We start from the raw sequence: 57318 nt of genomic DNA, 5'->3' as shown, positions 1-57318 counted from the left end.
TCTTTGCCTTGGCGGCGTCGTTCGGCGCGGTAGTCGGCGCAGGCGTTGCGGCAGTGCTGGCAGCGGCAGCCGTTCGCGTAGCAGGTGGTGGTGCCGTGCCAGTGCCGGTGGCCGTTGAGCGCGGGGTCGCTCAGGCCGAGGCTGGCCGGGTCGGGGCGCTGCGGGCGTGACTTGGCCAGCGTTGATTTGCGGATGGCGAAGATCAGGTCGTTGGGGCGTAGCCCCAGGGCCTTGATGTGGGCGAGCAGCTGCTTGGTGATCTCCTCGCTGAGTTTGAAGCGCCGGTAGTGCTTGCCTTTGGGGTAGGGCTTGACGAGGAAATGGCCGCCGGTTGGGTGGAAATCGCGCGCGAGCCAGACGACCGCGCGGCTGACGGTGAGCATCCGGGTCTTCGGGGTCAGGTCTGAGACGCGCAGCTCGGTGAGCTCCCCCCAGCGCAGGCCGGTCTCCACGGCGGTCTCCACGAGGAGCTGCATCTCCGGATTATGGATACCACGACAGATGCGGTCGAACTCTTCCGGAGTGACGATGCGCCGGGGCTGACTAGGCACGTGGGGCACCTTTACGCCTTTGCAGGGATGGACGTCGACGAGGCCGTCCTCGAGCGCTGTAGTGAACACAGCGCTGAGCAGCATCCTCAGGTCGTTGATCGTCGGCGGCTGTGCGCCGTTGGCGATGAGGTCGGCTACCCATTGGCGGATCATCGGCTTGGTGATGTCGGCCAGGCGGATGCCGCCGAATACAGGCATGATGTGCCGGTACATGGCGTACGTGTAGCCCTGGCGGGTGATGGCTTCCACGACGTGGCCCGGTAGCCAGGTGCGTTCCACATAGTCGCGGAACAGCATCTGGCCAGACAAATTCTCGTCTGATCCGGCGGAGCTCATGGTCAGGCTTGTCACAGCGTTCTCATTTCTTCGTATGCGGCCAGGTAGGGGGTGAGGTCGTCGATGGTCGGCTCGGGAATGGAGGGAAGCTTCGGGGAACCGTTTAGGGTTTCAATCCACTCGGAGTTGTCTTGGACCCACTCCGCAAAGGCCGTGGCGGCCGGCGGGAGTTGGCCCTGTGTGGCACTGTCGCGAGCGCTGTCGCACAGAGCACGCAGGTCGGAGGCGACCCGCCATTGCTCAGCCAACTCGCGCATCGCCTTGTTGCGCTGGTCCCGCTCGAACTCAGCGCGGGCACGTTCCAGGAACGGCTGTAGCGCAGCGCGTCGCTGGGCGTCTTCTCGTTCGCGTGCTTCCTGGCAAAGACGGGCCTCGTCGGCGCGATACTCCAGTTCGTCGAGGAGTTTGCCGAGCTTCTGCTCGATCCGATGCCGCTTGCCATCACCCCAGGCCCGACGGCCGAAGCGGTGACTAACCAGCCAGAACCTCAACTGGTCACCGCTTGCGACCAATGCCAGGACGAACTCGCGCCCATCAACGGCGATACAGATCTCGCCTGGCTTGCCGGCGACGTTCTTCGCCGGGATCACCTGGTGCCCACGCTGCTTCGCCTCCTTGGCCAACGCCTTCAGCACACGCAGTGCCCGGCGCGACGGTGATGTCGAATCCGGCGTCGCGCAGCTTCGCTCGCCAACGCGTACCGCGTGGTTGTTCAAGCGGATCTGAGGCGAAGGCCGGTGCTCACGTTTCGATGGTGCGAGCGCGATGAGCAGGTCACCGCTCTGCCACCCCGAGAAGACCACCGACTTGGCGAAGTCCGGGTCGTCCGCTATGAGCCTCCCGTAGGCACGCCGCCAGTCCGCACGGACTTTGACATCCGGATCGACGATTCGGATCACCCCACCGACTGCATTCAGTCGGGTACGGATATCGGCGCCGATGTCAGTTGAAGGGGATTCTCCCATGACTGCCACTTAGTCCTCACTCAAGCCGTCTAACGATTCACCTAAGATGTAAAAATATTGACGGATGAATGCCCTGGTCAGGTAGGGAGAAACGAGTCGGTCTCGGCGGTCCTTCTGGTGGGTGATATTTGAGTGCCGTTGGATTACGTACGGTTGCGAGCAGGCCACCAGGCTGTACGTTGCCCCTTCCTGTAGCCGTACGGATATTCGTTAGCGGATCGGTAGCCTGGCGATCGGCGGCCGACTTAGCACGCTAGACGACCCGTGACCCCCGTCGAAGGGGGACGGCAGCGAGGGTTCGATGCCAAAGATCGATGGCTGATGGGCTCTCGGCCAACATCCACCGCCATGGAATCCAACGCCTACCGCCCAGCCCACCAAGCCCGCTGAGCTGGTCGTCACAGCTCGAGACTTCTTCAGTGTGGATCCCGCGAGTCGGGTGTGAAATCCGAGTCAAATCGTGCTGTCGGCGGCCTTATCCAGAGCCGGGATCGACGGGTAATTTGACGATGGCGCTCCGAGCGCCCTTCGCGCTCGCTGGCTGTCTGGGTGAAGTTATCCCGGAACTGATTTCACGCGTGACAGCCGGAGATGCCACGGGCGTCCCAGGCGCTTGAGAGCGTGAAATCCGCAGGTGAACGAGCCTTCGCCGTCTCGGACGATCACCAGCTGCGAGAGTGGCTCCAGTAATCGTGGGCCGGAGGGCAGTGGCCTGGTTCCACGATTTCACAGGGTACTAACTCACTTTCATGTTATCGGCGCTTCACGGGGGTGGTCGTAGCTGGAAGGGCAGGGGCCGAACCACTCGGCCCGCCTCTTGCGAAAGGCATACGAACCGTGAACACCGCAATCTCGAACCGCCCTGTCACTCGCAACGCGCTGGACGGCGTAGCTGAGTCTTTCCACAGCCTGTGCGTCTCCTCCAACCCGCCCACGATCGACGGGACCGTGTTCGGCGCGCCTCTGCCTCAGCGCCAGATCGTCCTGGATGAGCTGAAGAGGGCGCTGCTTGACGCGGCTACTCCGGTGGCCGTGCGAGATGCGGTGTGGGCCGAGCTAATCCGTCGGGCGCGGACCTGTGGCAACGAGTGGACGATTGGTGCGGCTGGGGTCGCGATGCCGGCGCTGTTGGGGACGCTGAAGCAGTTCCGGCGCGACTTCCCGAACACCGACACCGAGGACCTGGCCGCTGAGGTGATGGCTGGGTTCTTGAACGCGGTCAAGACCGTGGACATCGATCGGCCGGGGATCATGACGCGGATCTGCTGGGCTGTGTACCGCTCGGCACGGCGCTGTGCGTACGTGGAGGCGAACTCTGTGCGCGCTGCGAAAGCGGCAGCGTCGGCGCCGCCGAAGCAGGACTTCGGGCACGTCGACCTGGTAGTCGCCAGGGCCGTCGCCGAGGGTGTGGTCTCGCAGTTCGAGGCTGATCTGATCGTCACCACTCGGCTGGACGGCCGGTCGCTGATCGAAGTTGGCGAGGCGCTCGGGACGACGGCGAATGCGTTGCGGATGCGGCGGCGCAAGGCCGAGGCCCGCCTGGTCGGCTGGCTGACCGATGCTGCCGATCTGGTCAGTGAGGATGACGGCCGGGGCCAGGTGGGTGAAGTCGGCGGAAGCGTAGACCGTTTTACGGCGCCGACGCGGATTTCAGGGCCCGAGGCAGCAGTGCGCGGCCTCGCTGCTTGATACGGCAGCCCCATCTCCTCGAAGGGACAACCAGCCATGGTCCCCAACCGTGTCAACCACAGACATCGTTTGCGGCGCCGCCCACCAGCTGCCTCTGTCTACCGGCGCCGCCGCGCCGGACTGGTCCTGGTGGCCAGTGGGATTCTGATGCTGTTCTCCGCAACCCACTCCCCGGCGGCTAATGCCGGGGACCATGCCCAGTTGGTCGCGGCGGCGACGCTGCCGCAGGTCATCTCGAACGTCCGGGACTGGATCGTGGGGATCCTCGCCGGGGTCGCCACGTTGTTCCTCACGATCGGCGGGCTGCGTTACGTGATGGCCGGCGGCGACCCGGGCGAGGTGGAAAAGGCCAAGGGCGCGCTGAAGTCCGCAGCCGTTGGATACATCCTCGCCGTGCTGGCCCCCGCGCTGGTTTCGGTCCTGCAGGGCATCGTCGGCGCCTGACCAGGCTCGAGCATCGGGCTGTACCGAACCCTCTTACTCAACCTCTTGAAGCAAGGAGTCTTCGATGAACCTTGTCTTGATTCGTTTCGCCACTGCTGTCGCCGCCTCGTGCGGCTTGATCGGCGGATACCTGGCGTTCCCGGCCGCCGCTGCAACCCCGGCACCGGTCCCACCCGCGCATATCATCACCGTTCCGAGCCCGGAGGAGGTGACGGATACCGTAGACGCGTCCCATTGCCCCTGGCTGCTGGCCTACGCCGCAACAGTCGCCAAGACCGCGACGCCGGCCAGCGATGCACACCGACAGGCAATGAGGCAGGAGACCACCGCGTCCTACGCGACGCTGTTGAAGGTGCCGCTTGTCGCCGCGCTGTGTGGCATGGCCGGGCACTGACGTGTTCAAGCGTACGGTTTGCGTCGGCCGGGGTATGGCCTTGGTCGGCGCAGCCGTCCTCCTGGTGCTCGGACTCCCTGGTCCGGCGGTCGCCGATCCGACGCCGGTACCAGCGCCGCCGGGCGTCACTACCCCGGCGAATCCGCCGCCGAGCCCGTCGCCGCAACTGCCGGGGATCTACGGGCCGGGATTCTCACCCGACTCTGGTGTTCCCGCACCAAGCGGACCGGTCCCAGGCGAGGAGGCGCCGGCGCCGTCGGATCCAGGGTGGCTGGACATCCCCGGCCAAATCGAGAAGGCGATCGACGAATGGTTCGGCAAGCTGGTCAAACTAGCGCTCGACCCGGTGCTGCACCTTCTCGGAGCGACACTGCTCTCATCGCCGAATCTCGCTGATGGGCGGATCGCGCAGGTCTGGGACGGCGTCCTCATCACTGCTAACACGCTGTACGTGCTGTTCGTCCTCGTCGCCGGGGTTACCGTGATGGGCCACGAGACGGTGCAGAGCCGCTACTCGCTCAAGCAGGTCCTCCCGAGACTGCTGATCGGCGTGGTCGCATCCAACGCCTCGCTGTGGGCGATCAACCAGATCGTCGCGGTCGGCAACGCCCTCAGTTCGGCATTGATGGACGGCAAGGTGGCCGCCGACGGCATCGGCAACATGCTCACCTCGCTGATCGTGGCCAAGCTGTTCCTACCTACCGGCCCGATGAACCTGTTCTTCCTGCTCATCGGCTTGGTACTCGCGGTGCTCGGAGCGGCGCTGTTGGTCGGCTACCTCATTCGCGCGGCGATCCTGGTGGTCCTCACAGCCGGCGCGCCGCTGGCGTTCGCGTGCCATGCGCTTCCGCAGACGGAGGGCGTGGCGAAGTTGTGGTGGCGGGCGGTATTCGGGTGCATTGCGGTGCAGACCTTGCAGGCGCTGGTGTTGATCACGGCCGTACAGGTGTTCTTCGATCCGCAGGCCAACACGATCATGGGCCTGCCGAACGGCGGCACCTTCCTGGACCTGCTGATTTGCCTGTGCCTGTTCGTGGTGCTGCTGAAGATTCCCGGCTGGATCAAGCGGATCGTGCTGGGCCGCTCGCCGCTTCAGGGCGGGCCGATGTCAGGACTGGCCCGGAACCTGATCCTGTACCGAGGGCTGGGGGGCGTCGCCCCATACATGGGGGCTGCGATGCGCCACCGCCTATTCCCGACGCCTCCGCGCCCGATCCCACCTGCTCCGCCGACGCCCGGGTCGGGGCTCGCACCGTGGCGACCCGGTTCCGGTGGCGGTGGCGGTGGCGGTAGTCAGGGCGGGTGGCGTCCCGCGCCAGAAACCGTCACCGCCACACAGCCGGGCGCCGATGGGACTTCCGGAAGCGGGTTGGGGACGCCGGGCAACCCCCGACCCCACGGCCCGGCCCCGCGCACGGGCCTGGTCGGCGGTCCGCAGCGAGCGCTGACATCGGGGTCTCCGGGCGCCAAGCGTCCGGCCCGTCCGCACGGTCCGCCGGTGCGCACCGCGCTTCCGCCCGTCCCGACGCCGCTGGAACTGCCATCTGGTCCGTTCGGTCGGATGCTCTCTCGCAGCGGTCCCGAACCGCGGGGCCGGCAGATGGGCCTGTTCCCCAGGCCCGCGCCGACGGTTCGGCCCGAACCGCTGCTCCCGCCGCCGGGACCGTCCGCGGTCGGCCGGTCGGGCGTGGTGCACCCGGCCCTGTTCTCCCCGACGACCCTCGCGCCGCTACCGCACGCCACACCGCCGCGACCGAGTCCCGCGAAGCCGAGGAAGAAGGAGTCGTAGGAGATGTCAGAGGGCATGTACAACGGCCGTGCTGCGGCGAAGATCCCCGCGAATGTGGATCAGGAGGACCGCGTCCTGTTGGGTTTGACCGTGAGGCAGGCTGGAATCCTCGCCGCGACCGCTGTTGCGCTCTATCTGCTGTTCCAGGCTTCGCGTCCGCTCGTACCACCTCTGGTGTTCCTGCCGCTTGGGGCCCTGGTCCTGGTGCTTGTCGCGGTCGCGGTGACGATGAGCCGTGACGGCCTGAGCCTTGACCGGTTCGCACTAACGGCGCTGCGTCACGCACGCTCACCAAAGCGTCAGGTCCTCGCGCCCGAAGGCGTAGGTCGCCCGCCGGCCTTCCTGGACGACGTGATGGGCCGAAGCAGAAACGACCCGGCACCGTTCGCGGGTCCGCTCCGTGAGATCGAGTCCGATGGTGTGGTGGACCTCGGCCGGGACGGTGCGAGCCTGCTTGCGACCTGTTCGACGGTGAACTTCGCGCTGCGTACGCCGGCTGAGCAGGACGTGCTGATCGGCGGGTTCGCCCAGTGGCTCAACGCTCTGACCGGGCCAGTGCAGGTTGCCTCTTCCTCTCGCCCGGTCCACCTCGCCGACCGGGTCGCCGCTCTACGCGATGCCGCGCCGGGCCTGTCGCATCCGGCGTTGGAGGCGGCGGCCCGGGAACACGCTGACTTCCTCGAAGACATTGCCGGGCGCGGATACCTGTTGGACCGCGGCGTACTGCTCGTGGTCCACGAGGAGGGATCGGACGCCGGCGTGCATCTGGCGCGGCGTGTCGCCGAAGCCACCGCCCATCTTGCGGGATGTGAGGTCGGCGTCCGCCATGTCGAAGCGCGGGACGTGACTACCGTGATCCACGCCGCGCTTAACCCCTGAACAGCCACAACTGAATAGGGAGTCGATCATGTATCGAAGAGCCGCCCGACAGCCCAGTTCGTGGTACGGCCCGGACAGCCTGGAGGTTTGCGCGAAACATCTGCGGATCGGGGATGGCTTCGCGGCGTCGTTCGCGGTGGCGGACTACCCGGCCGAGGTGATGGCCGGATGGTTGGAGCCGCTGTTCGCTTACCCCGGACGCCTGGACGTCGCGATCCACATCGAGCCGATCCCGTCAGCCCAGGCAGCTGACCGGCTGCGCAGACAGCGGGCCCGGCTGGAGTCTTCCCGTCGGCACGGCGCGTCCCGCGAGCGTCTGGATGATCCGGAGCTGGAAGCCGCTGCGGCCGATGCCCGTGAGCTGGCGTATCGGGTGTCGTGCGGGGCGGGCAAGTTGTTCCGCGTCGGGATCTACCTCACGGTCCACGCCGCGACCGAACACGACCTCGCTGCCGAGGTCGCCAGAGTGCGCTCACTGTGTGAGGGGATGCTGCTGCGGCTGATCCCCGCCACGTTCCGCGCAGTGCAGGGATGGACCGCGACGCTACCGCTGGGACTCGACCCAATGCGGATCCGCCGGACCTTCGACACCGAGGCCCTGGCGACGGTGTTCCCGTTCGCCTCCCCGGACCTTCCGGCCCCGAGCAGCGGCGGGGTGCTGCTCGGAACCAACGCGACTGGCTCAGGGCTGGTCATGGTCGACCGGTGGGCTATGGACAACCACAACTCCGTCGTGCTCGCACGAAGCGGCGCCGGCAAGTCGTACCTGACGAAACTGGAGGCGCTGCGTTCTCTGTATCAGGGCGTGCAGGTGCTGGTCGTGGATCCAGAAGACGAGTACGCGCGGCTCGCAGCGGCGGTCGGCGGGACCTATGTCGCCCTCGGCGAGCACGGAGTGCGGATCAACCCTTTCGACCTCCCACGCAACGGCACATCGTCGGCCGATGCGGTGCGGCGTCGAGCCCTCTTCGCTCACACCGTCGTCGCCGTACTGCTCGGGCAGGCGCTCACCGGCGCCGAGCGCGCAATCGTCGACACCGCGATCCTCGCCGCCTACAAAGGCGCTGGGGTCACCGACGATGTCCGCACCCACACTCGGCCTGCTCCGACCCTCGCCGACGTCGCGACCCTGCTGGCCGAACAAGAGTCGGAGACGGCGCGGTCGTTGGCCGAACGCCTCGCACCCCACGTGTCGGGCTCGTTCTCCGGGCTGTTCACCGGCCACACCTCCACGCCGGCTACCGGGCACCTGCAGGTGTTCAGCCTCAAGGCGCTGCCAGAGGAGCTGAAACCGATCGGGACGCTGCTGGTGCTGGATGCGATCTGGCGGCAGATCACCTCGTCGGAACGGCTCCGACGGCTGTGCATCGTCGACGAGGCCTGGCTGCTGATGAAAGAGCCCGAGGGCGCGAAGTTCTTGTTCCGCATGGCCAAGGCCGCCCGCAAGCACTGGGCCGGGCTGGCGGTCGTCACTCAGGACGCCGCCGACCTACTCGGCACCGAGCTCGGGCAGGCGGTGGTGGCGAACGCCGCCACCCAGATCCTGCTGCGCCAGGCCCCGCAGGCCATCGACGCCGTCGCATCCGCCTTCCGGCTGTCGGCGGGGGAGAGGGGATTCCTGCTGTCTGCGACCAGGGGCCAAGGTTTGATCATCTTCGGCGCGTCCGCCAGAGCTGCCTTTCAGAGTGCCGCTTCGAACGCAGAGAACGAGATCGCGACAACCGATCCCGCAGAGCTTGCTGGCTTGGCAGACCACGAAGATGAGGAGGACACGCTGTGAGCAACCCGACCTCGGTCCCGCACCGGCCTCTCATCGACTTCCTCCGGGACCCGAACGCCTGGTGGCAGGAGGCATGGAATACGGTCGCCGCGACGGCCGAACGCTGGTGGCTGCCATCTGTGCTGGCCGTTGTCGGCCTCGTGGCCTGCATCGTCGGTATTCGCGGCGAGCTGCTGCGCCGCCGGTCGCTGGTGATGAACAGGGGCGCGAGACTGATCACGGTCCTTGTGCCACCGACCGTCGACCCCTCAGCTGGTCAGGCATTCTGGGCTCACCTGCATGGCCTGCTGCGTCCGGCATGGCGGCGAGCGGCCTCCGGGCAGCCGCACCTGTCCTTCGAGTACGCCTTCACCTCCACCGGCCTAAGCATCTCGATCTGGGTACCGGGAACGGTGCCACCCGGGATCGTGGAACGGGCGATCGAGGCCGCGTGGCCCGGCGCGCAGGCCCGCGTCGCCGAGACGACGACAGCTCCGGTGCCGCTGATGCGGCTCGTCCGCTCCGACACCTGGGTATCTCTCAAACCGACCCGCATCATCGGTGGCAGGCTTCGCTTGGCGCGCGGTGACCTGCATCCCTTGATGTCGAAGTTCGACGCCGATCCTTTGCGCCCCTTGCTTGGCGCGACGATCGGTCTGGCTCGCACTGAGCACGCCTCGGTGCAGGTTCTCGCGCGTCCGGCGACGGGCCGACGCGTCCGCCGCTATCGGCGGGTGTTGCGCCGCTTCCGCAAGGCGCCGGGTCGCGCTTCGGCGAAGTCGACGGTCTTCGACATCATCACCCCCGGCGGCACCGCCAAGCCTGCGGCGGTGCGCTCGGACCTGGAGCACGCCGCCGAGGTCCGTGCGGCCCTGGCAAAGTCCGTCGGGCCGCTGTGGGAGACGAGGATTCTCTACGTCGCTGCATCCACCGGCCCAGACGCGACCAACCGTGCCGAGCGGAAGTCCGATCTCGGGCGGCTGCGCGGGATCGCACACGGCATCGCCTCGGCGTTCGCGATCCACGCCGAACGGAACTGGTGGGCCCGACGTCCTGTTCTTCATCTGGCTCGCGGTGTCGAGCAGCGGCGTCTGGTGCGCGGGAATCTGCTATCGCTGACGGAGCTGGCCGCGATCGCCCACCTGCCGTTCGACGACGCTGCCCCTGGCGTGGTGAAGGCCGGCGCAAAGGCCACCGCTCCGCCGCCGCACATCTACACCGGCGTCGGAACCGGGCTCAAGCCGCTGGGCGTCGCCGACGCCGGAGGCAGCCGCCCGGTCGGGCTGACCGTCCCGGACTCCCGACACCACCTGCACATCATCGGTGCGACCGGCTCCGGCAAGTCCACCTTGATGGCGAACATGGTCCTGGCCGACATCGAGGCCGGCCGAGGCGCGGTCGTCATCGACCCCAAGGGCGACCTGGTACCGGACATCCTCTCCCGGCTTCCCGAACGGGCAATCGGCCGCACAGTGCTGCTCGACCCGACCCGGGAGGACATCCGCCCAGCGTTCAACGTGCTGGCCGCCAAGGGTGACGCACAGATCCAGTTGGTGGTGGACAACCTGGTCGGGATCTTCCACAAGATCTATGCGGCGTATTGGGGTCCGCGCACCGACGACGTCATGCGCTCTGCCGCGCTGTCCCTGCTAAAGGCGCGTACAGCGTCTGGTGCTCCGGCACCTCAGCTTGCAGACATCCCGAAGTTGCTGGTGGCGAGCCCAAAGGAGCGCACAGCGATGCTTCCCGGGCTCAAGGATCCCGTGCTGACCGGGTTCTGGTCTTGGTATGACGCGTTGTCAGAGCCAGCCCGCGCGCAGGCGGTCGGCCCGCTGATGAACAAGCTGCGCGCGTTCTTGCTCCGGGATTTTGTGAAGGCCACGGTCTCCACGTCGGTCTCGCGGTTCGACATCAGCCAGGTGATGAACGGCGGAGTGCTGTTGGCGCGACTACCGAAAGGACTGCTCGGCGAGGAGGCCGTGCGCCTGCTCGGCTCCTTCATCGTCGCGTCCGTCTGGCAGGCCGCCTCGGCCCGTGTCGGACTGCCTGAGGAGAAGCGCATCGACTGCTCACTCGCACTCGATGAGGCGCAGAACTTCCTCAGCCTTCCGTATCCGCTGGAGGACATGCTGGCCGAGGCCCGTGCCTACCGGCTGTCGATGGTTCTGGCCCATCAGAACCTCGCGCAACTCCCTACCGATCTGCGCGAAGGCATCTCGGCCAACGCCCGCTCGAAGGTGTTCTTCTCCGTCTCCCCGGAAGACGGCCGGGACCTGGAGCGCCACACCAAGCCCTCGCTGCTCGCCCACGACCTATCCCATCTCGGCGGCTATCAAGCCGCCGCCCGGCTGGTGGCCGACGGCCAGGAGACCGCCGCGTTCACGCTGCGCACCAACCCCCTGCCGCCGCCGATCGATGGCCGGCTTGATGCCGTTCTGGCAAATGCGGCAGCGCGATTCCCTTCGGCAGTTTCCGTAGACGATCCTGCGGCGCAGACCTCTGGATTCACGCCCTTCATCGATGACCAGGAAGGACTCGCAGCATGACCGGCGCTACTGCCAGCAACAGCAATATGGACAAGTCGCAACCCCGGCGCAGCCAAGCGGCCATCGCCGCCTCCAGGATGACCGAACGCGACCGGCAGATCCTGGTGATGCTGGCCAAGCACCACGTGCTCACCACGCACCAGATCACGCGGCTCTTCTTCGATTGTCCGCGCGTGGCCCGCCGCCGCGTGCAGGTGCTCCAGCAGGTCGGCCTGGTCGACACTTTCCGTCCGATCCTGCCCCTCGGCAGCGCCCCGAGGCATTGCGTGATCACCCCGCTCGGCGGGCTAGCGACCGAAGGACTCATCGACGCCGCGCACGCCGCCACATTCCGCAAGGACGCCGTCGAGGCAATCGCGGTGCGCCCCGACCTCGGCCACCTGGTCGGTGTGAACGACGTGTTCACGCGCCTCGCCGAGCATGCACGCCGTCATGCGGAGGCCGACCTCGAGCTGTGGTGGTCGGAGCGGGCCTGCACGCGCACGTTGGGCACCTACATCCGGCCTGACGGCTTCGGCCGATGGCGCGAGGCCAACCGCAGCATCGACTTCTTCCTGGAGTTCGACACCGGTACTGAGTCGCTTTCGACCGTGGTGGCCAAGCTGCACGGCTACGCAGCCCTGGCTGAGGCGACCGGTCGTACTGCGCCGGTGCTGTTTTGGCTGCACTCGGCGCGCCGGGAGTCCGAGTTGCACCGCAGGCTTGATGCCGGCCGTGTACCGGTGGCGACCGCTTCAGGGAGCCCCGCGACCACCAATCCGGCGGAGATGGTGTGGCGCCGGGCCGGCGCCGGTCGCGGGGGCCGCTGTCGGTTAATCGAAGTACTGCCGCCGTATTCAAGGCCCTGATCAGGATGCTCTCAGGGCCCGGCGCCCATGAGTGCGGGTCACCGCCAGAGTCTGACGCCGGAGGTGTCGCGTGTCGCCTATCACCCGCATCGCTGCCGCAGCTGGCGGAGGGCTGCTCATGATGGTGGTTCTGCTCTCCGCCGCCGCGGCGGCCGTCGTCAGCGCGGTCACCGCGCCGCTGGACGACCTGTGGAACTCGGCTACCGCCGTTTCGAAGTTCCACCCAGATGCAGCCGGAGAGATCCCGGCCGGGATGTTCGCCCTCTACCACCAGGCTGCCGCCGGGTGCCCCGGTCTTTCGTGGGCAGTGCTGGCTGGCATCGGGAAGGTCGAATCGGATCACGGTCGCGCCGCTGACCAGGTCAGCAGTGCCGGGGCGCTGGGGCCGATACAGATGCTGCCGACGACGTTCAGCCACTACGCCCTGCCAGTCCCGCCCGGTGGTGCGGCTCCGCCGTCGCCGTGGGATCCGGCGGATGCCACCTTCGCCGCCGCTCGCATGTTGTGCCGGGACGGCGCCGCCGGGGCAGGGGACGTGTCTGGCGCCGTGTTCGCCTACAACCACGACCACGCCTATGTCGACCGCGTGCTGGAGCTCGCCGACGTCTACGCGTCCGCCGCACCGCCGGACAGGCTCCTAGCCACAGCGGTCCGACACGCGCCCTCGACCGCTGCCCGGATCGCCCTGGACTACGCCGCCGCTCAGATCGGCCGCCCCTACATCTGGGGTGGTGACGGACCCGACCGTACCGGCCAGGCTGGGTTCGACTGCTCAGGGCTCACGCAAAGCGCCTACCAGGCCGCCGGAATTGAGATTCCACGCACCGCAACCGCGCAATTCTCTACCGGCCACAAGATTGATAGAAACGCACTCCTGCCCGGCGATCTCGTTTTCTACGGAAACCCTGGAGGCTTCTTGCACCATGTGGCAATATATGTAGGCGAAGGTCGCATTCTTGACGCTCCGCGGACCGGCGAGCAGATCCGGCTGGACCCCTTGGACGCACCCGACTACGCCGGGGCGGTCCGTGAGGGCTGAGGCCGGTTGGACGGTAGTCCGCTAAACGGCGTCAGGCGCCGAGGCAGCTTGGTGTCGGTTCTCATTTGAGTTGAGTGCGGAAAGACTCGGCCAGCTGGAGTTATCGGCTTCAGTGAGACGGGCGTGGAGCTTGATTTCTCAATAGAGCTGAAGATTTCTTGGCCATCGAGGGCGGGAACTGCGCTATTGGATGTTGAGCTGGAAGGGGTGGGTGACGTCGGCCGAGCAGACGAAGATCCGCATCTCGCCCCACCGGCCGTGGGTGAGGCCGGTGGGGCACTGGGCATCGCGGTCGTCGGCGTCGTCTTCGACAGGCTTCCAGGAGACGATGCCGTCCCATTCGCTGGAATCAAATCCGACGAGGAGATCGAAGTCTGCGTCGCATGTCGAGCAGGTCTGGCCCCATGGGTCGGTCAGGTGCCAGGAGGCCCAACCGCCGGCTTTGCAGCCTGGCGCGATCGACAGGTCGTACTGATAGCGGAGATCGTATTCGTCCTCCCAGTCCTCGTCGGCCTCCCTGACCTGCTCGCGCAGTCCGTCTGGGAGTAGATCGCAGTACTGGTACTCAAGCACCTGTTCGGGGTGCAGCACGCATGCTGTCGGCAGGTAGAAGCGGTCGTCGAAGGCATGCGGGCCCGGTGGATCGGCGAGGACTGCGCCGATGTCGGCGGCCGTGCGCCAGAAGAGGTGAACCGGCGGGCCGGCGTAGTAGCGCTGGCCGGGGATGTTGGTGTGGTCGAGAGGGCACCACAGGATCTGAAGGAGGTCCCTTCCGGTCGGGAAGGTGATCGTGGGGGCGTCTGCGGCGTAGAGCTGGGCGATGGGGATCAGGGCGTTCGGCGTCGTGTGGCCGGTGGATTCATGCCAGCGCAGCTCCCACTCGCCATTGGTGCAGCGGACGGAGACGTTGCCGTCGTTGACGCGTGGATCGTCCAGGACAGCTTCCTGTTCGGGGGTCAGCGTTTCGCGGCGGAGCCGGGCTTTGCGGGCATCCAGGTAGGTCGTCGCGAAGGCTTCGTCGACGGGTAGGTGTCGCTGGTCCCGGTATGGGGCGGTGCAGATCGGCCACGGCTCGTCGGCCGGCCAGAGCAGTGGGCCGCCGATGGAGCTGTCTGTGGCCGATGGTGTGCCGCGCCGCGGGTGTAGGCGTGTAGTGGTGCGGGCGAAGTCGACCAGCCCGGGGATGGTCGCGAGGACGTCGAGCGGTCGCGGAGGTGTCGTTCGGACCATCGGTGTCTCCCCTTGGGCTGGGCCCGGCGGATCGGTCGGGCGCGATGTTGTTCGACGAGAACTCTGTGCCCGAGATCGTCGGACCAAAGTATGACCGGCGGGTCGACGAGTGGGGTGCTCAGGGTGGAGGTTCGGCCGGATCGGATTGGGGCTTCAGGGATCGCTTGTATTTCTTGCTCATGTGCTCGCGCCGTCGGCGTCGCGGTGGTGGGGGCGGGGGCGGCTGCTCCCAGTCGGCCAGACGCAGAGGCGTGCTCTTGAGCAGGGGTGAGGCGTCGCGCGGGTCGAGAATCACTTTGCCGCGGTGGCCGTTGAGGGCGCGGATCCAGGCCAGCAGCGGATCGTCGGCGTCGGCGGCGTGCAGCCCGTCGCAGTGCAGCCGCAGGTTCGCTTCGCGCAGGAACCGTTCCTGGTCGTGCCGGTCGCCGGTGGCCAGACGGCTCCAGTGCGCGGAGGCGATCATCGCGGTGAGGTGGACGAGCTCGGGGTAGCTGGTCGCGGCGTTCGGCAGGAGGATGTCTGGGTTCTGGGATTCGATCAGGTCGGCGCGAACCCGGAAGCGCACGGCCAGCGGGTGGAACGGCGATTGCCGCCATCCGGCGATGATGTTCCCGGCGGAGGTTTGGGCGGCGGCGAGGTGCTCGGCCGGATGCGCGGCGGCCAGGCGTCGGTGCCGATGCTGAGCGCGGATCAGTTCGGGGGTCGCGGCGACGTCGATGGCGGCGTCCCGCAGCCAGACCTGGTGGCGGCGGCACAGGTGCAGGAACGCCGGGGGCCGGATCTCGACGCTGTCGGTGATGATGCCGCGCTCCAGGCGGCAGGTCTCGCAGGCCGGGAAGATTCGTCGAACCGCGCCCGAGGTGACCATCGTGACCCGCGGTTCGGCCGGCGGCCGAGGGCGATGGACGGTGAACGGCGGGATCGCCGACCGCAGAGCGGTGGGATCGCGTCCGACCATGACGGCCAGCACAGACCAGGCGGTTTCCGTCAAGGCGAGGTCGGCGCCGGGCGGGTTGCGGTCGCGGAGCACCGGCAGCGGACTGATCTGCGCCAGCAGCGCGCTCAAGGTCAGGCAGTTGGCAGCGGCCAGGCGCTTGATGAACGACAGCGCCGTCTCGTATTGCATCGGCGCCAGTGTGATCGGCAGCTGCCGGACGGTGCGCAGTTCCGGCGGGACCAGGGGTGCGAGCCGGGGCGCCATGGGTCACGACACTTTGCGGCGCGGCCGGACGGCCTCGCGGTGTCGGGCGGCGGCGGTCTCAGCTGCGCGGTCCAGGGTGACCCGTTCCAGCCCGGCCTTGGTGATCTTCTCGGTGCCGTCCAGGATGGCGTCGACGGCGGTCTCGCGGACAAGATGCGACAGGCTGCCGATCATTCCGGCGGTGCGCTGGTGGAGGTAGGCGGCGTGCTCCAGCAGGGCGCCGGGTTTGTGGCGGTGCAGCCGGATCGCCTCGTCCAGGGTGGCCAGAAGAGCGTGCCAGTCCTGGCGCTGCCCGGCGGTGGCGTAGCCGAACGGGGCGGCTTCGATCGCCGCGAACCTCCCGGCGATCTGCTTGCCGCGCGGTCCGGTGAAAAGACCGTTGTCCTCCACGTCGAGTCCTGCGTAGACGAACGTGGCCGGGATCCGCTCGGACAGGTACTTGAGCTGGTCGGAGGTCTCGGCGCCGGCGCGGGTGGCGAGGTTGAGGTTCTGCAGCTCGTCGACGATTACCAACTCGGTGCCGAGCTTGCCCAGCACATCGCAGACGGCGTTGGTGATGCTGGCCTGGTTGAACGCCGACGGGATCGGCAGCCCGGCGAAGCGGGCGAACTCGGCGGCGAGCATCTTGGCCGTCGCGGCAGGCGGGACGGTGACGTAGACGACCGGCAAGAACGGCTCGCCACCGGTGCGGCGACGGCGAGCACGCAGCTCGTGGGACAGCCCGAGCTGGGTGACGGCCGTGGTCTTGCCGGTGCCGGCGGCGCCGGTGATGATGATGCCGCGCCGGGCGCTGATCTGGCCCCGGTTGAGCAGCACCAGCCGCCGGCCGGTGTGGGTCACCTGCCGAACCGTCGGGGTCGCGACCACGATCAGGCGGGCGTGGTGTTCGAACCGGCTCCGGTCGTACTCCTCACGGTCGGCCGGAGACTGCCGCCGCCAGTCGCGGTCCGGGACCAGTTGGACCGCGGACGGCCCCCGGGCGACGAACGCCGCCCAGCCCTCCTTGGTCGTCAGCGGGAAGTGGCCGTCCACGCCGGTCACGACTCGTCGGCGGGGTCGAAGACGCCGAACGGGACGACCGGCCCGGATGCTCCGTTCGGCGCGGGTTCGTCATCCTGGCCGGGCGGACGCAGCGGCGGGCCGGGGACCAGGGACGGCGCGGAAACCTGGCGGGCGGCGGCCCGCCGGTCCCGGGCCGAGCCGGTGCCGGCCCGGTTCAGCAGATCGGACAGCGCCGCGGCGATCTGCACCTGGTCGGTGTCGTCCCCGCGCCGCTCGGCCACGATCGCCCTGGCCTGACGCCAGGTGAACTCGGCGAACGGCTGACCGATCATCGGCAGGTGCGTCCAGGTGGCCTGGACCCACGCCCCTGCCCGGTGGTCGCGAACCCACACCTGGGTGACGTCATACGGGTCGTAGTGGACCTCCCACCGGTCGCCCTGCGCGGTGATCCCCGAGGGCTGCCGCCGCAGCGGGTTGAGCCCGGCGCTGTCGTAGGTGCGCCGGTCGACGGAGATGCCGTACTCGTTCACCGTCCGCCAGACCGCTGGCAGCAGCTCCAGGAAGTCCTCGGCCCCCAGCGGAACCGGCAGGAACCCGGCTGAGGCGACCAGGGCGGCGTACATCTCGTTCGGCGACAGCACTTGCTCCGGCAGCAGCGGATTGCGCAGCCCCTGGTGCGGGCGCGGCTGCCATCCGGCGATCACCCATTCGTCGAACAGCTCCTGCAGCTCCGCGACGGTGAAACACGCCGACGGGTCCACCTCCGTGCCGCGCCGGGTCACGTTCGGCCCCAGATACCCGGCGACGTGCTGGCAGAACAGGGTGTTGATGGAGGCGAAAGTCCGCTCTATCAGCGCTTTGTCCGTCGGGGTTCCGGGGTGCGCGGGCTGCACCGACACGCCGAGGGCCTGGCAGGCGCTGAAGAACGTCCTGGACATGAACACCGAACCCCGGTCGCACACAATCGTGTCCGGGACGATCACCGGCTTGGCGGCAGCGTGCTCCAGCCGGGCGTCGATGGCCATCAGCCGCTCGAACGGGATCCGGGCGTGGTGGAACGCCAGCGCCTGCGCCCAGCCCGGCCGCATCGGCTCCGGGACCAGGACCCGCGCGAGCACGGCCGCGGCGTCCACCGCCTTCGTCCCGGCCGGACGCAACAGCCCGGCGCACAAGGTCCTGGTGGCCACGTCGATCGCCGCGGTCAGCTCCACCCGGCCGAGCACCCCGTCGTCCAGCACCGCCATCACGTCCAGCGGTGTGGCGTCGATCTGCACCTGCTCGCCCGGACGGGCGGCCATCGTCGCGGTGAACGGGCGGTCCGGCCGGTTGGCCAGCGACCGGCGCGTCGCCGCCGACCCGAAGGTGTGATGGCCTTCGCTGACCGCCTTCACCAGCCGGTAGTACGTCGGCAGCGACGGCATCGCCACCACACCCTCGCCGTGCTGCTCGGCCAGGATCTGCTCCACCCGGCGCCGCAGCCGGCCCCGGGTCCCGGTCGAGGCGGGCACCTGCTCGTCTACGGCCTGGGCGATCGCGGACACCAGCCGGGGATCGGCCCGTCCGAACGGGCTCGTCGGCCGCGCCTTGCGCATGTCCACCAGGCCCCACAGCCCGAGCTTCTTATAGCGCGACCGCATCCGGGCCACCGTCGCCGCACTCACCTCGAGCTCGGCGGCCTTCGCCTCGATCCGCTCGGCCAGGCTGCGCCGCTTGGGCCGGTAGGCCGGGCGCCCCGGGACTTTGCGCGAGGCGCCGGCCGGGACCCCGGCGTCGATCTCGATCAGGTGCCGCTCCCACTCCAGCGCCTTGGCCACCACGTCGTCCGGCAGCCCCTCCAACACCGCCAGCGGGGGTATCTTGCGCCGCGATCCGTCCTCGACCAGGTAGAAGCCCGCTGAGTTGACCAGATGGGACAGCATCACTACGCACACCTGACCGGCGTCGGTGACCAGTCGCACCGCCGAGCCCTCCAGCCCGACCACGGTGCGGTCCCGGTTGCTGAAATGCACACGATCGCCGAGCTGCACCACCGACGCCTTCATCCGCGCCATCTCACGACCCCGCCGTCACGACGAGCGAACGCTCCGACAACAGCCGCGACAAGTCGGTCGTGAGCACCCCGGTCCACAGCAGGTGGAACAACACCGGGAGCACCGCGAGCGGATCACCGGCCAGCCCCGCGCCGGCCAGCAGCGGCGTCGGCTCCGCGAACACCTCCACCAGTCGGCAGGCAGCGAGATCCACCAGATGACGCGGGTGCCGGTAACACGACAACCACCGCACATTCGCCCGCTGCACCGGATCGATCTCCCGGACCAGGCGGAACCGCCAACCGAGATATTCGCAGACCCGGGCCGTCATCTCGAACGCCGCCTCGTCCCGCGGCCCGGCCCGCCCCGGCGGCCGGCAATCCACCACCAGACCCGTCCCGTCGGACAACCGTGCGAACCAGTCCGGAGCATGCGACCGGCGGCCCTCATCCCGCCACGACATCCAGAACGGCTGACTCGAGAACGCCACGATCTGCGGATCGAAATCCAACATCATCGCCGTATCGCGCTCCAACCACGACTCGAAACCCACATGCCGTGCACTTGAAGCAGACCACCAGAATCCGGGATAATTACGCTGCCCCTTGAAAGACGGAAAGCTCCGCACCGGAATCGCATTCTCAAAAAAGACCCCGCCGACATTCTCGACCGGCGCGGACCTCTCGACCCCGTCGGCATCGACGTAGGACACCTGGACGTCCACCCTCACCACCCCCTGCCGCGCGCTCCCTGTAGCAACATCGCCGAGAACACGCAGACCGCCAAGCAGGTCCACAGAGAATCAGCAGATTGAGTGAGAACGGACACTTGGTCCGATCGGTGGCCTTCGGCTGGTCCGAGGGGCCTCCATTGCCCGACCGCTTGGACCGGACTACCCAGTACTAGTGTAAAACCGCAGGTAAAACGCCGATTTTACGGGGACGCGCGAATCCAGACCGATCGGGAATCCCCGATCGTTCGCGTGCATGTGACAGGGCCCCGGCGGCCTAGCGTCCAGCTGAGCAGCCTGTCGTTCCTGTCTTCCCTCTTCGCCAACCAGAACCTCTGACCCTTGTCGATCCATGTCCCGCGCCGGCCGGTGATGCCGCTTCCCTTGCAGCCGTGACGGCGAAACAGAAGACGGCGCGCATTGTCGCCGAAGCATGCCGAAAAAGGCAAAAACCAGTACGCCAAATAGGTGAAGGATGGGCGATTTCGGCTTGCTCTGGGCGTTTTTATCGAGACATCATGGGGATGTCAGAAAGTGAGGGGCGTCGGTAAATAGAAAATCCGCCCCGAATTATTCCACCGAAAGGAGCTGTGACGTGACGGACACCGTGAGAGGGCCTTGACAGGCACTGGACGCCAAGGCCCCGGCAGCGCGGAGGCAACCGCGCTACCGGGAATCAGGCCCCGACCACACCCACCAACCTCGCCAGAGACTGCCAGGAGCTGTCATGAACCCTGACCTCATTCTCCCGGAACTGCGGGACCTCGCGCGAAACGCCACGCGGGCGACCCGGTCCCCGATCGCGTGTTCCGATCCGCATTGCGCGCACCGTGAGCGCTCGGCCGCCATTGCGGCCTGTTTCGCCGAGCTCGACGCCGCTCTCTCCAACGGGGGTCTGCTCCCGACGGCGTGGGCCGGTGGCCCCGACCTCCCCGAGCCACGGCTGTCGAACGACGACCTGTAGCGCGTCCCGGGCGGGATCACCCGCGCCCCTGAACCGGCCGCTGGGCTGCGCTCCTCGCACAGACCGGCTCGGCGGCCGCCCTTCAAACCTGATCCAAAGCCTTCCGGGGCGGAGCCATGCCGGAAACCGGCCGCCCGCCACCGTCGACAACACCTCGAAACGGAGCCACCAAGATGTCCGAGTCCACCGCCGACCCGACGTTCGACCCCACCGCCGAGCCCACGTTCGCCCGCGACCGCGCCGAAGGCGTCACCGGGATGGATTTCGAGTCCCTGTCCGTATTCGCCGACGGCGGCGACCCCTGTGATCCGTTCCGTCTGCTGGCTGGAGAGATCGTCGACGCGATCGGCTGGGCCGACGAGGCCGACGCCTGCTATGACCGGGCCCTGATGTTCGCCAGCGCGGCGATCGACACCGCCCGGCGGTTCCTGACCGAGTACGGCTCCCCGGACGACCCGGAGAACCTGCGTACCGAGATCGGCAACGTAGACACCGCCGCTGATGAGGTCAACGCCTCCCGCTCTGCCCTGGATGCGGCCCTGGTCACCTTCCAGATCGCTGCGAACGCCGCCCGCATCGACTTCGGCGACCTCGGCCGCGACGACGACATGACCGGCTGACGCGCGGTGGGCGCCGAGCTTGACACGCCCGGCGCCCACCTTGCTGGTCCCCGACCGGCATACCGCGCACTCCCGCAGCAACCTTTTCCAGCCCGGCCCACAACCTGAAGGACCCGCATGACAACCCCCTACGCCCCGGCCCCGGCCGGGTACACAGCCGCCGACATGCTCGCCTGGTGGCGACAGCGCGCCCGTACGGACACGACGGCTGTCGGCTACTTCGCCGCCTGCCGTACCGCACTCTCGCATGTTGGCACTGAGACTGACCTTCGAGAGATCAGCACTCTCAGCCTGAACTTGGACCGGCTTGCTGCTCAGGCTGCGGCTGGCTGCTGGGCCGAACTGCCACCGGCGTCGCGCCACCACGAAAGGCTGCGGTTGCGCCGGGCGGTCCGGCTCTTCCACGCCGCCATCGAGCAACACGGCACGGAACCCGCGCCGACGTCGCGGTCCGGCACCGCCGCCGTCACGAGACGAGCGGTTCCGCTCCTGATGGACAGTGCCGGAGAGTACGACGACTCGGACAGCACCGCCGCACTCATCTCCTATCTCGCTGATGACGAAGCCGTCACCGCCTATGCCCGCAAGCTGCTGGAAGCTGCCGACCTCATCGCCAACGACGTAACCCCCGACAGCCTCGCCACGCTGGCCTGCGCCGTCGAGGCTCTCGAAGCCGCCGTCACACGGGCTGGTGTCACCGCCGCACGTGCCCCCGCCGTCTCGGCCGCGCTGACTGCTCACGTCCACCGCCTCGACCAGGCATGACCCGACCCGTCCGCCACCCCAACCCTGGCAGCCAACCACCTATGTAAGGAGTCATTGATGAAAGCCACTACGACCTCGGCTCCAAGTGCCGGCCCCGAACCCGGCGGCGCCGGGATTCCCGAGCACCTGCCCGCCGCCCAGCCGCAGCCAACACCACTACTGCCGCTGTGTGCCGCCGGGGCTGGGCTGCCGGACACCGCACTGCGGGAAGCCGACGCCATGGGTTGGACCGGCTATCACGACACCCTGGGCGACGTCATGTACGTCTCCCCGGATGGCCAGATGAGTGTGGAGTTCGGCCCCGAGAACGACGCCGCCGCGATCATGCCGCTATGGCGGGTGTCTTGGCGCAACCCCGATCCCTACCGTCCCCGTGAACGCTCCTGGACGCCGCACTTCTCGTCCGAAACTCCGGCCGAGGCCATCGCCGCCTTCCTCAACGTGTTCCGGGACCACCCGCCAGCGCACGTCGAACGCTGGGGGTAGCCCGGGCGTCGTTCGAAAGGCCGCCGGACGCAAACCACACCAGCCCGAACCACAGCCGCCCATGTAGCGGACCGTTCACTTTCAGCCCGACATACAACTTCATAGCAACTCACGGAGGCACCCGTGCCCGCATCGCCGCCAGCCGAGGGCGACCCGCACCGTCCCGACACAAGGACGCCGTCATCCGCTCTGGCTGCGGCCCGCCTCGGCGGCGCGGTCGCCCTGGTAGCGGCCGCGTCGCTGAGTTTCAACGCGCTCTGTGATCTGGCACGCCACGCGGGACTCCACCGGCTGGCGGCGCTTCTGCCGATCGCGGTCGACGCTTTCGCAGCGTCGTCATTGTTTGTGGCGTATCGCTTACCTGGCGACCATTCCGCTCGGCGCACCACCGGCAGGACTGCCCGCCTCGCGCTGGCGCTGACGGTCGCCTGCAACGCCTTGGATCATTTGCTCGATCTCGCTGGCTATCTGCTCACCAAGCACGTCCGCGACGTCCTTCTCGTTGCGGTAGCGTCCCTCCCGCCGCTCATCGTGGAACGTCTTCTGCATCTTCAGACGGCTCTCGTCGGTGACAGCGGCCAAGCCGTGACCAGCAGCGTGACCGGCCAGGCGCTATCCCACCTGGCCGGTCACGTGGCCGACCCGGAACAAGATCTCGACGATCGGATTGGCGAGACACAAGCGGAGCCTCGTCGTCGGGCGCGTAGCCGTCCAGATGACGACCACTGGCTGGCCGTAGCCGTCCCGGTCTACCGCGCACTGCTCGTCCGAACGGGCCGACGGCCCACCGAGACCGCGTTTCACGCCGCGCTGGCCGAGGCGATGGTCGGCGAGGCATCGTCCGACGACGGCGACGCGGCCGGTGGCCGAACGATCTCTCTATCCACCGCCAAGCGCATCCGCGCCATGGTCGAAGCCCAACAAGCTGAGAAGACGCCTTGACGCCCACCACTACGCAAGGCCTGGCCGGTCAGCGCATCGCGTGATCGTCGTGGACGGCCGCCTTGGCCAGCTCGATTCGACCGTCGGGCAGGACCCACCACAACAGGCGCGGCGCGGCCGGCGTCGAGTTGCGGATGTCGCAGCGCCACGCAGCTGCCCCGTCAGCGCGGACCAGCGGCGCAGTTCCGCCGCCCCGTCCGACCCGTTGTCGGTGGGTTCGGCGGCCGTTCTTGACCGACACCTGACCGGTCAGGACATCGACCACGGCGGTCAGAACGGCCTCGCGACGGACGACCTGGAGCACGGCGAGTGAGTCGAGGAATTCTGGGCCGAGGAGGTACTCGACCAGTGGGTGCGCAGCCCGTTCCTTCTCGGGAAGCGTGGAAAGCCAGTGCTGTTCGATCTCGTAACGGAACTGCACTGCAGGATCGGCGTAGACGGTCGGCGGGTGCCGACAGGTGCCGCCCTGGCGGAGTTCGGTCAGTTCGCGCTGCAGCCGTTTGCGGTCGGCCGCCAGGGCGCTGATGCGGGCGCGAGCCTCAGCGAGATCGTGCTCTATTTCCCCAAGCGGATCGGGCGCGGCAGGCTGTCTCCGGTCGCAGCTGCTCCACACGGTCACCGGCTCCTGCCGCAGAAATCCAGCGATCACTTGCTGAGTGCGCTCCGGGTTACTAGGTTCCACGAAGATCCAGGGATGGCGGCGCGGATGATCGCCTCGGTCTGCGTCGGGGAAGAAGATCCGCACCGAACCGGTACCGAACCTCAGCCGGCCCGGCAGCATGGCGCACAGCGTTTGTGTGGCGTCATGGTGCGCGAGCACAACGAGGTCCGCGTCGTCACCGAGCAGTCCGGCCAGACGGTGCGGGTCCAGCAACAGCCGGGGGCGGCGGCCGGGTACTGGTGACAGGATCACCAGCGGACGGGCCCGGCCCGGATCCCAGATTCTTGCGGCCAGGGCTGCGGCACCAGCAGCGTCGACGCTACCTGGCCACCGACCTTCTGCCGGTTCGGCGCCGTTCCGGTCCGGGGCGCTCCAGGGCCGGGCCGGGATCGGAGGCGTCATCGGCCGTCCCCGATCCGTACTGGCCGCCGAACTTGCGCCACCACCAGCTTGCCGTCGGCGAGCGGCACCACCCCGAGCCCGCAGGACAGCGCCCGCACGATCGCCAAGCCCCAGTCACGCTCCTCGTCGGCGACCGCCTGCGTGAGGACCGGGGTGGTCGGGTCCGGGTCGAACACCTCGATGCCGATCCGGTGCGGCAACAGCCGCAGTGTCAGCCGCACCACGTACGGCGCCCCTTCGGCGGCGACCGGCCGGGCCGCCGCGTTCGCGATGAGCTCGGAGACGATTTGCACGACGATCGGCTCCAGCTCGCTCAAGTCCCAGTCCGCGAGCACCGCGGCCGCAAATCTACGGGCCCAGCGTGGTGCGGTGGGCGTGGCGGCAAAGCTCTGCTGAACCACGTCCGAGACCGGCATACAGGCTGGGCGGTGCGGCACCGGTCCGAAGGCTACGGGTATGACGGGAACCGAGAACGGGTCGGGGTGGCCAGGGATCGGCTTCATGGTGGACCTCCCATAGGTGCGCTCTGGTTCAGGCGGCGGGTCCGGCAGCACGGAAGGTGCGAGGCTTCTCGCACACCATGACGGCCTCCGACTTGGCCACCAGGACGTCGAGCGCGTTCGAGATCGCCCCACTGCTCTTAACAAGCACCTTTGATAGGGCGGTCGGGGTGAACGTGGCTTCGGGGTGGTCTTGCAGGTACTGAAGGACGGCCTCACGCAGGGCTCCCTTGCCCAACCGCGCGGCCATCGGGCCAGGATCGGCGCTCTCGACCGCCCCGATGGGTGCAGATTCCGACGTCGTTGCAGCTGCCGGTTCGTTACGCAGCGCGTCGACCGCGTTGGAAGATGACCCGTCGCCATCCAGCTGGCCAAGATGCGGGCGTTCAACGTCGGGATCGCGTGTCTCGGGAGCGTCGAGCGCGATGAGCGCCGTTCCAGCTTCACGCGTCGCGGACCAGAAGTCCGCCGGACGCGGCTTGCCGTCTTCCGGCGGATGGACAGTGCGTGCAGCAAGCCCATGTTGTTCCAACAGTCGCAGCGCGGCCGCAGCGCTGGACTTGCCGACGCACGCCGCTTCGGCGAGTGCGATGACCGTTGTCTGCGGGTATTCGACGAGCGTCGCCAGCACCGCACGCTGGCCGGCGGTGAGCTTGATCCTTTCGGACATAGGTAGGGGTCCTCCGATCGTGAGAGCGAGATGTGTCCACGTTGGGCGCGGGCCGCACGGCGGTCGACGGTGTCCGGTGGGGAGTAGAACCACCCGCCGCCGTCGTGCGGCACATCAAGCACCGCTCGACCCACATTGCTTTGTCCAGGCTTTTCAATGCGTTTGCAGCGGATCAGCCGAAGATCGACCGTTTCAGGTGACAGGCTCTTGACTCGTCACCCACGGGGAGTGAAGCTTCTGGGCTTGGTCGCGTCGCTCCCGCGCAAGCGGAGCGCCAGGTCGTAGCGTTCGGATGGTGACGAGAACCGCGCGTGTTCGTGCGCTTGAGAGTGAGTTCTTGGCAGCGCTTGCCGGAGTGGACGGGATCCGGATCGGACCATGCGGCCAAAGGGTCCTTCTGCGGCGCTGGGCCAGCGCAGTCACCACCCCGGTCCGCTTCGTCCGCAGTGGGTCCGCCGCCCAAAACCTGCTCCAGGTCGTGCTGTGGGTCCCGCTGGGCTACCCGGCACTGCTACTGGAACGCCGCCTGGTCAAGTACATCGCGGTGATTGCCGCCGATGGTCGCGCAGGGCTGCTTCTTCACCGCGAACACGACAAGCTTGGCTGGTGCTGGCAGATCTCCAGTTTCTGGGCCTGGCCGACCGGGCAGGGCCACGGACTTCCCGTCATCGCCGCCGTCTTGTCCGCGGCTGATGTAACCGGGACCGCGCTACGTCTCCGCGCCGGCAACCGAAGGCTCGCGCAGGACTACTACTTGCAGCTCGGATTCGATTACCGCGAGGGGCAGCATGGCGCCGTACGTCCGTGGATGCTGCGGTCTGTGACCGGGCACGCTCACAAGGAGTCGGCTCCGATGATCGGCGTAGGCTGAATCCGCCGGGAAGTTTGCTCTGTCGGACGCGGACGCGAGATGCCTCGGGCTCGCCATGGTCGGTCAGCACGACCACAGTGCTAGGAGAATCCGAGCGAGCGTAGAACACTGCGATGGAGCGCGCCGGCCCAGAACTCGCACATTCCATCGCCGGTGTCGACCACCTGCGCGATCAGTCCAGGCGCAACGAACAGGCGGCTCGGATCAGCAGGCCACCGCCATGGGCGCAATGGAACAGGTGTCAACGAGATCGTCAGCCCCCGGGCTTGTGTGGTCTCCATCTGCTGGCTGAATACCGTGTGGGGCGCGTTCATCATCGTCTCGAATAACGCGAACTGCAGCAGGAAGCTGCTAAGCGGTTCCCGCTCAGGCATCATGTCCCAGCTGTGACCAAAGTCGTCGATCCACACCGTCGGATCGGCCTCGGACGGATCCATCAGCCACAGGTGGCCGCCCTGGTTCTCGTGGGCGAACTCCACCATCCCGACGTCTCGTCCGGCGGTCCACTTCGCCGCGGGAAGCAGTCGATTCTGCACGCCCATCAAAGCTGGCCGTGTCTGGGCCAGGCGGTAGTACTCGACCAGCGCCGCCGGCACGCCATCAAGTTTGCAGGCCTCGGGAGAACTGCCGTCCTGCGGAATCCAAGCAATGACGAACGACTCCAATGCCAGTATCGGCGCATCGGAGACCAGGCCAAGCCACTCCAGCCCCGGCAACTCGCCAGGCTGCGTCGGTGGCAACACCCGGTCCAACACCTCAAGGCTCAGCTCAGGCGCAATCCTCAGATCGGCACTGTGAAGCGCATGCTCATCGAAGCCGCCACGAAACGGCTTGCCGACTCCCAGATACAGGCAGCCCTCGGGCAGGCGCGTGAACAGGTGAAATGGGCGAACTTCGCGACGCTGCGCCCAGGTCCAGTGCGGCGAAGTCGGCGGATGACCGAAGAACCGGACACCCACCTCGTATGGGAACGGGCCGTGAAGTCGGAAGTCCCTTCGGCTCCGCATCCCGCTTGATTCCAGGCCATCCTGCGGATCTGCCACGATGACGACGGCGTCTCCGCCGAGCACGACCACTACCCCCGGCCCGTGATGGGTGGCCGCACCAGCGCCGGCAAGGCGTACCGCCTCGTCTTCAGCTACTAGATCGAGCGGTTCCACGGACACAACGCGGAGTCTATGTCGTGCCGCATGGCCCGCGGGCGTCCTTCCCCGACTCCCGGCGGCTTGCTCGTCGGGTTCTTCGGCGAAGTCCGGCCTCCACGATCCATTCTCAGCCAGATCGGCACAGTCGATTCGACTACTGGTTGAGCGGCATCGCCCTCGCTTTCCTTACCGAGGCTCAACATACAGCGGAAAAACCGCCGTGAGCCCACACGACGTGCTGACGTACCCTTCCGTGCATGTCCCCGACAGCCCATCCGCTCGCGGTTCCGATACAGGCCGATTCGGTGCTGTCCCCGCGGCTGACGTTCGGTCATTTGCCACTGTTCCCCGACGACAAGGACTACCCGCCGAACGCCATCTATTTTCCTCTGGCCGATGACGAACGCGGCCTGGGGCGGGTGACGTTTGAAGGGCTCGATGCCGTCCGTGGATCACGCGGGGAACACCTGCCATATCCGCGGGCCGTTCCACTCGCAGCGCGGGCGAAGGTCAGAGACTGGGTCTTCGAAGTCTCCAGTTCGGCATGGCTCGCCGAACGCCATAACTACGAGAACCATCACTACCGAACCCCGCTGCTGGATACCCATCAGCACTACCTGTTCAGCTTCTACGACCACTTCGTCGAAGCCATCGCCCAGGGAGTCTGGCTCGACAAACCGGACCCCGACAAACCGCTCGTCCCACCGTCGGCCCACCCGCTGGCGTCGTTCAGCAATGCCGAACCCGCCGAAGCGCGCCGATCACCCTCTGGCATCCGGTGGGAGCTGCGATGCTGTCGCAAAGCCCAGTCGACCCTGATCCGGGACTCCCGCCTGTGCTCCCAACGCCTGTATCAGTTCAACCTGGTACTCGACGGCGAAAGCCGTGAAGCAGCAAGTGTGTGGCTTCGCACCTCACGTGGACACACCTACTCGCGGATGACGCGTAACTGGGTCGGCGAGCTGGCTCGCTGCGACGGGCTGGCAGCGCCTGACGACTTCCTTGGCGAGTGGGAGCGCTATGTCCACGAGGTCGCCGACCGCCGACGATCCATGGGTAAGCCGCTTAGGTAGGGGCTGAGGCGGCCCCGCCCTCAACTGGCGACTGGTCGGCGATCCGCAAGCAGCTCCTTACCGCGTGTGGTCACGTTCAGTCCGATGGGGAACAAGTTCTCGGCAGCCCAGGCGGCCACGATGACTTCGTCTTCCGCAGCGACGAAGTAAACCATTGGCTGCGTTGCGTCCGCAGTAGCGTAGACCATGACCCGCGGCGAGCCTTGCCACCCGCCGTGCGCCCACGAGGGGGTTCCGAAGGATTCGATGACATCTGATTGACTGCGGACCTCGCCGATCCACAGATCCAGGGCTTCGACGAGTGCCGCATGTTCCGCAGGCGTCAGCAACCTGTCAGGCCGGAACCAACCGCGCTGGTGAAGCCGTGGCAGAAAAAGCGAGTGATAGATGTCGGCGCGCGGGTCTGGCAGCCGTCTATCCACGAAACGCTCCGGCGCTCGGGCATTGCCGTCGACGACGCTGATACGGCCTTCGTCTACGCCGTCAACGTACTCCAGCATGTTGATCACGGTGTGAGCGGCCAGCCAGCCGCCGTACATGCCCGGACGCCTAAACATGCTGTTCAGCGTCACGATCAGATGTTCGCGTATCTCCTCGGCAGACCGCATACGCCATCCTATCGATCTGCCGCTCACCAGCGCGGCCTTATGTAGCCAGGTCACTGGCGATCAAGAGGGAGACGACTTCTCCCCTGCTGGGGGCGTGACGACACACGGCGTACCGAGACGGTGAGTAGTCGACTCATCCGCAGGGGTTACCGATTGTCTGGGTGACTTTGTAAGATCGGTACCCGTCGCAGGCCTCTGCGGTAGGGTGCCACCCTCCCTGCCGGCCGCCTATGCTCGTAACCAGAGTTCAGACACGGGGGAGGGGCTGGCCGATGGTGCGTCCGTCTGGTTGGGACATATTGGGGTTGGACGGGGATCCGACACCCGGCGTGGTGGAGTCGGTTCAGGCTCTGGCCAAGGAGTTCGGTGATTTCGCCCACGACGTGGAGTCGGCGTATCACAGCCTGAACTCCTTCGGCGGAGACGCCACGGCGCTGCAGTGGGTGGGACAGACCGCTGATGCGTTCAAATCAAGCTTTGGGCCCCTGCCGGGGCGCCTGCAGAAGCTGTATACGTCGTACAGCGAAGCCTCCGATGCGTTGTCCGCATACGCGCCCAAGCTGCAGGCTGCGCAATCGAAGGCCGACGCAGCGTTGCGCCAAGCTCAGGACGCGCATGCGGATCTGCAACGTGCCACCACGACAGCGAACAACGCCGCAACCGATCTGAAGACGGCGCAGCAGAACCAAACCGCAGCGCCGAACCCCCAAGCGGTCACGGACGCCCAGACCGCGCATGACGCCGCGCAGAAGAACCTGGACGCCGCCAAAGGCAAGCTGGCCGCCCTCACCGCGCAGGCCAAGCAGGCTTATGACGACCGTATCGCCGCAGCCAAGGAATGCGCGCAGGCCCTGCATCACGCGCAGTCGGACGGCATCCACAACAAGCACTGGTGGGAGCACGTCGGCGAGGCCTTGTCCGAGTGGGGCGGGAAGATCGCCGAAATCGCCAACGACCTTGCCCCGTTCCTAGATGTCCTGGCCCTGGCCACTTCCTGGATCCCCGGCGTGGACGTGGTCACCGCCGGCCTCGCCGAAGCCGACAATCTGATCGCCCTGGCCGGGACCGGCTTGGAAATCGCTGGCGACGGCATGCAAGGCCACTGGGGCGACGCGCTCATGGGCGCCGGAATGCTCGGCGCCACTTTCCTGGGCGGCAAGGCCCTCGGCAGCCTCGGAGGCAAGGTCCTCAGCAAGTTCGGAAAGGAGGCTGAGGATACCGTCGGCTCCGAGGCGCGTACCGCCGAAGACGCGGCAGAAGAGAACGTTGGCGCGGAAGCGCTCGAGGCGGGTGGCCACACAGAGGTCACTCCGGCGGCTGACCCGGTGGACGTGGTCTCAGGCCAGATGATCACGACCAAGACGGATTTCATCCTTCCCGGCGTCCTCCCCGTTCTTCTCCGGCGCGCTTACTCCTCTGGTTACGCTACCGGCCGCCTGTTCGGACCCGGTTGGTCCAGCACGCTCGACCAGCGCCTTTCAGTGAACGCCGCCGGCATACATTTCGCGGGAGACGTCGGACAGACCCTGCACTACCCGATCCCGGCACCGGGAGACGAGGTAGCCCCTGTTCGAGGGGCCAACTGGCCGCTGGCGTGGGATCGTGAGACCGACGAGATCCTGATCACGGATCCGAGCACCGGACACGTCAGGCACTTTCCCACAGTGCACTACGCAGACGATCAGGGCTCGATTCGAGATCTCACCGCGATCACAGATCGCAACGGAAACCGCATCGATGTCCTGCGGGATGACCAGGGAACGCCGACGGGGCTTGAGCACGCAGGTTATCGGCTGGCCATAGAGACGACGCCGACCATGCGCGGAATTCGGGTTACAGCGGTCCGGCTGCTTGAGGCAGGCAGGGACACCACGCACGAGATATCCATCAAGAAGTACGAATATGATGATCACGGACGGCTGGTCGCCGTCATCGACTCGTCGGGCCAGCCATACCGCTACGAGTACGACGATCGTGGCCGGATCACGGCCTGGACGAACCGAGTGGGGTACCGCTACGCCTACGAGTACGACTTGCGCGGGCGGGTTACCCGCGGCATCGGAGACGGCGGCTTCATGTCTGCGTCGTTCTCCTATGCCGCAGACGGCCGCTCCACATCCGTCACGAACTCGCTCGGGTCCACAACTACGTACCACTACAACGACCACGGCAAGATCACGAGGACCGTCGATCCACTGGGCAGCACCACTCATCAGGAATGGGACGCTCATGATCGGTTGATTGCCCGCACCGACGCGCTCGGTCGTACGACGCGACTCACGTTGGATGAACGTGGCAACGCAACGTGCGTCACGAGGCCAGACGGCACAACTATCGAGATCGAGTACAACAACTTCGGTCAGCCGGTCCTGGAACGACTGCCGGACGGCGCCGTCTGGCGACTCGAGTACGACGATCGAGGCAATCAGACCGCCGCTATCGATCCGACAGGCGCCGTAACCCGATACGTACACACCGACAGCGGAGCCGTTTGTCGCGCCATCGACCCGCTGGGTAACGTCTCCAGCGTCGAGACCAATCCCGCCGGTCTTCCTGTCGCCGTGACCGATGCGGCTGGCGGCCGCACAGGCGATCCGTGACCCGTTGGGCCGGATCATCGAAACCGTCGACCCCTCCGGAGCTGTGAACCGAACAGCATGGAATGTCGAGGGCTTGAAGCTGTGGCAGAGCGCTCCAGACGGCACACGCACCGAATGGACCTACGACGCCGAGGGAAACCCGACCAGTTGCGTAACGCCTTCAGGGGCCACTACCTCGTGGACATACGGCGCTTTCGGCATGGTCACCGAGCGGGTTGAGGCAGATGGGGGCCGATTCACTTTCGGATACGACTCAGAGTTGTGCCTGAGGACTGTGACCAACGGGTCTGGCGCGAGTTGGACGTATGCGTACGATGCCGCCTCTCGCCTGGAGTCGGAGAGCGACTTCTCAGGTCGCACGCGACACTACGACCTGGACTTGACTGGCCAACTCGTCGGCATCACCGCAGCCGGGCGTCGCACTGAACTCTCTCGTGACGCTATGGGCCGGGTCGTGCGCCGAATAACCGATGACGGCGAATACCGCTATGAACTCGACCCCATGGGGCGGCTTGCTTCCTCCACCTCGCCGTCCAGTTCGCTGTCCTACCAGCGAGACGGCGCGGGACGAACCATCGCCGAAACAGTCGACGGCCGCACCATCGAATACGCCTTGGACGAAGCCGGGAACCTTGTTGGCAGACGGACGCCGAACGGATCAGAGACACACTGGTCGTATGACGCTGCCGGATTCGCGGCCGAGCTGCGAACGAGCGCCGGCCGCCTCGAGTTCCGACGTGACGTCGCCAGGCGGGAAATCAGCCGGGTGTTCAATGAGGACATCCGCCTGGAGCAGCGGTACGACCAAGTCGGCCGGCTCATCGAACAGAATGTATTGGCAGCCGATGCTCCGAGTGCGGGTGATTCGGCGAGTCAACCCACAGCGCTGATACAGCGGTCTTACACCTATCAGTCTGACGGCGCGCCGACCAAGATCGACGACAGCCTTCGTGGTACACGGCACCTGCTGACCGACGCCTCGGGAAGAATACGCAACGTCAGCGCAGCGTCATGGCGCGAGGACTACACATATGACGCTTTCGGCAACGTCACCGATGCCGTCACCTCCTGGTCACCCGATTCTTCGGGTTCGCGCCGGACAGAAAACGCCGCAGTCCGGACGGCTGGCCGCACCCACTACGACTACGACGGCTTCGGCCGCATAGTCCGATCGCTGCGCCGAGGGCTTTCCGGCCAGCGAATCGAGACCCGTTTCGTCTGGAACGCAGACGACCGCCTCGTCGAGGTCGCCCTCCCCGACGGCAGCATATGGCGATACACGTACGACCCCTCAGGGCGCCGCTCCGGCAAGTACCAAGTCAACCCCGACGGAAGCTCCGGTAAGCGAATAGTCTTCTCCTGGCAGGGAGCCCAGCTGGTCGAACAGGTCTCATACCACGCCGACGAGACCGCAGAGGCCTTGGTTTTCGACTATGAACCCGGCTCGTGGCAGCCCATAGCGCAAAGCCGACGCAGCTGGTCCGCCAGTCGACCGCAAGCAGAAATCGATGAGGCGTTCTACGCCATCGTCTCGGACCTGTCGGGAGCCCCTTCGGAGGTGATCGACGCTGAGGGACGAGTCGTCTGGTACATGACGACGAGCCTTTTTGGACAACAGATAGACGTGTCAGCGCAGTCCGGAATTGATTGCCCACTGCGGTTCCCTGGCCAATATCGTGACGACGAGAACGGGCTTCACTACAACTACCACCGCTACTACGACCCGACGCTTGCGGCTTATCTCACCCCGGATCCTTTGGGCCTCGCTCCGGCGCCGAACAACTACGCGTACGTCCCCAATCCCCTCACATGGATTGACCCGCTGGGCCTGTCTGGCTACCCGGGCGAGGGCAAGCCGACCAGCGAGTGGGTACCAGACGAGAACTATTCTGATGCCGAGATCAACGCACGTGTTGCGGGAAACGCGGACACCAAGGCGTACTTCGAAACTCCGAACGACATCCATGATCTGGTGAACGACGTCGTAAGCGACCCGAACTACCCCATCCGGTTGAAGCCGAACGGTAGTCCAGACCTCTACGAGGCCCGCGGCGGCATCCGGGGCACTCTTCGATGGAAGGGCACGCAGATCTTCTCCCCCGACGGTGACTACACAAGCCAAGTGCGCATCCTGGTCGACCAGAACACCGGCGAGATCGCTTACGTCGGACGCAAGGCGGACGGTGGACACAATTACAATCAAATCATCCCCTACCCGTGGGCGCGGCGACCATGACCAGCCGGCGTGCAAGACAGCCCGCTATGGACCAAACGTGGAGCACAGAGTGGAAGACGCACAGCTGACGGCCAAACTGGCCTCCGCCGGCCTGGTATACATCGAAACCGTCGACGGAGAAGCGCCACTGCTGCCGCCGGGGCTTGCTGCCACTGCCACGTCTTATCGAGAAGGAGACGGATGGGCCGGGGCGGGCGTGGACGTAGATGACCCTGCACTTATCGCGAACGCGAACGCTGGCTGGTTCCGCCTCGCGGTTGAAGGGGGGCTGTTCAAAGGGATCGGCTCAGAGTTCCTTGTATCCGTCACACGTGCTGAGGGTGCAGAACCGAACCAGTGGTGGGCTCGGGTTTCATTGGCAGAGCCGTGGGACATCATGGGCGCCGGAGCCGCAACCGGGATCCTTGGCATCGTGGCGGGCCACCCCGCATTCGTCATGAGCTCACTCGACGGCACAGTGGTGTTGCGTGGCACGACGTGGGAGTCGGAGATCGGTTGCCTACTCGTGCGCAATCCACATCGAATCGATGCGTACCGCCAGTTCCTCGAACGAAAGATCACTAACCCCCGCACAGTAGAGCGCGATAGGGAAGTCATCCAACGATGGCTCGCTGCGAATCCTCTATGAAGTGCGAACTCTGCATAGATCTACAGCGGTAACGGGGCGCGGGCCCTCAAGAAGGAGGGCTCGGCACGGGCGGAGTCAGGCCGATTCGAGATGGGGGCGAGCCAGCAGTAGCGCGCCGACGGTCTCCATCCCATCGATGTCCCGGCCCAGGCGTCCGAACGCCTCGGCCGTTGGGATGACCTGCACGCTCATGTCGAAGTACTGCTCGATCAAGTTGTCCAGGACTGGCTCGCCGGCCTTCACCACCGGCGCTGCAAGGTACACGTGGGTGATCTTGTTGGTCTCGGATGGCAACGAGTAGTAGCTGCCGAGGCGAAGCAGCTGCACTCCGTCAGCCGGACGGTAACCGGTCTCCTCGTCCAGCTCCCGTAGCGCGGCGGTCTCAGGATCCTCCCCGTCCGACACAGCGCCGGCGGGCAGCTCGATGGCGTGGCGCTTGAGGTTGTGACGGTACTGCTCAACCATGACCAGCTTCCCGTCCTCGGTGACGGCTACGACCATCACCGAGGCGGGGGTGTCCATGTAGTACCAGTCGATCTCCACGCCGTCTGGCATCCGAACGTCCTCGCGGACGAACTTCTTGGGCTTGGCGACGATCACCTCGGTCTGCAGAAGCTCACTGTCCTGCATGCTGACCAGCCTTGAGTTCCGTGCCGGGAGTGGTGTCGTCACGAGCCGTGCTCCTTCGCTGTAGTCCATACGTTGTCGACGTGTTCGGCGTACCGGTCGAAGGCACCGCCGTCGACGGCTCGCCGCAGTTCATGGGTTGGGGAACTGCGGCCGATCAGGTGGCGTACGTAGGGCGTGACGAACATCCTGTCGTCGCCGCGGACAATGCTCACGCTAGGGGCTGTGTGATGCGTACGCACCTGCATCCTAGGCCCGCAGGACTCTGCGATTTCTTGGAAGCGTCCCAGAGCTGCCCGGATCCGACTGGAAAGCGTGCCTGCAGGATTTCCCTCAGCCTGGTCGATTTGTGCAATGTCCGGCAGCCCAGGATCCAGCAGCAGGACCCTGACCTCGCATCCGGCCGCCGTAGCCGCGGAGAGGACGCCTGGGACCGCGGCGTCGAACGCGTAGCGGTATTCAGCCATGCCGTACAGCAGGATCACCTCACGGGCCTCAGTGATGATCCCGTTCCACTGGGCCCGTGTGATCAGTTCACGTGCCGCGTACAGATGCACCGATTCGTTCGGCGGGCCGTCGAGCTCGGCGCCGCCGTTCGCTGACGCTGAGCGTAGCTGGTCGGGGTCCAGATTCAACGCCTTGGCCAGCGTCGGAAGCCAGAACTTGGGGTCGACGCCCTTCTTCTCCCAGCGCCAAACGTGCTGGCGAGTGAGCGTGTAGCGGCCGGCTATCTGCATCATTCGGTCGGCGAGATCATCTTGGCTCCATCCGAGCGCTTCACGCCGCTGCCGGATCAGGTCGCCGAATCCCACGTGCTCAGCCTACTGAGATGAGCACAGAAATGATGACAGTTCTGGCCACGGTCATGGAAACCCACGTAATCGCCCGAACAGCGACGATGAGCTGGAACCCGTGTTGCGTCGTCTGCCGAGTGACCGGGATGACCCACTTCGAAGAAGTCACCCCTGTGTGAAGAGGGGGTGCGAAACGTCGAGCCATGTAACTGAGCGCATCAGATCGCTCTACGGTCAGCAAGGCGCTGCAAGTGACGGGCGCCGACTTCACCACATACGAAGAAAGGAGAGACAGGATATGAGCCGAATGAAACAACGGAACACCGTGTTTGCCGCAGTGATCGACGATTCCGGTCTTTCCGCTGCTGAGGTCGCACGTCGGCTCAACGACGTGGCGGCATCGGTAGGCCTTCTGAAGACGTCGTTCGATCATACGTCGGTGGCGAGGTGGCTTCGAGGAGAACACCCGCGTCCCCGGACCGTTGAGCTGCTGACTGTGGTGCTGTCGGAAGCCACCGGCCGGAGCATCGCACCCTCTGACCTGGGCATGGGCGACGCAGTGGTACGCACCGACGCAGGTTTGGTATTCGAGCAGGGCCTCGAGGACTCGTTGGCGGCGATCGCCGAACTGACCGGCAGTGACCTTCGTGGTCAACGGTTCCTGACGGCTGCGGCGTTCCTCCCGTCGGCCTTCACGACGCCAGCTCTGCGGTGGATCACCGCGCCGCCCGTTGGCGAACCTCTCAGCCTCGTCGGAATCGGCGAAGCCGAGGCCATACGTAAGGTCGCCCGAACCTTCCGGGACCTGGACAACAAGTTCGGAGGCGGATACGCCCGCTCCACCGTTGTTCACTACCTGCATTCCGAGGTGATGCCCCTCCTAAAGGGCGCACGATGGCGCGAGGCTGCCGGACGAGTGCTCTTCTCCGCATCTGCCGAGGTGATGCTGCTCGTGGGATGGATGTCCTTCGACACGGCGCAGTATTCACTCGCCCAGCGCTACCTGATTCAGGCGCTCCGGCTGGCTCAGGAGGCAGGGGACACAAGGCTGGGTGCGGAGGTCCTCAACGCTATGTCGTGCGTGACCGCCCGTCTCGGTCACCTGACCGAGGCCGTAGACCTGGCTCGCACGGCATGCCGATCCGCCGCCGAGGCAGGCCTTCCGACGCTGATTTCCGAGTCACTGGTGCTGGAAGCCCACGGGCATGCCCTCTCCGACGACTCTGCAGCCTGCGCCTCAGCCCTACTCAAAGCCGAGCAGGCCATAGACCAGGCAGACCTTGCCGATAGTCCTGGGTGGCTGCGGTACTTCGACACCCGCTACCTGGCGGCCAAGGCCGGCAGAGCCTTGTTGGATGCCGGCGACGCTCGGTCCGCCGCCGCGGCGGCGACGTACGCGCTGCAGATGCGCGGCGGATACGCGCGGGGTAGGGCGTTTAACCTGACGCTGCTCGCCCACTCCTACGCCACCCTCGGCGAGATCGAGCAAGCCTGCCACATCGGATCGATGGCGTTGAACGCCGGACGCATCATGCACTCCGCTCGGACCCGAGCAGACCTCGCCGCACTGGTCCAGACCCTCAAACCCTATGAGTCGGCGCCAGCAGTCCGGAGCCTTGTGCAAGCTGCCGCCGCGTCGATCAACGCAGCCCCAACCGTTCTCGCGCTGCCAGTAGACCGATCACCGAGGCGGACCCGAGGGAGTTCTGCGCAATGAACGCGACTGCATCCGAGAGCGGAATCCACGCGACCCGTTCGGCCTCGTTGATATCGACGGTGATCTCATGGCCCACATAGACGGCACCACGTCCGAGGAAGACGTGCTGCGGCGCATCGGCTGTGCCGGACATCGACTGGTAGCTGACCAGATGCTCGACCGTGGCCGGACGCCAGCCTGTCTCCTCTTCGGCTTCCCGAGCCGCGCACCTGGCCGGATCCTCGTTCGGGTCATCCAGATAGCCGCCGGGCAGCTCCCACATCCACCGGTCCATGACAAACCGGTGGCGACGCATCATCAGGACCTTGCTGTCTTCGTCAACCACGACGCACATCGCCGCCGGGGTGACACGCAACACCGGCTGCTCGAACTTCACTCCATCCGGCAAGGTGACCTGCGCGATCGCCAGTTTGGTATGCCGCGAGGTGTGTATCGGCTGCTCGATCACGACCCACTGCGTCGGGTGCGTCAGGTCTTCCGTCACGCTTCGACACTAGCCCAGCGCGAGTCCTTGGACGGTGCTCAGTCGGACGGCACGCGATCAGGGCCTGTCGAAGCCGCCCCCGTGGCTGGGAGGGGCTCGTGGTGAAGAAGCCAAAGGCCCCGGTCGCCCCGCTCTCCGTACTGCCATGGACGAGCGCAGACGGGGTCACAGTACTCACCGTCGTCGGAGACCTGGACTACTACACAGCGTCGCTGCTGCGCACACCACTGCTTCATCTGGCGTCAACGCCGTCCACAGTGGTCGTCCTCGACTTGGCCGGCCTGTCCTTCATCGACTCCACCGGCGTGGGGCTGCTGATCTTTGGATTGAAACGGGCGGGCAAGGAGGACAACCGGTTCAGGCTTGCGGCCCTGTCGCCCTGGACGTCGGACCTGCTGCACCACATGGGTGTGCTGAAGATCTTCGACGTATTCGAGACGGTCGAGCAGGCCATCGCCCACCCCTCCGGCGCAACACAGTCTCCACGTCCCACTGATTCATGAGTCGTCCTCGGAAAAACGGTTCCGGGGCAAGCGGCAACAGAGAGGAGAAGGAGCGTTGAGTACCCAGACCGTCGACGACGTCGAGAAGGCACCCACGCCGAGCGACATCGTCCCCGACCCGTTCGACTTGGACATCACGTTCATCGAGAACACCCCGGCGTCGGAAACGCTGCTGATGTGCAGCACCGGCGACAACTGCGGCAGTTCCTGCGGCAGCGCCTGCACCACTTCGTAGTCCGCTAACTCACTGCGCGGGCCCGTGGCATCGGGCTACGGGCCCGCGCCCGACACCAGAACGGGAGTAGGGATGGCACGCTCGCGGCAAAGGCTCTACCAGCGCTCCGATAGCGGATTGCTGCGCGCCGTTGTGAACACGGCCGCGCCAGTGCTCCCACCATGGCCGGGGCAGAGCAGCGAGGTCGAGGCATGGCGCTCGTGGCTCGACGCGGTCTGGGTCGAGGGCGACTTCACAAGGGCCGTGTGCGCAGCTTCCCCGGATCTTGCGAGGCAGGTCGAAGCCTTGCTCAGCGGAAGACTGTCCGATGCGCGCCGGGCCCGCCGCGCGGCGCTAGCGGTCGGCAAGTACGCGATCAGGCACACGGGGCGGCCGACTCCCTTCGGATTGTTCGCCGGGGTCGCGCCGGTCAGCTTCGGGGACACAACGTCCGTGCGGTTCGGTAAACGGCACCTGCAGACTCTGCGCGCTGACCCAGTCTCGCTGGCGCAGGCGATCTGCGAGCTGGAGACGAACCCGGCGGTCATGCACGACGTCGAGGTCTGCGTTAACAACCTCGCGACTGTGCGCGGCGACCGCGTCCATATTCCCGCACAGGGCCCAGATGAACACTCACTCGCGCTCACACCTGTAGTCCTACTGGTACTTCGAACGGCCAAGTCCGCGATCGCGTACGGCGAACTGCTGGGCAAGCTCGGCGCCGAGTTCCCAGACGTCGAAGAAGGCCGGCGGGCAGCTGCACTGACCGAACTGCTGCGGGTAGGGCTGCTCCGCTCGGCGCTGCGTGTGCCGGCGACCGTCGTCGATCCGGCCGACGGACTGCTGAAAGGGAAGCAGAGCACCGCGGAGCTCGGTGTGGCTTCGGCCATCGACGTGCTGTTGGACGCCGACGTACGGCTGCCCGACGCGGTCGGGGTGGAGATGGAGACCGCGGCGACGCTGCTGGCACGGCTTGCCTTCAACCCGGCAGGAACACCGGCGTGGAACCGGTATGCCGAGCAGTTCTCCGAACGGTACGGCAGAAACGTGCTGGTCCCGGTGCCGCTGCTGACGCATCCGGATCAGGGTCTGGGATTCCCGGACGGGTTCGGGACGTTGTCACTGCCGCCGAGGTCGATGTCCAAACGCGATCGTGTGCTGCTGGAGTTGGCTGGCGCGGCCGCCTTGGAGGGGAGCCGCACCGTCACCTTGACAGGGGCGATGATCGAGGACATTGAGGCCGTGGCCGGGCCACCACCTGGTCATCAAGCTCCGCATCTTGAGGTGTGCACCCAGGTTCAGGCGTCCTCGCCCGAGGAATTGGACCGCGGGAACTTTCGGCTGCGCGTCCATACCGTCTCCCGCGCTGGTGGCTCGATGGCCGGAAGGTTCTGGCACCTGTTTGCCGACCTTCCCGGCGAGGCCTATCGGAGCTTGCCCACCGTCGAGCCGGGAGTCTTGACGGCGCAGTTGTCGTTCCATCCCAGCCGGAATCACGCCGACCTGCTCACCCGTGCCCCGCAAGTCCTGCCGACCGTGGTTAGCGTCGGAGAGTTCCGAGCGCCTGACAATAACGTGCTGTATCCCGAGGATCTGGCCGTCGGCTTGGATGGTGACCGACTCTTTCTTGCTGTGGCTGCCACCGGGCAGCGCATCGAACTGCTCGCCCCAACTGCGATCAACTTCGTGTGGAACAACCACACCCCGCCGCTGGCGCGGTTCCTTGCTGAGATTTCGCGGGCCGCGTGTCCACAGGTGACGGGGTTCGATTGGGGCGCTGCGCTGGTGCTGCCGTTCACTCCGGCGCTTCACCACCGCCGCACCATACTTATCCCGGCTCGCTGGCGTCTTCGGGCCAAAGATCTGCCCGGACGCAGTGCGTCGCTTAACCAATGGGCGGACGCGCTGCACGGATTGCGCAACAGGTTCCGGATGCCGTCGCGCGTTGTGTTGTCGGTCGACGACCAACACCTCCCCCTTGATCTCGAGCACGACTTGCACCTGGACGTGCTGCGCACACAGCTGACGAACAACACCACCGCGACGCTGCTGGACGCGCCGCCTGCGGACGCCGATGGCTGGATCGGCGACCGGGCACACACCATCGTCGTGACAATGGGGGCCCGTCCATGAAGCCTCAGCATCAGGCTCTCGCCGAGGGCGAGTTGGGGATCGCGCTGCTTCACGCCCAGCGCGGCGACATCGTCGCCACGAGGGCCTGTCTGAAGGCGGCAATCGCAGGCGGGGTGAGTACCGGCGGCAACGCGTCCCTGTTTCATGGGGCACCGGCGCTGGAGTTCGTGCTGCGTTGTGCCGGCCGGCCCCTGACCGACGTCACCGAGGCCACCGATCACGTCGTGAGGCACCGCCTCGTCGCTGCGCGCGAGCGTCGCGAGTCTGGTGCGCGGCCAGCGCTAGCCGAGTTCGACCTGATCCGAGGGTTGACCGGGCTAGGGGCGCTGCTCCTGGCTCGCGATACCGGTGGCCGGCTTCTCAACGCCGTTCTGGCGTACTTGGTTGAACTCGCACAGCCGGTGCAGCACACCGACGGGCGGCAGCTGCCGGGCTGGTGGTGCGACACAGGACCGGACGACAAGGCGCTAGCCGGTGGTCACGGAAACAACGGCGTCGCGCACGGCATCGCCGGGCCGCTGGCGCTTATGTCACTGGCGGCCCGAGCCGGCATCGTTGTGGAAGGCCAGATAGAGGCGATCGGTCTCTGCTTCGACTGGCTGGAGCAGCACGGCGGGTTCTACTGGTTGACCCGCGACCAGCTCGAAGAGCATCGGCCCGCTGCACCGTCACGTCCGTCCTGGTGTTACGGCGCTCTCGGTATCGTCCGCGCCCGTCAGCTGGCCGCCATAGCCCTGGGTGACAACGGCAGACGCAAGGCCGCCGAAGTCTCAGCCGTCGTCACCCTCTCCGATCACTCAATGATCAACCGCCTCACCATCGATGCCGGGCTGTGTCACGGCTGGGCTGGACAACTTGCCGTCACTCGTGCGATCGCCGTCGACTCAGCAGAGCCAGACCGATTCGCCCGCTTCACCGCCTACTTGGAGGCGAAGACGTCTGCCGGGCTGGATGCGCTGACCAAGCCCGGCTTTCTGGACGGTCGCGCTGGCGCCGAGCTGGCCCTGGCAGGAACAGACATGACGGGTTGGACCCGGGCACTGCTGATCAACTGACCCACCCGTGAACCACGACCAAGAAAGAGGGCCCTGTATGGTCCCCGAAGACGAAGACCTTGCCAGCACGATTGAGACCGGATGGCATCAGGCCGTCGTGTCCTTCCCGGGTCGCAACGGCGTGCCCCCGGAGGCCGCTGCCGTGCTGCTGCAGGAACTGGCCGACCAGCGGTTCTGGTTCATGCGCAAGCTGGGCAAGCTCCGGCTGCGTACCGAAAAGCCCATCGACCAGCTGCTGGACAAACTCGTCGCCGATGGGTTCGCATCTGGATGGCTCTCGAGCATCTACGAGCCGGAGTTCGTCGCATTCGGCGGCCTGGAGGGAATGGACGTCGCGCACGATCTCTTCTGCGCCGATAGCCCCGCAGCGCTCGCAGACACCAGACGTGCTGTATCTCGGGAACGCTGCGTTTTGTTGATCTCCAGCATGCTCCGAGCGGCCGGCTTGGACCGCTTCGAGGTCGGCGACGTCTGGGCGAAGCTCGCGGCAGAACGCCCACAGCCGGAACTGTCGCAACTGCCCAGCGGGCAGCGGCGAATCGCTGCGGTCGCTGCGATGAGACGCCTGATGAACACCGACGCGGCAAAGATCGAGGACGCCGACCAGGGCTGGGCCGATCGAGTCACCGCGTTCGAAACCGCCGGTCGGCGTCTTGCCCGGCTGAACAGCGACGGCCTGCTGACCCGAGGACTGCGTGCCGTCCTGGCCCACCATCTGATCTTCACACTCAACCGAGGCGAGATCGGCGTCACCGAGCAGGCCGCTGCCGCGTGGCTGGCCCAGGACGTCATCTTCGCGGACGGGCAACCGGTGTCTACCCGCCGGTTTGTCCCCGGCGCGCCTAGTGTCGGGCAGATGGAGACCACTGCTACCGCCACCCCCACCGCTGACCCCGCTGAGCTGCGCGAAGCCCTGGTGAACAGCCTCACCGATTCCCAGTGGCTGCGAACCCCAGCCATCATCGACGCTTTCCGCAGTGTCGAGCGCCAGGTCTTCATTCCCGACGTCAGTCCCGAGCAGGCGTACAAGGACGACGCGGTGTCGGTGAAGAAGGACGACGCCGGTGTGATGCTCTCGTGTATCTCCCAGCCGACGATCGTCGCCACCCAACTTGAACAATTGGACGCCCGCCCCGGCCAGAAGGTCTTCGAGGCTGGCGCGGCCACCGGGTACAACGCTGCCCTGCTGGGATATCTCGTGGGCGAGGCTGGCCATGTGTGGACCGTGGATGTCGACGAGGACTTGGTCGACGGTGCCCGAGATCACCTTGCCGCAGCCGGCGTGTCAAACGTGACCGTCTTGCTTGCCGACGGGGCGGCCGGCCTCCCGGAGCAGGCACCGTTCGACCGCATCCAATTCACCGTGGGCACCGCCGACTTGCCGACAACGGTTCTCGACCAGCTGGCCGCTGATGGACGCATCGTGATCCCGATGCGGATCCGCGGCAGTGTCTCGCGTTCGTTCGCGCTGGAACGCGACGGCGATGTCTGGAAGTCGGTGTCTTCAGAGATGGCAACGTTCGTCCCGCTGCGCAAGGGCGCGATGGACGATGAGCAGGACATGACGCCGCTCGAGGGCCCCGGCGACGTTCGGATCGAGACGTTCCCCGAGCAGGACATCGATCTCAACGCGCTCCGCGCCGTCCTGGATCAACCAGCTCGCAAGGCCGACACTGCTGTGAAGATCCGGCCGGGCTTCGCGTGGGAGTGGCTGTATCTATGGCTGGCATGCGAGCTGACCAACGGCCTGTCCCGGATGCCCGGCCGCCGCCCGGGGTTCACCCCGCACTTTTCCTGGGGTTCCATGGCCGCGCTGGAGAAGGACTCCCTGGCCTACCTGACCCTTCACGAAGGCACCGACGACGGTGGAGTCTTCTGGGAGATCGGTGTCATCGGGCACGGCCCGGATGCCGGACCCCTTACTGACCAGGTCGTCGACTCGATCCGTGGCTGGGACCGCCACGGCGGCAACAGCGCTCCTGCCCCGACCTTCCGAATGGCCACTGGCGCAGCCCGCGAGCAGTTCGCCACCACAGGTGCACGATTCGTCATCGACAAGCCCGCCACGCGTATCGCGGTGGACTGGCCCTAGGAAGCACCGATGAACCCTGCGATAGCAAGCCGGTTCCCCCTGGTGTGCCGGCCACGGCCTCTCGGGCTGCCGCTGGACAAACGCATCGCATTACTCGCCGAGCCAGAAGTCGCTGAGGGCGCGAGCCACCACGAACATGTGGCTCGCGCCAGCTCGGTCATCAACCTCGCCTCACTGATCGCCTCCGATGTGGGGCTGCACGACATGGCCTGGGATATGTGCCGCAGGCACTACCAGTTCTTTGCCGAGGCAGAACATCTCGACAACCCGCTCACCGCGGTCATGGCAACGCAGCCGCTGGTGAACATAGCCAGACTCATGACTCGCGGCGGCGACGGCCGGCAAGCCTACGACGTCCTTGTGTGCCTCTACGAAGCCGCACAGCGGTGCTCCACGGCTGAAGTCCGCGGATGGAGGGTCAACGTAGCCGCGATCATCCGCAGCCGTGAAGGGCATCGCAAGGTCACCGCAGAGCTTTGGGCGGCACTGTTGACCGACGGCACACATGCGCTCTCACGTTGCGTCCCGTGGGCGCAGGTTGCAGCATCAGCGGCCAAATACAGGGGCGTCGGACAGCGGCTGTGGGACGGCCGTCAGGCGACGGTCCTGGCGCTCCTGGAACGTGGACTACCCACAGAAGCTCGCACCGTGGTCGAGGACAGCCAGATCATTGATGCCCCGGAAAAGGCCGTCGCCGCAGTCCTAGGGACGTTCTGTGACCTGGAGGGCAGCAGAGACTCTGACCACATCAACGTCGCCCTTGGTGAGGCGCTGACCCTCATCGAGCTCGACGAGCCGCCTACTGCTGTTTTCAGAACCCGACTGGCTCTCACAGCGCTCGCGCTCGCAGACGCTGCCGGACGGACACCGAAACTCCACGGTCGACTCCGAAAGGCCGTTCTGGAAACTGCTCGTACCGACGCCTATGCAGCACGAGCCGCGTGCGCGGCATTTGGGGACCAGGCACAGAAGGAACTGCGCTCCGTCATCATCAACGCCGGGTTCGGTCTGGCCGTGATGACCCCCGACCTGGAGAACAAGATGCTGGCCAGCGTGGCTGCGGCCGAAGACCGTCTGCACCAATTACTCGGTGCCCGCGGCGCCTGAGCGCCAACGAACGCCTCCCTTAAACCATTTCACCAGCTAGGAGCCGGAGATTCGCCATGCCAAAAACCAGCGAGAAGGTGCCCGAGTGGATCGGATCTACTCCTCATCAACGGTGGCGTAAGCCGCGTACAGCTACCGCAGAACCAGGTCGGAACCGCCGATGACGCTGCGAGTCGACTATGCGACGGAACGCACCCTCGCACAGATCATGGGCGCTTTACGATCCGCGCGTTTGGACTCCGGGCTCTCTCAGACGGCGCTGTCGTCCGGCCTGCCGGTCAGAGGCCGAGCGATCTCCGAGTGGGAGACCGGGGGCATCGAGCCGACCATGGACCACTTGATTCTGTGGTCTCTCAAGCTCCACCGACGTCTGGTAATCGTCGGCCGAGCCGGCGAGCTGCTCAACAGGCCGATCCGCCAGCGTCCCGGCGAATCGTGGGTTGTCTACGAGCGGCGCCGGCTTGCTACGCCGTTGAAAAATCGTCGCGTGGCCTTGGGACTGACTCAAGAGAAACTCGGTGAGGTTGTTGGCGTCAGCAAGGACTCGGTCTCGCGCTGGGAGCTGGCCCGTGTGCCTATGCGGCCGATCGCGCTGATCGTTTGGGCCCAGAAGCTGGAGTACTCCGTCGCCCTGTGGCCGACGCTCGAGCGGCGTGGCCCCGGTAGGTCTTCATAACGAAGTACCCGGTGCCACGAGGTGAGGGGGTCAGGACCCGCCTTGGTATGGGCGCCTCGGACCTGTTCACGGCGGCTATCGCCAACGAATACGGCTGCGCACTACCCCGGCTACGGAACCCGCTCACAGATCCTCGGATTCACCCGATCCGGTCGATGAAGGGCTTCTACGTCATCAAGGCCTTGAACTTCATGGGGAACCGAGCGTCCATGGTTATGCGCGGCCCGGTCAACCGCATTCGCACCGCACAGGCCGGGCCGCGCACACTGCCTGACGCTTTGTACAGAAGGGATTTCCGATGACGACCACCACGCTGGCCAAGCCGCAGCCGACCGACGCCCGAGCCGCTAAGTTCGGCGCTTTCGTCACCCATCCCCGGGCAACAGCCGCCGCCGAGTTGGCAAACGAGAAGCCGCACCGTATCCATCACGCCTCCGCACTGGCTCCGGCCACCCGCGAAGCCTGAGTACATCCGACCCGAAGGCCCGCGCTTCCGATGCGGTTGCGAGGAAGGAACTGATCCATGCCGAACCGACTCGCTCCGATAGTCCCAGTCAGCCTGGCCCAGGCCGAGCAGCGTGCGACTGTATGCCGCGAGGAGACAAGCTCTCTCACGCTCTCACTGCTGCCCGCTTCACCGCGCTGGGCGCGACGGCACGCTGCGGAAATGCTTCAGCGGTGGAACCTGCCCGATGTCGAGTGGGCCGTCTGCCAGGTGGTCTCCGAGCTGGTGACGAACGCCGTCGCTGCTGCTTGGCATGACGGCGCAGAGCGTGTTCGCATCGTACGGCTCACCCTGCGCCTGCTTCCTCGCAGGTTGTATGTGGAGGTCTTCGACGCTGTTCCCCAGCTACCCAAAGCTCGCGAACCTTCGGACGAAGACGAAGCCGGACGTGGGCTGTGCATCGTCGCCGCACTCGCCGACGCGGTCGAAGTTCGACGCGAGCGGACAGGCGGGAAGACCGTATCGGCGGCGTTTGATCTCCCGGCGGGCCATGGCGCCGCCGCCGGCGCGGTGCTCACAGTCCCAAACATGGCGGCGCCAGTCGGCGAAGAACTTTGATGAAGACCGATAGTCGGCGAGCATGAAGACCGCGTCGCCGATGCCCGGGGCACTGCCCTTCGCCGGACCGCACTGGCCTGATGCACGCCGCGACCGCCGACCGCACGTGCCAACACCTGCGCGCGAGGTCTCTGAGGATTGGCCAGCGGGGCGCTGAAGACACGCCTAGGCGCCCTCTCCCCACGCACCTAGAGCCCGCCGAAGACAAGAGCCAGAATGGGTCGACAGGTGTCGGCGACTGGAGGGGTGGCATTATGAACGACAAGGTGGAAGCGGGTCTGCGTTTCCTCAGAGACAACCCGGGGACGCCGTATTCGGTGCGGGAGATTGAGGAGAAGACAGGGCTTGACCCCAAGACCCTCGCTTCCCGCTTCAACAAGTTGGTGCGGGAGCGTCAGGGCGGCATCGTCCGGGCAGACGCCAAATACGGCACCAACAAGCGCGTCTATCGCGGATTCATGTACGCGGGGGACTGACGCTCAGCGGCAGGCCGCCCGCTAACGTGCGCGGCTTCGCGTATCGCCGTACTACTTGGTCTTGCTAGCGGACTGCTCCTGCTGCTTCCAGTCGTCCTCATGTAGCCACAGGACGTCTAGGCCGGCACGTTCGCAGCGGAGTTGTAGCCCCATGTCCCGAGTTACGACGGTTACGGGCCGTCCAGTGATCTCCTTGACGAACACGCCGAAGTCCCGGATCTCGTCGTCCGTGGCGGCGGCGCGGCTACGGCCGAGGTCGTCACGTGGGATCTCCAGCGTCAGTGTCATGCCGTCGGTGGTAGTGAGCGTTGCGGACACGTCGGGGTTGAGGCCTTTTCGGTGTCCGTACAGGCTTCGAATGGCTGCGGCGGCCTTCCGTCGCATCGTGTCGCCGCCTTCGAACTTCTTGCGGTCTAGCTCGTCGATGACGGCGAGCGGCACGAGGACCCGCAGTATCTCGTGGGCGGGCATGCCGTTCTTCTTCTGCCACTGGATCTGCTCTAGCGGGTACGCGTGCATGAGGGTATTGGTGTCGATGATAAGGATCTTGCCGCCACCGTTGGCGAACGTCTCCAGCTTCTGGACATCCTCCCGGGTATGCTCCAGCCGCTCCATTTGGAGCCGGCGCTCATGGTCAGCAGCGTTGTTGGCCGGACCGATCCTGGTGACCTCGACTCTCTGACGTCGTTCGAACTCGTCTTGCTCTTGCTCGTCCGATGTCGAGAAGCGCCCGAACTCTGGGCCTGGGAGGGTGGTATGCGCGACTCCCAGTAGATGCCAGTAGCGGGGGGTGAACAGCGTCTCGGCGACCCATTGGCGGTCGAACGCGTTACCCAGATGAGCTTCTACATCCGATACCGCTGTGACATACGTAGCTGCCGGGGATGACGGGAAGAAGCCGACGGAGTTGGAGAGCTTGGTCAGCGCCTCGTCTAGCGCGCTAAGCGCCTGCTGGGGCGTAGAGCCGCGTCTGAGTAGGAACGTCATGCCGAGACAGTCGCATACCCAGGCGAGAACAATCCAGCCGTTATGAGACGCCATTAGGTGACGAGTGTGTCAGCGCTCAGTGGTCGTATAGGGCCTGCCTGCCGACGCAGGGAATCTGAGGGTCACAGCACTCTGAATCAGCAGAGGCTGCCACCCTGTCACAGTGGACCGAAAGACGCCCCGGGGCGGGGCTTGTCGGTGGTGTAGTGGGCACAGTTCCAGCACGGGCCGCCGACTGCCGAAATCGGTTTGCCGCACTGCGTACCGTGCAGGCATCGACAGTTGCGACCAGGATCTCAGCGTAATCGGTGAGCCTGTCGCCTTCGACGGTGCGGGATCTGGCAGCGTTGGCTTCGACGGCGTCGTCGAGGCCCGTCGTTCGTAGGTCGCGGCGTTGGCGGTGCTCGGCGGTGTGCCGATCGCACCGCACGGCTATCCGACGCGATTAGCCCCTTGGCTCGTCAGACGGTTGGCGAGTTCGTACATGTTGTGGTCTGGCTCGTCGTCGAGCGCGGCGAGTCGCACCTCCAGAAGCCGCAGGGTCGTCCACATCTCGGCCTGTCGGCCGAGGAGCGCCTGAATCTGCATGATCTTGGCGTAGAGCTCCTGGTTGCAGTCTGCGTCGGCGACCGCGCGCTCCAGGATGTGCAGGGCGAACTCGGGGCGCGAGTCGACCGTGAGATCGGCTAGGCGGGCGCAGGCGTCGCTGAAGCGGCGTGACTCGGCTTCACGGTCGATGATCAGCCAGTCGGCGTAGATGCCGCTGGCGACTTGGCCGCGGTAGCTGTCCACGGCGGCTTCGAGCGCTGCGCTGCGATCAACTTCGGCGCGGGCGCGGTTCGCGGCGTCGAGGTGCTTGGTGAAAACGGCGAGGTCGGTGCCGATGTCAGCGGGGTCGAGCAGGTAGCGGGTGCCGCGGCTGGCGATGTACATCTTCTTCGCGTCGCCGGTGGCGGTTCGGATGCGGGTCCTGGCGTGGTAGACGGTGGAGCGGAACGTCTCGGGACTGCCGTTATTGCTGCCATCCGGGTTCGTCCATAAGGCGGCGATGATCTCGTCGCGGGAGGTTCCGGCCGGGTGCAGGGCGAGGAACGTCAGGATCGATGTTTCCTTATTGTTCAGCACGACCTCACGGCCGTCGACGGTGACAGTGACCGGGCCCAGGACGTTAACGACCACTCGTGGGAGGAGGGGGAACCTTGTGACTTCGGTGTGTTGCGTGGGAACGGTGGCCAGGCGAGGTCTGGTGTCTTCGGTTCGCTTGTCGTCCTGGGAATCCGACTCAGCGACTGGTTCCGTGATCGCTTCGTGTGATGGCGCAGGTCCTTCGTCTTCTTCTGTGGCGACTGTGGGATCGAGCTGAGCCAGCAGGGCTCCGGCCTCGGTGCCGGAAAGCGCGAACGCCGACACATCGTTGAGGCACTCGTCATCGCAGCGAGTGTGTCCTTCTTCGTCGATCTCAGCCGTGGTCCCGGCTTCCCACGGGCCGAGCAGGATTGCGTGCAGGTCGAACGTCCGACCTACTTCCAGTAATGCCGCCAAGCGGGCGGTGGTGGCGAGTTCGGGGCTTGCGATCAGGACGAGTGGCTCCAGCGCCTGCTCTGCGTAGTAGCGTCGGACGCTCGCGGCGTCGGGTACTCCGAGTGCGGACAGGACCCGGCGGCGGTCCAGGTATTCGGCCTCCAGCCTGTCGATGGCCTCGTCTAGATCGGCCGTGACGTCCACGCGGGGAACAGCCGGTAACCCGCCATCCAACAACAGCGTGAGGTCCGACGATGGGATAAGGACGCGCATGTGATCCAGGCTGGCGAGGGGTCCACCATTCGCCAGGAGGCCGACCAGAAGCGCGCGAGCCGCTTTAGATGCGCCGGGCCCGGTCAGGCCGAGACCCGCATGGGCGCGTAGATCCAGGCCGATCTCGCGGTCGCCGTCGATACCGAATGACAACGATCCCGAGGCGGTGAACTCCGCATAGGAGGTGGGGATGCTCGGTCCTGTCAGCCCTGAATGAAAGCCAGCATCTGGTGTGGCGACGGTCGCTTCGCGTGTGTACATGGCGACCTGCCCAGGCGCTAGCACGTCGAGCCCGGACAGATATGGGTCGTCATCCGCGGGATCGAGATCTCCATCTTGGAAGTAGCCGAGCGCCGGCGGGGCCAACGTCGCCAGATGCGCACGCTCGATCGCGATGACGGGCTCGGGAATCAATGGCTGGGCTGTGTCCATCGGGATGGGCCAGCGTGCGGTCATGCGGATCCGGCGGCGCTTGCGGGCTAAGGCGATCGCTGCGGCGAGGGCGCTGGCAAGGCCGATACCGACCATTCCGCCCTCCGGAAGGTTGACGAACGACCGGTCACGATGTGCCTTCGGTCGTGCGACGACCTCGCGTGCGCGGGACTTCGAGCCTGAACCGCTGATGGTGCGGGTGGTCCGCGCCCCTGGGGCCGACGAAGACAGTGAGGCCGACGTGCCAGCGGCTGCTTCGGACTCAGCCGGGGTGACCGGCAGCGAGGTGGCTTCGGGGCCCTGGGGCAACGTGTGGACCGGAGCCTCGGGCGCGGCTTCAACTACCGCTTTGTCTTCCGGCAGCGTCAGGACCCAGCCGGGAATGATCACGTTGGGGTCCGACAGCCGTTGTCCGTCGCTCTGGAGCGTGGCGCTGTTGAGGTCATAGATCTCGCGCCAGCGCTGGGCGTCGTCGAGGCGGCGCGCAGCAATATCCCACAGCGTATCGCCGTCGGTGACGGTGTACGTCGACACGACGACTGCAGTCTTCGCCGCCGGCGCGGTGGGAACGGCCGGGACCGTGATGTTGACGGAGGGTTTGGCCGGGGCGGAGAAGTCAGCGGTGGCTGCCGCGGGGGTTCGGGATGTGGCTACGGACCACGCCAGGGCGGTCAACAGTACTGCCACCAGCGACGCGGCGGGCCCAGTTCGCCGACGACGAACGGCCGGCGCAGTGTCGCGTGCGATCGCGGTGGCGTCGGCGAGTGCACCTGGGATTTGAACGACGAGTTGTCGGACGAACGCCGCCCAGTAGCACCAGCCGACGATCCCGAGCAGGTCCAATACAAAGTGAACCCGGTCGATACGCCACACTGCCAGCCAAGGCCCTGCCTGGCTCAGCGACGTCGGCAGTGGCCGGGGGAACGGGATGCCGAGCGATGCGGCTAGGAACCACGGGACTCCGCCGACGACTACGAACAGCAGCGCCAGCGCAAGCAACCCACGGACCGCGCGGGTCAAGGTTCTCATGATCTGCTCGCATCCGAGGTGACAGGGTGTGCGGTCGCGTGTCCAGCGACGTGGATCACGTCCAACCCACCGAGGTTCAGCAACTGGGTTCGGTAGTCGGCGGTCACGCTGACACTCACCGAGTCGGCCGAGACCGTCACCGTGTAATGGTCGCCGGTTGCTGCGAGGTATCTCTCTGCGGCGTTCCTGGCGCGTACCGGATCCGGGACTGCGTGACCGGTTTGGCGGTAAGCCAATACATCCAGGGCATCGGCTCCGGCCCGTGCGGCTTCGCTGGCCTCGCCCAGCACCCGGTCCTTGGTAGATAGGGCCGCGCCGCCGTCAAGCACCAGTCCGGACGCGAGGAGGAGCACTGGAACCAGAAGCACTGCCAGCACGGTCACGGCGTGCTCCGGAACGGGTCGATCGGACTCACCGAAGAGGCAGTCAAAGTCTGGGTGCCAGGTACCAGTCCGGTGATGTCCTCCAGCGAGATGTGGCAGGAGATCGTGACTCGTACTACCCCGCCGGGTTTGAACCCGGTGGTGTCGACTTTCACCTCCCGCCGGTTGCAGGCGGCGCCCGCCGGCATGGTGGCGGCGGTCCGTTGGCCGGCGGCCCGCGCTTGATCAAGGCTTGTCGCGATGGAGGCGGCGCGGGAGGCTGCGTGCGCGGTGGTGTTGACGTCAATCGCGGCCATGGCCAGCCGCCCGACGAGTACGACGAACAACATCACCAGTAACAGCAACGGGGCGATGAGCACCAGTTCGACGATGCTGGAGCCCTCGTCCCGTCGCAGAGATCTCAAGGCTCTGCTCACGTCCCGTTCCCGATCGTCTCAGTCGGTGCCGTGACGGTGACGTGCACCGGAAGGTCCAGGAACGGCACGATCTGCTCGGCGTATCCGCTCACTTGAATACGGACCTCGCGGTTCCCCCGCTGCACCGTCACCCGTCCGTCGTGCAGGGTGCTCCTGTCGAACTCGGCCAGATAGTGCTCGGCCGCGGCCTGCCCGGCTGCCTGGGTACCGCCTTGGACCCGCGCCGCCTCCAGTCCTTGGGACGCGGCCAGGTGTGCGATCTGCTCGGCATGGAAGTAGAGCACGAAGGCGAACGTGCCAAAAATGAGCAGCCCCATCACCGGGATCGCGAACACCGTCTGGACCGTGGCGGAGCCGACGTCACCACGCGGTCGGCATAGCCGCGACCGCATCAGAAGTGGATGCTCTCGGCCTTGCCCATGATCTTTGAGGTGAGCAGGGCGCCGACTCCGACCGCGATCACGACGACGATCGCGATCATGATGATGGTGTCCGAGGACACGCTGCCGCGGTCATCTGTCCGCAGGTCGTGGACAAGTTCACGCAGGCTCCGCGGGCGCTGGCCGCAGGTGAGCAGGGTCCAGGCGCGTGAGGTCAGGTCGGTCATCCGGGAGATCATGGGTGGTGCTTCCTTTGCTGGTTGAGAGGGTGAAGCCGGGGTCAGTTGAGCCCGGCGAGGACTTTCACCACCGACGGGAAGCCGATGGCGATCATGAAGGCGAAGAACATCAGCCCGATTGGCACGCCGGTGCGCTCAGTCGCCGCCTCGGCGGCTGCCTGAACGTCGGCGAGCTGACGGGCGCGTAAGACCTGCGCCTTTGCCCCGAGCGCGTCTTTGATACGAGCTCCCTCAGAGCCGGTCAGCGACAGCGACGCAGCCAGCTGTGCCAGGTCGGGGGAGTCCAGCTCGTCGGCGAGTCGCCCGAAGACTGCGGGGATCGGGGTGCGCGTGAGCTCCGCCTCTGCCAGGGCGGCGCGCAGCTTGGTGAACGTCGGCCCGTCGCCGATCGCAGCCGCATCGTTGAGCGACTGTTCGACCCCGCCCCCGGCCGCAAAGGAGGAGCCAGCCAACTCCAGGAACATCGCCAAGGCGGCCCGGGTCTCGGCGCTGGCGATCTTCGCGGCGGTAGCGGTGCTCATTACCGGTGTCCAGAACAGCACCCCGGCCGCCATTGTCGCCCCGAGAACCAGAAGTGTGCCGGGGATACGTAGGCCGAGGGCGTTGAACCAGAGGTCGGAGACCGGTGCAAGGATCAGTCCGGTTGTGCCGGTCGCGGCCTGCTGGGCGAGCAGGTCCTCCGGACCGCGGCCGAGGATTAGTAGGTCGCGGCGGGTTCTCGCAGTGGGCAGTCCAATTCGGGTCAACAGCGGGACGGCTCGGCGGCCGGCCCGCGCTGACCAGCAGCTGGCAGGCTCCTGCGGCGTGGGAAGCGGCTTGGCGACTGCCGTCACAGCCGACAGGCGTGCCAGCACTGAGGCGGCTCGCGGTGCGGGGGGTCGCAGGCCGATCAGCAAGAGCCACAGCCCAGCGCCGATCCCGGTTCCGATCAGGACGGCTACCATGCCGCCACCTCCTGCCTGGCTGCCGCGACGGCCGCCAGGTGCGTGAGGACGCGTGGTTCGGGCTCCGGGTGCAGGATCTTGTCCATCCAGCGCAGCGCCACGCCGAACACGCCGGCGGCGACGGCGAGCACGACCTGCCCAAGGAGGCTGTCGTAGGGGTCCATGAATGGCGGATTGCCGAACATCAGCACGCCGAACAGCGCCAGCACGACACAGATCGTGACTCGGACTGATGTGCGGGGCTTTGCCTGCGAGGCGACAGCGCGGCGCCGAATCGACGCCTGTTCTCGCGCGGACGCCGCGACGGCGTTCAGCACCGCCGCAGTGTTCCCCGACTGCTTTCGGGACGCGATGATCAGACATCCCGCGACCACATCGGCGTGCCGATCGGCGACCTGGTCGGCCCACTGCGCAATCGCTTCCGCCAGCGGCATACCTTCGTCGATCCACTCCGCGAGAAGCCCACAGGGCTCTGTGATCGGCTCCGGGGCCAGCGGCGCAACGGCCAGCACAGACTGCTGCAATCCGGCGGCGGCCGACAACGTGTCGCGGAGCATCTCAGCGAAGGTGGCCACCGCGTCCGAGAGCTCGATCGCATGCTTCGACACCTTGTCAGGCCCGAGGATTCGCGGCAGGTGCCACAGTGCCAGGAACCCGATAACGGCCATCGTCGGCCAGCCGGTCCACGCCACCAGGGCCGCAGCGCCCGCCGCGCACGCCGCGACCCGCGGCGTCTGTCCGGTCAGCCGCCTGGGATCCAGGCGCGTGGCCAGCGACGTCCACCTGGACGGCGCCCCGGGCGTGACTTCCGGCCCCGGCCGCAGGCCTTTGCAGATGGCGAGCAAGCCGATGGCGATCCCGGCGCCGAAGAGCCCGCCAAGCAGCTGCGTGCCGTTCACCGACTCGGCCTCTCGTGCGTGCGCGAGGCGAACGGGTCATACCCTGCTCTGGTCAGACGCTCGGCCAGGGAAGTCGACGGCGGTGTCGCACGCACTCCACGACCGTCCGGCCCCGGCTGATACAGCCGGTTGGTGAGGATCTGGTCGCCGTCGAACTTGGTGACCTCTGCGACCTCCCGCACTACGCGACGGCCATCCGGGAGCTCCGCGACGTGGACCACCAAATCGATGCCGTGAGCCACGAGCCGCGCCACAGCCTCGGCCGGGGCATGTTCCGGCGACAGAAGCGCATAGGTGATCAAACGATCGAATGCCGCAGCGGCCGATTCCGCATGCACAGTGCTTAAGGAGCCATTGTTGCCCTGGCTCATGGACAGCAGCATCGGCAAGGTCTCGGAACCGCGGACCTCACCGACGATCACACGGTCAGCGGAGAGGCGAAGCTGGGCACGGACAAGGTCGGCTGCGATGATCCGCCCTTTTCCTTCAGCGTTGGCCTCTCGCGACTGCAGCGCATCCACCAGCGGCCGCTCGGCGTCCAATCCGAGCTCGAACGCATCTTCAATGGTGACCAGCTTTTCGCGGGGGTCGATCTCAGTCGCAAGAGCGCGGACCAGCGTAGTCTTGCCGGCCCCCACGCCACCGGCGACCAAAATATTGCACCGAGCCCGGACAGCGGCGGCCAGGAAGTCTCGCAGATCCGCATCGAGCGTCCCGAGCCTCACCAGCTCATGGGTGTCGATTTGGCGGTGGAGATGTCTTCGGATGGTCACACTGGGACGCTTGTTGACGGCCATGACCGCCGTCATCCGCGACCCGTCCGGCAGCGCGATCGACAGAATGGGAGATTCGCGATCGAACCTCCGCTCCTCGATCCCGCTTCTCGCGGCGATCGTCCGCACCAGGTCGATCAGCTCAGCGTCGCTCGCCGCCACCGGCCACGCACCACGTTCGCGGCGCTTGCCGGGGTACTTCACATACACGACGTCGTGGCCGAGGATGTCGATGTCCTCGACGGCCATCTCCAGATAAGGCTGAAGGCCGCCGAGCCCGAGAAGGCGGTCGGTGACCGACCTGGTCACCAGTTCGGTAATCTCCCGCCGCGGCGACGGCAGCCCCGAAGCCAGCGCCACGGCTACCTCTGCCTGTAGCTCCTGCGCGCACAGTCGTTCTACGGCCGCGCGCCGGTTCGCTGGGTCCCATGAGTCCTGTTCGGACTCAGCGACGAGGCGCGCTGCGACACGTTCGCCGACCCGCGTCGCCATGCCTGTATCGACCGTCCCTGTCACGCCACCGCCTCCGACGCTCCGGCGGCCGTCTTCCGCTGCGCGTGGCCGGTGATGCCCAGCGCGATGTGCTGTACCGAGCGGGCATAGGCGGCCCGACGGCTGCGGACGAACAGTCCCGTCTCTGGTGCCTCCGGAAGTCGCCCGGCCACTTCGACCCCGAGCGTGCGGCTCATCTCCTCGGCGTCGTAGCCAGCCCCGCGCAACACCACGCGCACTCGGCTTCCGATCGACTGCAACGACTTGATCGCCGCGTTCAGCGGTCCGACCATCTCCGGCAATGGACGCACCACCAGCAACACCTCATCGGCGACGACCAACGTCGGAGAGAGCTGTCCCGCATCAAGGCGTCCGCAATCAAATACGAGGACCGTGTCCGGATCCTCGGCCGCCCGTTCCAGCAAACCGTCCGCCACGGCCAAATCGGTGACCGCCGCCCGCACCCCAGCAGGATCGGTAGGCGCGACCACCACCGGCAGGCCGCCGGGAAGCTGTTGCGTGTGGTCGCCGATCCGCACGTCCCGCACCGACGAGTACACCGCCGCCGCGAGCGTCGTCAGCGACGGCGAGGGCGACAGGCCGAACCGCCCGGCGAGCGTCCCGCCGGCGGCATCGGCTTCGATGAGCGTGGGCGAGGCGCCACTCGGCCACAGCGCTGTCAGAGTCATCGCCAGCCGGGTCGCTCCAGGTGCGCCTTTCACCGACGCTACTGAGACCAGCATCAGGACCCGCTCCCGGTGCCGGGAGCCAACACGATTACTGACACCGGGTTGCTTCCGGCTTGGCCGATCCGCAGCGCCGAGGCATCATCCGTCAGCAACGACACGTCGACCGAGCCGGCCTCCTGAGCTTCCTTCACCGATACCACCGTCGCCGTCATCGTCTTCGACCTCGGCTTTCGCCGTTTTCGCAGGCGTGATGGGTTGCCCCTGATCGGGCGGTTTGCAGTGGTTGCGGGCTGAGCGCCCCGGCGACGAGAGAAGCA

At 66.4% G+C, this 57318-nt stretch carries 56 protein-coding genes and 1 pseudogene (1 of these 57 only partly in view); 31 read left to right on the top strand and 26 right to left on the bottom strand.

Going from position 1 to position 57318, the window contains the following annotated elements; all coding sequences use genetic code 11:
* Both ABH926_RS43935 and ABH926_RS43930 read right to left on the bottom strand, forming a co-directional pair.
* A protein-coding gene (locus ABH926_RS43935) for a tyrosine-type recombinase/integrase (protein WP_370372710.1) crosses the window boundary here: on the bottom strand, nt 1–902 show its 5' portion. 328 nt of this gene lie to the left of the window's left edge; only the first 902 of its 1230 coding nucleotides appear in the window; the start codon lies at nt 900–902; its stop codon lies beyond the left edge, outside the window.
* Nucleotides 899–1861, bottom strand: coding sequence for a hypothetical protein (locus ABH926_RS43930; protein ID WP_370372708.1), 963 nt, complete (start codon nt 1859–1861; stop codon nt 899–901). The genes ABH926_RS43935 and ABH926_RS43930 overlap by 4 nt, the downstream gene beginning before the upstream one ends.
* 828 nt (nt 1862–2689) lie before the next feature.
* Between ABH926_RS43930 and ABH926_RS43925 the strand changes: the two genes are divergently transcribed.
* The 9 genes from ABH926_RS43925 to ABH926_RS43885 all read left to right on the top strand — a co-directional run bounded on the left by ABH926_RS43925 (nt 2690) and on the right by ABH926_RS43885 (nt 13239).
* Nucleotides 2690–3541: a hypothetical protein gene (locus ABH926_RS43925; RefSeq protein WP_370372707.1), complete on the top strand. Its 852-nt coding sequence runs from the start codon at nt 2690–2692 to the stop codon at nt 3539–3541.
* A gap of 147 nt (nt 3542–3688) precedes the next feature.
* Nucleotides 3689–3985, top strand: coding sequence for a pilin (locus tag ABH926_RS43920; protein ID WP_370372705.1), 297 nt, complete (start codon nt 3689–3691; stop codon nt 3983–3985).
* A 64-nt stretch (nt 3986–4049) separates the two neighbouring features.
* The gene (locus tag ABH926_RS43915) at nt 4050–4379 is read left to right on the top strand and encodes a hypothetical protein (RefSeq protein WP_370372703.1); all 330 of its coding nucleotides are present in this window, start codon (nt 4050–4052) and stop codon (nt 4377–4379) included.
* 34 nt (nt 4380–4413) lie between these two features.
* Nucleotides 4414–6168, top strand: a complete 1755-nt coding sequence (locus ABH926_RS43910) for a hypothetical protein (RefSeq protein WP_370372701.1) — start codon at nt 4414–4416, stop codon at nt 6166–6168.
* 3 nt (nt 6169–6171) lie between these two features.
* Nucleotides 6172–7047 carry a PrgI family protein gene (locus ABH926_RS43905; protein ID WP_370372700.1) on the top strand — a complete coding sequence of 292 codons (876 nt, stop codon included), beginning with the start codon at nt 6172–6174 and terminating at the stop codon, nt 7045–7047.
* Between the two features lie 28 nt (nt 7048–7075).
* Complete coding sequence (locus ABH926_RS43900) at nt 7076–8827, top strand: VirB4 family type IV secretion system protein (RefSeq protein ID WP_370372698.1); 1752 nt, start codon at nt 7076–7078, stop codon at nt 8825–8827.
* Nucleotides 8824–11352, top strand: coding sequence for a type IV secretory system conjugative DNA transfer family protein (locus ABH926_RS43895; RefSeq protein WP_370372696.1), 2529 nt, complete (start codon nt 8824–8826; stop codon nt 11350–11352). Before ABH926_RS43900 ends, ABH926_RS43895 begins: the two co-directional genes overlap by 4 nt.
* Entirely contained in the window at nt 11349–12200 is an 852-nt protein-coding gene (locus tag ABH926_RS43890; RefSeq protein WP_370372694.1) for a replication-relaxation family protein, read from the top strand. The genes ABH926_RS43895 and ABH926_RS43890 overlap by 4 nt, the downstream gene beginning before the upstream one ends.
* A 118-nt stretch (nt 12201–12318) precedes the next feature.
* Nucleotides 12319–13239: an NlpC/P60 family protein gene (locus ABH926_RS43885; RefSeq protein WP_370372693.1), complete on the top strand. Its 921-nt coding sequence runs from the start codon at nt 12319–12321 to the stop codon at nt 13237–13239.
* 183 nt (nt 13240–13422) lie between these two features.
* Here ABH926_RS43885 and ABH926_RS43880 read toward each other — a convergent pair whose 3' ends face one another.
* The 5 genes from ABH926_RS43880 to ABH926_RS43860 form a co-directional block, all read right to left on the bottom strand.
* The gene (locus ABH926_RS43880; protein WP_370372691.1) at nt 13423–14469 is read right to left on the bottom strand and encodes a hypothetical protein; all 1047 of its coding nucleotides are present in this window, start codon (nt 14467–14469) and stop codon (nt 13423–13425) included.
* 118 nt (nt 14470–14587) lie between these two features.
* A complete protein-coding gene (locus ABH926_RS43875; protein WP_370372689.1) occupies nt 14588–15670 on the bottom strand; it encodes a hypothetical protein in 1083 nt (360 codons plus the stop codon).
* 3 nt (nt 15671–15673) lie between these two features.
* Nucleotides 15674–16711: an AAA family ATPase gene (locus ABH926_RS43870; protein WP_370372688.1), complete on the bottom strand. Its 1038-nt coding sequence runs from the start codon at nt 16709–16711 to the stop codon at nt 15674–15676.
* Nucleotides 16708–18723, bottom strand: a complete 2016-nt coding sequence (locus ABH926_RS43865) for a Mu transposase C-terminal domain-containing protein (RefSeq protein WP_370372686.1) — start codon at nt 18721–18723, stop codon at nt 16708–16710. The genes ABH926_RS43870 and ABH926_RS43865 overlap by 4 nt, the downstream gene beginning before the upstream one ends.
* Nucleotide 18724: 1 nt before the next feature.
* Nucleotides 18725–19426: a TnsA-like heteromeric transposase endonuclease subunit gene (locus ABH926_RS43860; protein WP_370372684.1), complete on the bottom strand. Its 702-nt coding sequence runs from the start codon at nt 19424–19426 to the stop codon at nt 18725–18727.
* A gap of 733 nt (nt 19427–20159) precedes the next feature.
* Between ABH926_RS43860 and ABH926_RS43855 the strand changes: the two genes are divergently transcribed.
* From ABH926_RS43855 to ABH926_RS43835, 5 genes are all read left to right on the top strand, one after another.
* Nucleotides 20160–20396 carry a hypothetical protein gene (locus tag ABH926_RS43855; RefSeq protein WP_370372683.1) on the top strand — a complete coding sequence of 79 codons (237 nt, stop codon included), beginning with the start codon at nt 20160–20162 and terminating at the stop codon, nt 20394–20396.
* A gap of 173 nt (nt 20397–20569) precedes the next feature.
* Nucleotides 20570–21016 (top strand): hypothetical protein, encoded by a 447-nt coding sequence (locus tag ABH926_RS43850; protein ID WP_370372682.1) that lies wholly within the window; start codon nt 20570–20572, stop codon nt 21014–21016.
* A 165-nt stretch (nt 21017–21181) separates the two neighbouring features.
* Nucleotides 21182–21781, top strand: a complete 600-nt coding sequence (locus ABH926_RS43845) for a hypothetical protein (protein WP_370372681.1) — start codon at nt 21182–21184, stop codon at nt 21779–21781.
* A gap of 57 nt (nt 21782–21838) precedes the next feature.
* Complete coding sequence (locus tag ABH926_RS43840) at nt 21839–22267, top strand: DUF317 domain-containing protein (RefSeq protein WP_370372679.1); 429 nt, start codon at nt 21839–21841, stop codon at nt 22265–22267.
* Nucleotides 22268–22390: 123 nt separating this feature from the next.
* Nucleotides 22391–23209, top strand: coding sequence for a DUF2637 domain-containing protein (locus ABH926_RS43835; RefSeq protein WP_370372677.1), 819 nt, complete (start codon nt 22391–22393; stop codon nt 23207–23209).
* A gap of 28 nt (nt 23210–23237) precedes the next feature.
* On the opposite strand, the gene ABH926_RS43830 is transcribed toward ABH926_RS43835, so the two are convergent.
* From ABH926_RS43830 to ABH926_RS43820, 3 genes are all read right to left on the bottom strand, one after another.
* The gene (locus ABH926_RS43830; protein ID WP_370372675.1) at nt 23238–23990 is read right to left on the bottom strand and encodes a hypothetical protein; all 753 of its coding nucleotides are present in this window, start codon (nt 23988–23990) and stop codon (nt 23238–23240) included.
* Nucleotides 23991–24268: 278 nt separating this feature from the next.
* Nucleotides 24269–24589 (bottom strand): hypothetical protein, encoded by a 321-nt coding sequence (locus tag ABH926_RS43825; protein ID WP_370372673.1) that lies wholly within the window; start codon nt 24587–24589, stop codon nt 24269–24271.
* 214 nt (nt 24590–24803) lie between these two features.
* A complete protein-coding gene (locus ABH926_RS43820) occupies nt 24804–25442 on the bottom strand; it encodes a MarR family transcriptional regulator (protein ID WP_370372671.1) in 639 nt (212 codons plus the stop codon).
* Between the two features lie 292 nt (nt 25443–25734).
* Between ABH926_RS43820 and ABH926_RS43815 the strand changes: the two genes are divergently transcribed.
* Nucleotides 25735–26313: a hypothetical protein gene (locus tag ABH926_RS43815; protein ID WP_370372669.1), complete on the top strand. Its 579-nt coding sequence runs from the start codon at nt 25735–25737 to the stop codon at nt 26311–26313.
* Between the two features lie 80 nt (nt 26314–26393).
* Here the strand turns inward: ABH926_RS43815 and ABH926_RS43810 are convergent, their stop codons facing one another.
* The gene (locus tag ABH926_RS43810) at nt 26394–27479 is read right to left on the bottom strand and encodes a hypothetical protein (protein WP_370372667.1); all 1086 of its coding nucleotides are present in this window, start codon (nt 27477–27479) and stop codon (nt 26394–26396) included.
* Between the two features lie 236 nt (nt 27480–27715).
* On the opposite strand from ABH926_RS43810, the gene ABH926_RS43805 reads away from it, so the two are divergent.
* The gene (locus tag ABH926_RS43805; RefSeq protein WP_370372665.1) at nt 27716–28531 is read left to right on the top strand and encodes a hypothetical protein; all 816 of its coding nucleotides are present in this window, start codon (nt 27716–27718) and stop codon (nt 28529–28531) included.
* A gap of 20 nt (nt 28532–28551) precedes the next feature.
* Here ABH926_RS43805 and ABH926_RS43800 read toward each other — a convergent pair whose 3' ends face one another.
* Nucleotides 28552–29139: a hypothetical protein gene (locus tag ABH926_RS43800; protein ID WP_370372663.1), complete on the bottom strand. Its 588-nt coding sequence runs from the start codon at nt 29137–29139 to the stop codon at nt 28552–28554.
* A 272-nt stretch (nt 29140–29411) separates the two neighbouring features.
* On the opposite strand from ABH926_RS43800, the gene ABH926_RS43795 reads away from it, so the two are divergent.
* The 4 genes and pseudogenes from ABH926_RS43795 to ABH926_RS43780 all read left to right on the top strand — a co-directional run bounded on the left by ABH926_RS43795 (nt 29412) and on the right by ABH926_RS43780 (nt 34603).
* Nucleotides 29412–31739 (top strand): DUF6531 domain-containing protein, encoded by a 2328-nt coding sequence (locus ABH926_RS43795; protein ID WP_370372661.1) that lies wholly within the window; start codon nt 29412–29414, stop codon nt 31737–31739.
* Nucleotides 31708–32097: pseudogene (locus ABH926_RS43790) on the top strand (RHS repeat protein); the annotation flags it as partial. The gene ABH926_RS43795 and the pseudogene ABH926_RS43790, both read left to right, overlap by 32 nt.
* A 21-nt stretch (nt 32098–32118) precedes the next feature.
* Nucleotides 32119–33975 carry an RHS repeat-associated core domain-containing protein gene (locus tag ABH926_RS43785; RefSeq protein ID WP_370372824.1) on the top strand — a complete coding sequence of 619 codons (1857 nt, stop codon included), beginning with the start codon at nt 32119–32121 and terminating at the stop codon, nt 33973–33975.
* 49 nt (nt 33976–34024) lie between these two features.
* On the top strand, nt 34025–34603 hold the full coding sequence (locus tag ABH926_RS43780; RefSeq protein WP_370372660.1) for a hypothetical protein: 579 nt from the start codon (nt 34025–34027) through the stop codon (nt 34601–34603).
* Nucleotides 34604–34678: 75 nt separating this feature from the next.
* Here ABH926_RS43780 and ABH926_RS43775 read toward each other — a convergent pair whose 3' ends face one another.
* Nucleotides 34679–35233: an NUDIX domain-containing protein gene (locus ABH926_RS43775; RefSeq protein WP_370372658.1), complete on the bottom strand. Its 555-nt coding sequence runs from the start codon at nt 35231–35233 to the stop codon at nt 34679–34681.
* A gap of 38 nt (nt 35234–35271) precedes the next feature.
* Nucleotides 35272–36042, bottom strand: a complete 771-nt coding sequence (locus ABH926_RS43770) for a helix-turn-helix domain-containing protein (protein ID WP_370372656.1) — start codon at nt 36040–36042, stop codon at nt 35272–35274.
* Between the two features lie 280 nt (nt 36043–36322).
* On the opposite strand from ABH926_RS43770, the gene ABH926_RS43765 reads away from it, so the two are divergent.
* Complete coding sequence (locus ABH926_RS43765; RefSeq protein ID WP_370372654.1) at nt 36323–37741, top strand: hypothetical protein; 1419 nt, start codon at nt 36323–36325, stop codon at nt 37739–37741.
* Here the strand turns inward: ABH926_RS43765 and ABH926_RS43760 are convergent.
* Nucleotides 37665–38225 (bottom strand): NUDIX hydrolase, encoded by a 561-nt coding sequence (locus ABH926_RS43760; RefSeq protein WP_370372652.1) that lies wholly within the window; start codon nt 38223–38225, stop codon nt 37665–37667. The two genes, ABH926_RS43765 and ABH926_RS43760, sit on opposite strands and share 77 nt — an antisense overlap.
* 98 nt (nt 38226–38323) lie before the next feature.
* On the opposite strand from ABH926_RS43760, the gene ABH926_RS43755 reads away from it, so the two are divergent.
* The 10 genes from ABH926_RS43755 (at nt 38324) to ABH926_RS43710 (ending at nt 47544) form a co-directional block, all read left to right on the top strand.
* Entirely contained in the window at nt 38324–38728 is a 405-nt protein-coding gene (locus tag ABH926_RS43755; protein WP_370372650.1) for an STAS domain-containing protein, read from the top strand.
* Nucleotides 38729–38783: 55 nt separating this feature from the next.
* Nucleotides 38784–38963, top strand: a complete 180-nt coding sequence (locus ABH926_RS43750) for an FxLD family lanthipeptide (protein ID WP_370372648.1) — start codon at nt 38784–38786, stop codon at nt 38961–38963.
* A gap of 72 nt (nt 38964–39035) precedes the next feature.
* Nucleotides 39036–41075 (top strand): lantibiotic dehydratase family protein, encoded by a 2040-nt coding sequence (locus ABH926_RS43745; RefSeq protein ID WP_370372647.1) that lies wholly within the window; start codon nt 39036–39038, stop codon nt 41073–41075.
* Complete coding sequence (locus ABH926_RS43740) at nt 41072–42130, top strand: lanthionine synthetase C family protein (protein WP_370372645.1); 1059 nt, start codon at nt 41072–41074, stop codon at nt 42128–42130. Before ABH926_RS43745 ends, ABH926_RS43740 begins: the two co-directional genes overlap by 4 nt.
* 37 nt (nt 42131–42167) lie before the next feature.
* The gene (fxlM, locus tag ABH926_RS43735; RefSeq protein WP_370372643.1) at nt 42168–44222 is read left to right on the top strand and encodes a methyltransferase, FxLD system; all 2055 of its coding nucleotides are present in this window, start codon (nt 42168–42170) and stop codon (nt 44220–44222) included.
* A 9-nt stretch (nt 44223–44231) separates the two neighbouring features.
* A complete protein-coding gene (locus ABH926_RS43730) occupies nt 44232–45329 on the top strand; it encodes a hypothetical protein (RefSeq protein WP_370372641.1) in 1098 nt (365 codons plus the stop codon).
* Nucleotides 45330–45489: 160 nt separating this feature from the next.
* Nucleotides 45490–46005: a helix-turn-helix transcriptional regulator gene (locus ABH926_RS43725; protein ID WP_370372639.1), complete on the top strand. Its 516-nt coding sequence runs from the start codon at nt 45490–45492 to the stop codon at nt 46003–46005.
* Between the two features lie 298 nt (nt 46006–46303).
* Entirely contained in the window at nt 46304–46471 is a 168-nt protein-coding gene (locus ABH926_RS43720) for a hypothetical protein (protein WP_370372637.1), read from the top strand.
* A 57-nt stretch (nt 46472–46528) separates the two neighbouring features.
* On the top strand, nt 46529–47068 hold the full coding sequence (locus ABH926_RS43715; protein WP_370372635.1) for an ATP-binding protein: 540 nt from the start codon (nt 46529–46531) through the stop codon (nt 47066–47068).
* 254 nt (nt 47069–47322) lie between these two features.
* On the top strand, nt 47323–47544 hold the full coding sequence (locus ABH926_RS43710) for a hypothetical protein (RefSeq protein WP_370372633.1): 222 nt from the start codon (nt 47323–47325) through the stop codon (nt 47542–47544).
* A 51-nt stretch (nt 47545–47595) separates the two neighbouring features.
* Here the strand turns inward: ABH926_RS43710 and ABH926_RS43705 are convergent, their stop codons facing one another.
* The 11 genes from ABH926_RS43705 to ABH926_RS43655 all read right to left on the bottom strand — a co-directional run bounded on the left by ABH926_RS43705 (nt 47596) and on the right by ABH926_RS43655 (nt 57192).
* On the bottom strand, nt 47596–48531 hold the full coding sequence (locus ABH926_RS43705) for a PIN domain-containing protein (RefSeq protein WP_370372631.1): 936 nt from the start codon (nt 48529–48531) through the stop codon (nt 47596–47598).
* A gap of 432 nt (nt 48532–48963) precedes the next feature.
* A complete protein-coding gene (locus ABH926_RS43700; RefSeq protein ID WP_370372629.1) occupies nt 48964–51777 on the bottom strand; it encodes a BTAD domain-containing putative transcriptional regulator in 2814 nt (937 codons plus the stop codon).
* Nucleotides 51778–51782: 5 nt separating this feature from the next.
* Entirely contained in the window at nt 51783–52169 is a 387-nt protein-coding gene (locus ABH926_RS43695; RefSeq protein WP_370372627.1) for a pilus assembly protein TadG-related protein, read from the bottom strand.
* The gene (locus ABH926_RS43690; RefSeq protein ID WP_370372625.1) at nt 52166–52585 is read right to left on the bottom strand and encodes a TadE/TadG family type IV pilus assembly protein; all 420 of its coding nucleotides are present in this window, start codon (nt 52583–52585) and stop codon (nt 52166–52168) included. The genes ABH926_RS43695 and ABH926_RS43690 overlap by 4 nt, the downstream gene beginning before the upstream one ends.
* Nucleotides 52582–52977 (bottom strand): TadE family protein, encoded by a 396-nt coding sequence (locus ABH926_RS43685; RefSeq protein ID WP_370372623.1) that lies wholly within the window; start codon nt 52975–52977, stop codon nt 52582–52584. Before ABH926_RS43685 ends, ABH926_RS43690 begins: the two co-directional genes overlap by 4 nt.
* The gene (locus ABH926_RS43680; protein ID WP_370372620.1) at nt 52977–53192 is read right to left on the bottom strand and encodes a hypothetical protein; all 216 of its coding nucleotides are present in this window, start codon (nt 53190–53192) and stop codon (nt 52977–52979) included. Before ABH926_RS43680 ends, ABH926_RS43685 begins: the two co-directional genes overlap by 1 nt.
* Before the next feature lie 53 nt (nt 53193–53245).
* Nucleotides 53246–54148: a type II secretion system F family protein gene (locus tag ABH926_RS43675; RefSeq protein WP_370372618.1), complete on the bottom strand. Its 903-nt coding sequence runs from the start codon at nt 54146–54148 to the stop codon at nt 53246–53248.
* Nucleotides 54142–55047, bottom strand: coding sequence for a type II secretion system F family protein (locus ABH926_RS43670; protein WP_370372616.1), 906 nt, complete (start codon nt 55045–55047; stop codon nt 54142–54144). The genes ABH926_RS43675 and ABH926_RS43670 overlap by 7 nt, the downstream gene beginning before the upstream one ends.
* Nucleotides 55044–56336: a CpaF family protein gene (locus tag ABH926_RS43665; RefSeq protein ID WP_370372614.1), complete on the bottom strand. Its 1293-nt coding sequence runs from the start codon at nt 56334–56336 to the stop codon at nt 55044–55046. Before ABH926_RS43665 ends, ABH926_RS43670 begins: the two co-directional genes overlap by 4 nt.
* Nucleotides 56333–57001, bottom strand: coding sequence for a hypothetical protein (locus ABH926_RS43660; protein WP_370372612.1), 669 nt, complete (start codon nt 56999–57001; stop codon nt 56333–56335). Before ABH926_RS43660 ends, ABH926_RS43665 begins: the two co-directional genes overlap by 4 nt.
* A 53-nt stretch (nt 57002–57054) precedes the next feature.
* Nucleotides 57055–57192 carry a hypothetical protein gene (locus ABH926_RS43655; RefSeq protein WP_370372610.1) on the bottom strand — a complete coding sequence of 46 codons (138 nt, stop codon included), beginning with the start codon at nt 57190–57192 and terminating at the stop codon, nt 57055–57057.
* Nucleotides 57193–57318: the final 126 nt, after the last annotated feature.

Origin of the sequence: Catenulispora sp. GP43 (assembly GCF_041260665.1) — a bacterium.
Taxonomy (GTDB): Bacteria; Actinomycetota; Actinomycetes; order Streptomycetales; family Catenulisporaceae; genus Catenulispora.
Note: the sequence above shows the minus strand (reverse complement) of the source record. Positions and strands in the feature narration are given on the sequence as shown.

What these genes read in the sequence shown, in the direction of transcription:
- ABH926_RS43920 (WP_370372705.1), top strand. Translation starts at nt 3,689, where the DNA reads ATGCTGTTCTCCGCAACCCACTCCCCGGCGGCTAATGCCGGGGACCAT.
- ABH926_RS43915 (WP_370372703.1), top strand. Translation starts at nt 4,050, where the DNA reads ATGAACCTTGTCTTGATTCGTTTCGCCACTGCTGTCGCCGCCTCGTGC.
- ABH926_RS43910 (WP_370372701.1), top strand. Translation starts at nt 4,414, where the DNA reads ATGGCCTTGGTCGGCGCAGCCGTCCTCCTGGTGCTCGGACTCCCTGGT.
- ABH926_RS43905 (WP_370372700.1), top strand. Translation starts at nt 6,172, where the DNA reads ATGTCAGAGGGCATGTACAACGGCCGTGCTGCGGCGAAGATCCCCGCG.
- ABH926_RS43900 (WP_370372698.1), top strand. Translation starts at nt 7,076, where the DNA reads ATGTATCGAAGAGCCGCCCGACAGCCCAGTTCGTGGTACGGCCCGGAC.
- ABH926_RS43890 (WP_370372694.1), top strand. Translation starts at nt 11,349, where the DNA reads ATGACCGGCGCTACTGCCAGCAACAGCAATATGGACAAGTCGCAACCC.
- ABH926_RS43885 (WP_370372693.1), top strand. Translation starts at nt 12,319, where the DNA reads ATGATGGTGGTTCTGCTCTCCGCCGCCGCGGCGGCCGTCGTCAGCGCG.
- ABH926_RS43880 (WP_370372691.1), bottom strand. Translation starts at nt 14,469, where the DNA reads ATGGTCCGAACGACACCTCCGCGACCGCTCGACGTCCTCGCGACCATC.
- ABH926_RS43875 (WP_370372689.1), bottom strand. Translation starts at nt 15,670, where the DNA reads ATGGCGCCCCGGCTCGCACCCCTGGTCCCGCCGGAACTGCGCACCGTC.
- ABH926_RS43865 (WP_370372686.1), bottom strand. Translation starts at nt 18,723, where the DNA reads ATGGCGCGGATGAAGGCGTCGGTGGTGCAGCTCGGCGATCGTGTGCAT.
- ABH926_RS43855 (WP_370372683.1), top strand. Translation starts at nt 20,160, where the DNA reads ATGAACCCTGACCTCATTCTCCCGGAACTGCGGGACCTCGCGCGAAAC.
- ABH926_RS43850 (WP_370372682.1), top strand. Translation starts at nt 20,570, where the DNA reads ATGTCCGAGTCCACCGCCGACCCGACGTTCGACCCCACCGCCGAGCCC.
- ABH926_RS43845 (WP_370372681.1), top strand. Translation starts at nt 21,182, where the DNA reads ATGCTCGCCTGGTGGCGACAGCGCGCCCGTACGGACACGACGGCTGTC.
- ABH926_RS43840 (WP_370372679.1), top strand. Translation starts at nt 21,839, where the DNA reads ATGAAAGCCACTACGACCTCGGCTCCAAGTGCCGGCCCCGAACCCGGC.
- ABH926_RS43830 (WP_370372675.1), bottom strand. Translation starts at nt 23,990, where the DNA reads ATGCTGCCGGGCCGGCTGAGGTTCGGTACCGGTTCGGTGCGGATCTTC.
- ABH926_RS43820 (WP_370372671.1), bottom strand. Translation starts at nt 25,442, where the DNA reads ATGTCCGAAAGGATCAAGCTCACCGCCGGCCAGCGTGCGGTGCTGGCG.
- ABH926_RS43815 (WP_370372669.1), top strand. Translation starts at nt 25,735, where the DNA reads ATGGTGACGAGAACCGCGCGTGTTCGTGCGCTTGAGAGTGAGTTCTTG.
- ABH926_RS43805 (WP_370372665.1), top strand. Translation starts at nt 27,716, where the DNA reads ATGTCCCCGACAGCCCATCCGCTCGCGGTTCCGATACAGGCCGATTCG.
- ABH926_RS43800 (WP_370372663.1), bottom strand. Translation starts at nt 29,139, where the DNA reads ATGCGGTCTGCCGAGGAGATACGCGAACATCTGATCGTGACGCTGAAC.
- ABH926_RS43795 (WP_370372661.1), top strand. Translation starts at nt 29,412, where the DNA reads ATGGTGCGTCCGTCTGGTTGGGACATATTGGGGTTGGACGGGGATCCG.
- ABH926_RS43775 (WP_370372658.1), bottom strand. Translation starts at nt 35,233, where the DNA reads ATGCAGGACAGTGAGCTTCTGCAGACCGAGGTGATCGTCGCCAAGCCC.
- ABH926_RS43765 (WP_370372654.1), top strand. Translation starts at nt 36,323, where the DNA reads ATGAGCCGAATGAAACAACGGAACACCGTGTTTGCCGCAGTGATCGAC.
- ABH926_RS43745 (WP_370372647.1), top strand. Translation starts at nt 39,036, where the DNA reads ATGGCACGCTCGCGGCAAAGGCTCTACCAGCGCTCCGATAGCGGATTG.
- ABH926_RS43740 (WP_370372645.1), top strand. Translation starts at nt 41,072, where the DNA reads ATGAAGCCTCAGCATCAGGCTCTCGCCGAGGGCGAGTTGGGGATCGCG.
- fxlM (WP_370372643.1), top strand. Translation starts at nt 42,168, where the DNA reads ATGGTCCCCGAAGACGAAGACCTTGCCAGCACGATTGAGACCGGATGG.
- ABH926_RS43730 (WP_370372641.1), top strand. Translation starts at nt 44,232, where the DNA reads ATGAACCCTGCGATAGCAAGCCGGTTCCCCCTGGTGTGCCGGCCACGG.
- ABH926_RS43725 (WP_370372639.1), top strand. Translation starts at nt 45,490, where the DNA reads ATGACGCTGCGAGTCGACTATGCGACGGAACGCACCCTCGCACAGATC.
- ABH926_RS43720 (WP_370372637.1), top strand. Translation starts at nt 46,304, where the DNA reads ATGACGACCACCACGCTGGCCAAGCCGCAGCCGACCGACGCCCGAGCC.
- ABH926_RS43715 (WP_370372635.1), top strand. Translation starts at nt 46,529, where the DNA reads ATGCCGAACCGACTCGCTCCGATAGTCCCAGTCAGCCTGGCCCAGGCC.
- ABH926_RS43710 (WP_370372633.1), top strand. Translation starts at nt 47,323, where the DNA reads ATGAACGACAAGGTGGAAGCGGGTCTGCGTTTCCTCAGAGACAACCCG.
- ABH926_RS43705 (WP_370372631.1), bottom strand. Translation starts at nt 48,531, where the DNA reads ATGACGTTCCTACTCAGACGCGGCTCTACGCCCCAGCAGGCGCTTAGC.
- ABH926_RS43685 (WP_370372623.1), bottom strand. Translation starts at nt 52,977, where the DNA reads ATGCGGTCGCGGCTATGCCGACCGCGTGGTGACGTCGGCTCCGCCACG.
- ABH926_RS43680 (WP_370372620.1), bottom strand. Translation starts at nt 53,192, where the DNA reads ATGACCGACCTGACCTCACGCGCCTGGACCCTGCTCACCTGCGGCCAG.
- ABH926_RS43675 (WP_370372618.1), bottom strand. Translation starts at nt 54,148, where the DNA reads ATGGTAGCCGTCCTGATCGGAACCGGGATCGGCGCTGGGCTGTGGCTC.
- ABH926_RS43660 (WP_370372612.1), bottom strand. Translation starts at nt 57,001, where the DNA reads ATGACTCTGACAGCGCTGTGGCCGAGTGGCGCCTCGCCCACGCTCATC.